The organism is Mucilaginibacter polytrichastri (assembly GCF_001911425.1).
Classification (GTDB): Bacteria; Bacteroidota; Bacteroidia; order Sphingobacteriales; family Sphingobacteriaceae; genus Mucilaginibacter; species Mucilaginibacter polytrichastri.
The window spans coordinates 2,115,417-2,162,294 of record NZ_MPPL01000001.1 but is presented as its reverse complement, the minus strand read 5'-3'; the positions used below and the strand labels follow the sequence as shown (position 1 = coordinate 2,162,294).

38 protein-coding genes are annotated in these 46,878 nt (G+C 40.8%); 13 read left to right on the top strand and 25 right to left on the bottom strand.

All coding sequences use genetic code 11. The annotated features are described in order from the left end of the window. Together RG47T_RS26680 and RG47T_RS09360 are read right to left on the bottom strand one after the other, a co-directional pair. Positions 1-646, bottom strand: a 646-nt coding sequence (locus tag RG47T_RS26680; RefSeq protein ID WP_253187506.1) for a carboxypeptidase-like regulatory domain-containing protein, incomplete at its 3' end; no start/stop codon positions are given. Positions 647-949: 303 nt separating this feature from the next. Continuing rightward, the gene (locus tag RG47T_RS09360; protein ID WP_074489171.1) at positions 950-3,019 is read right to left on the bottom strand and encodes a tetratricopeptide repeat-containing sensor histidine kinase; all 2,070 of its coding nucleotides are present in this window, start codon (positions 3,017-3,019) and stop codon (positions 950-952) included. Between the two features lie 168 nt (positions 3,020-3,187). On the opposite strand from RG47T_RS09360, the gene RG47T_RS09355 reads away from it, so the two are divergent. Together RG47T_RS09355 and RG47T_RS09350 are read left to right on the top strand one after the other, a co-directional pair. After that, positions 3,188-4,348: an MFS transporter gene (locus RG47T_RS09355; RefSeq protein ID WP_074489170.1), complete on the top strand. Its 1,161-nt coding sequence runs from the start codon at positions 3,188-3,190 to the stop codon at positions 4,346-4,348. A 105-nt stretch (positions 4,349-4,453) separates the two neighbouring features. Then, a complete protein-coding gene (locus tag RG47T_RS09350; protein ID WP_074489169.1) occupies positions 4,454-4,744 on the top strand; it encodes a hypothetical protein in 291 nt (96 codons plus the stop codon). Between the two features lie 85 nt (positions 4,745-4,829). Here the strand turns inward: RG47T_RS09350 and RG47T_RS09345 are convergent, their stop codons facing one another. Together RG47T_RS09345 and RG47T_RS09340 are read right to left on the bottom strand one after the other, a co-directional pair. Further along, positions 4,830-5,582, bottom strand: coding sequence for a hypothetical protein (locus RG47T_RS09345; RefSeq protein ID WP_074489168.1), 753 nt, complete (start codon positions 5,580-5,582; stop codon positions 4,830-4,832). A gap of 207 nt (positions 5,583-5,789) precedes the next feature. After that, positions 5,790-6,992, bottom strand: a complete 1,203-nt coding sequence (locus tag RG47T_RS09340) for a sensor histidine kinase (RefSeq protein WP_074489167.1) — start codon at positions 6,990-6,992, stop codon at positions 5,790-5,792. A gap of 128 nt (positions 6,993-7,120) precedes the next feature. Between RG47T_RS09340 and RG47T_RS09335 the strand changes: the two genes are divergently transcribed. The 3 genes from RG47T_RS09335 to RG47T_RS09320 all read left to right on the top strand — a co-directional run bounded on the left by RG47T_RS09335 (position 7,121) and on the right by RG47T_RS09320 (position 11,248). After that, on the top strand, positions 7,121-8,911 hold the full coding sequence (locus RG47T_RS09335; RefSeq protein WP_074489166.1) for a DUF885 domain-containing protein: 1,791 nt from the start codon (positions 7,121-7,123) through the stop codon (positions 8,909-8,911). Between the two features lie 139 nt (positions 8,912-9,050). Beyond that, positions 9,051-9,458: a BLUF domain-containing protein gene (locus tag RG47T_RS09330; RefSeq protein WP_074489165.1), complete on the top strand. Its 408-nt coding sequence runs from the start codon at positions 9,051-9,053 to the stop codon at positions 9,456-9,458. A 122-nt stretch (positions 9,459-9,580) separates the two neighbouring features. After that, positions 9,581-11,248: a GAF domain-containing sensor histidine kinase gene (locus RG47T_RS09320; RefSeq protein WP_083627350.1), complete on the top strand. Its 1,668-nt coding sequence runs from the start codon at positions 9,581-9,583 to the stop codon at positions 11,246-11,248. Between the two features lie 13 nt (positions 11,249-11,261). Here the strand turns inward: RG47T_RS09320 and RG47T_RS09315 are convergent, their stop codons facing one another. The 4 genes from RG47T_RS09315 to RG47T_RS09300 form a co-directional block, all read right to left on the bottom strand. After that, positions 11,262-12,275 (bottom strand): PAS domain-containing protein, encoded by a 1,014-nt coding sequence (locus RG47T_RS09315; protein ID WP_074489164.1) that lies wholly within the window; start codon positions 12,273-12,275, stop codon positions 11,262-11,264. Positions 12,276-12,398: 123 nt separating this feature from the next. Further along, complete coding sequence (locus RG47T_RS09310) at positions 12,399-13,400, bottom strand: hypothetical protein (protein ID WP_074489163.1); 1,002 nt, start codon at positions 13,398-13,400, stop codon at positions 12,399-12,401. Between the two features lie 89 nt (positions 13,401-13,489). Further along, positions 13,490-14,407, bottom strand: a complete 918-nt coding sequence (locus tag RG47T_RS09305; RefSeq protein WP_139235669.1) for a hypothetical protein — start codon at positions 14,405-14,407, stop codon at positions 13,490-13,492. 260 nt (positions 14,408-14,667) lie between these two features. Beyond that, a complete protein-coding gene (locus tag RG47T_RS09300) occupies positions 14,668-15,255 on the bottom strand; it encodes a DUF4142 domain-containing protein (RefSeq protein WP_074489161.1) in 588 nt (195 codons plus the stop codon). Between the two features lie 210 nt (positions 15,256-15,465). On the opposite strand from RG47T_RS09300, the gene RG47T_RS09295 reads away from it, so the two are divergent. After that, positions 15,466-15,849 (top strand): hypothetical protein, encoded by a 384-nt coding sequence (locus RG47T_RS09295; protein WP_074489160.1) that lies wholly within the window; start codon positions 15,466-15,468, stop codon positions 15,847-15,849. Positions 15,850-15,870: 21 nt separating this feature from the next. Here RG47T_RS09295 and bioD read toward each other — a convergent pair whose 3' ends face one another. The 4 genes from bioD to RG47T_RS09275 form a co-directional block, all read right to left on the bottom strand. Next, positions 15,871-16,491, bottom strand: coding sequence for a dethiobiotin synthase (gene bioD, locus RG47T_RS09290; protein WP_074489159.1), 621 nt, complete (start codon positions 16,489-16,491; stop codon positions 15,871-15,873). Further along, a complete protein-coding gene (locus tag RG47T_RS09285) occupies positions 16,478-17,608 on the bottom strand; it encodes an aminotransferase class I/II-fold pyridoxal phosphate-dependent enzyme (protein WP_074489158.1) in 1,131 nt (376 codons plus the stop codon). The genes bioD and RG47T_RS09285 overlap by 14 nt, the downstream gene beginning before the upstream one ends. A gap of 70 nt (positions 17,609-17,678) precedes the next feature. Next, a complete protein-coding gene (locus tag RG47T_RS09280) occupies positions 17,679-18,053 on the bottom strand; it encodes a DUF4890 domain-containing protein (RefSeq protein WP_074489157.1) in 375 nt (124 codons plus the stop codon). A 66-nt stretch (positions 18,054-18,119) separates the two neighbouring features. Beyond that, positions 18,120-18,890, bottom strand: a complete 771-nt coding sequence (locus RG47T_RS09275) for an XRE family transcriptional regulator (RefSeq protein WP_074489156.1) — start codon at positions 18,888-18,890, stop codon at positions 18,120-18,122. Positions 18,891-18,974: 84 nt separating this feature from the next. Here RG47T_RS09275 and RG47T_RS09270 point away from each other — a divergent pair, with 84 nt between their 5' ends. Next, positions 18,975-19,331, top strand: coding sequence for a GIY-YIG nuclease family protein (locus RG47T_RS09270; protein ID WP_074489155.1), 357 nt, complete (start codon positions 18,975-18,977; stop codon positions 19,329-19,331). Here RG47T_RS09270 and msrB read toward each other — a convergent pair. The 4 genes from msrB to RG47T_RS09250 all read right to left on the bottom strand — a co-directional run bounded on the left by msrB (position 19,321) and on the right by RG47T_RS09250 (position 26,172). Then, on the bottom strand, positions 19,321-19,797 hold the full coding sequence (msrB, locus tag RG47T_RS09265; RefSeq protein ID WP_074489154.1) for a peptide-methionine (R)-S-oxide reductase MsrB: 477 nt from the start codon (positions 19,795-19,797) through the stop codon (positions 19,321-19,323). The genes RG47T_RS09270 and msrB overlap by 11 nt on opposite strands. A gap of 89 nt (positions 19,798-19,886) precedes the next feature. Next, on the bottom strand, positions 19,887-20,507 hold the full coding sequence (locus RG47T_RS09260; RefSeq protein WP_083627349.1) for a fasciclin domain-containing protein: 621 nt from the start codon (positions 20,505-20,507) through the stop codon (positions 19,887-19,889). A 106-nt stretch (positions 20,508-20,613) separates the two neighbouring features. After that, positions 20,614-23,814 carry a DPP IV N-terminal domain-containing protein gene (locus RG47T_RS09255; protein ID WP_074489153.1) on the bottom strand — a complete coding sequence of 1,067 codons (3,201 nt, stop codon included), beginning with the start codon at positions 23,812-23,814 and terminating at the stop codon, positions 20,614-20,616. 45 nt (positions 23,815-23,859) lie between these two features. After that, complete coding sequence (locus RG47T_RS09250) at positions 23,860-26,172, bottom strand: transglycosylase domain-containing protein (protein ID WP_074489152.1); 2,313 nt, start codon at positions 26,170-26,172, stop codon at positions 23,860-23,862. Positions 26,173-26,277: 105 nt separating this feature from the next. Here RG47T_RS09250 and RG47T_RS09245 point away from each other — a divergent pair, with 105 nt between their 5' ends. Next, positions 26,278-27,159, top strand: coding sequence for a polyphosphate kinase 2 family protein (locus RG47T_RS09245; RefSeq protein WP_074489151.1), 882 nt, complete (start codon positions 26,278-26,280; stop codon positions 27,157-27,159). A 961-nt stretch (positions 27,160-28,120) separates the two neighbouring features. Here RG47T_RS09245 and RG47T_RS09240 read toward each other — a convergent pair. From RG47T_RS09240 to RG47T_RS09205, 8 genes are all read right to left on the bottom strand, one after another. Continuing rightward, complete coding sequence (locus tag RG47T_RS09240) at positions 28,121-30,733, bottom strand: GH92 family glycosyl hydrolase (RefSeq protein WP_074489150.1); 2,613 nt, start codon at positions 30,731-30,733, stop codon at positions 28,121-28,123. Between the two features lie 95 nt (positions 30,734-30,828). After that, complete coding sequence (locus RG47T_RS09235; protein WP_074489149.1) at positions 30,829-33,969, bottom strand: efflux RND transporter permease subunit; 3,141 nt, start codon at positions 33,967-33,969, stop codon at positions 30,829-30,831. 55 nt (positions 33,970-34,024) lie between these two features. Next, a complete protein-coding gene (locus tag RG47T_RS09230) occupies positions 34,025-35,125 on the bottom strand; it encodes an efflux RND transporter periplasmic adaptor subunit (protein ID WP_245770805.1) in 1,101 nt (366 codons plus the stop codon). A gap of 31 nt (positions 35,126-35,156) precedes the next feature. Next, positions 35,157-36,431, bottom strand: a complete 1,275-nt coding sequence (locus tag RG47T_RS09225; protein WP_074489147.1) for a TolC family protein — start codon at positions 36,429-36,431, stop codon at positions 35,157-35,159. An 80-nt stretch (positions 36,432-36,511) separates the two neighbouring features. Then, positions 36,512-37,933, bottom strand: coding sequence for an AcvB/VirJ family lysyl-phosphatidylglycerol hydrolase (locus RG47T_RS09220; protein ID WP_083627348.1), 1,422 nt, complete (start codon positions 37,931-37,933; stop codon positions 36,512-36,514). A 105-nt stretch (positions 37,934-38,038) separates the two neighbouring features. Then, positions 38,039-40,624 (bottom strand): phosphatidylglycerol lysyltransferase domain-containing protein, encoded by a 2,586-nt coding sequence (locus tag RG47T_RS09215; protein WP_074489146.1) that lies wholly within the window; start codon positions 40,622-40,624, stop codon positions 38,039-38,041. 74 nt (positions 40,625-40,698) lie between these two features. Then, entirely contained in the window at positions 40,699-41,478 is a 780-nt protein-coding gene (locus tag RG47T_RS09210) for an amidohydrolase (protein ID WP_074489145.1), read from the bottom strand. A 54-nt stretch (positions 41,479-41,532) separates the two neighbouring features. After that, complete coding sequence (locus RG47T_RS09205; RefSeq protein ID WP_074489144.1) at positions 41,533-42,678, bottom strand: methionine aminotransferase; 1,146 nt, start codon at positions 42,676-42,678, stop codon at positions 41,533-41,535. 81 nt (positions 42,679-42,759) lie between these two features. Here RG47T_RS09205 and RG47T_RS09200 point away from each other — a divergent pair, with 81 nt between their 5' ends. The 5 genes from RG47T_RS09200 to RG47T_RS09180 all read left to right on the top strand — a co-directional run bounded on the left by RG47T_RS09200 (position 42,760) and on the right by RG47T_RS09180 (position 46,492). Further along, the gene (locus RG47T_RS09200) at positions 42,760-43,731 is read left to right on the top strand and encodes an ABC transporter substrate-binding protein (RefSeq protein ID WP_074489143.1); all 972 of its coding nucleotides are present in this window, start codon (positions 42,760-42,762) and stop codon (positions 43,729-43,731) included. Then, positions 43,731-44,603, top strand: coding sequence for an ABC transporter permease (locus RG47T_RS09195; protein WP_074489142.1), 873 nt, complete (start codon positions 43,731-43,733; stop codon positions 44,601-44,603). The genes RG47T_RS09200 and RG47T_RS09195 overlap by 1 nt, the downstream gene beginning before the upstream one ends. Continuing rightward, positions 44,596-45,345 carry an ABC transporter ATP-binding protein gene (locus RG47T_RS09190; protein WP_074489141.1) on the top strand — a complete coding sequence of 250 codons (750 nt, stop codon included), beginning with the start codon at positions 44,596-44,598 and terminating at the stop codon, positions 45,343-45,345. Before RG47T_RS09195 ends, RG47T_RS09190 begins: the two co-directional genes overlap by 8 nt. 43 nt (positions 45,346-45,388) lie before the next feature. Then, positions 45,389-45,661 (top strand): hypothetical protein, encoded by a 273-nt coding sequence (locus RG47T_RS09185; RefSeq protein WP_074489140.1) that lies wholly within the window; start codon positions 45,389-45,391, stop codon positions 45,659-45,661. A gap of 309 nt (positions 45,662-45,970) precedes the next feature. Continuing rightward, positions 45,971-46,492 carry a tetratricopeptide repeat protein gene (locus tag RG47T_RS09180; RefSeq protein ID WP_074489139.1) on the top strand — a complete coding sequence of 174 codons (522 nt, stop codon included), beginning with the start codon at positions 45,971-45,973 and terminating at the stop codon, positions 46,490-46,492. Positions 46,493-46,586: 94 nt separating this feature from the next. Here RG47T_RS09180 and RG47T_RS26360 read toward each other — a convergent pair. After that, the coding region (locus RG47T_RS26360) for a c-type cytochrome (protein ID WP_216351029.1) at positions 46,587-46,878 on the bottom strand (292 nt) is incomplete at its 5' end.

Below are 46,878 nucleotides of genomic sequence, written 5' to 3'. Positions count from 1 at the left end.
TACGTTCGATGTTGGCAACATCCAGCCCGCCGTTAGTTAAGCCCGGCAGGCCATTTACCATGGTGGGCTGCACAGCAAACCCACGCAGTGAGAAATAACCTGCACCATCGCCTGCTCTACCGGTTGATGACCATAGTTTATCTACACCCGGTGCATTTTTTAAGGCATCATCAAAATTAGTAATCACCTGTTCTTTAATCAGCTCGCTCGAGATCACACTGTAAGCTTGTGGGTTCTCCAGATTTTTAAGCGGCATACGTGCAACATAACCGCTTTCTTTTTGCCCGAATTTATTAGGCTTATTGCCATTAACAACAACTTCCTGAAGTTGGCTGGCGTTTTCTTTAAGTGATACTTCTACCGTGGTTAACTGCCCGGCTGTAATAGTCACCGGCTTTTGCTCGGGGGCTAAACCAACCGCGCTGATTATCAGCGTATATGTGCCGGGTTTAACCTTGTTAATTGTATGCTCGCCTTTATCATTGGTGGCACCGCCAGCTTTTGTTTCTTTCAGGTATACTGAAATATCAGTTGCAGGTTTACCATCTGATGTGGTAACTATTGTTTTTAAACTGCCTGTATTTTGCGCCAGCAGCACTGTTGGGAAAATTAAACATAAAAGTAAGAGTGTAAAGTTTTGCTTCATTTTATTTAGACTAATTATAAACAGCGGCAAAACAACTGAAAATATCCTTACAAACAAAATGAATTTTCAAATCACACGATGCTATATGAAGATGCTTATGCAAAGGCAGGTACCGGCATTGTGATCTGATTTTCAGTAAAATAAAAAAATTGCGTGGTGATTATATAAGGGAGTGGTGCAACTTTTGCATATAATGTTAAGCAGAATAGGTCAATTGATTTTATCTGATACTTAAAGTGTTAAATAATCATCAATAACATATGTTACTGACACACATTGTAGTTATAATATTTGTGAGTGTATTTACACAGTAGCCGGGAGCTGTATATAAAATGTTGTGCCTATGCCTGTTTGGCTTTCAAACCAAATTTGCCCGTTGTGTTTTTCTATTATCCTTTTAGATATGGATAAGCCCAGGCCAAACGGCTGTTCGCCATTGGTGCCAAATTTTTTGGCGGGGGTAAACATTTCAAAAACACTTTCTTTTTCTTTATCGGGGATACCAATGCCGGTATCTGCAATGGCAATAACTACCTGCGAATTATTGAGCCTGATGCTTACCTGTATGGTGCCTCCCTCGTGGCTGAATTTAATGGCGTTTACAATGAGATTGTTAAAAACCCGCCACACTTTTTCGTGGTTAACATTGGCTAAAATGGGTGTATTATCACTTTCAAAGATTATTTCCTGGCCTTTTTCTTTTGCTTTAAATTGAAGTAGTTCAACAGAATCATAAAGTAATGATTTTAGATCAAGGTTTTGTTTTTCTATTACTTCATTTTCATCGGCCAGGCCCGATTTAAGCAACTCATTAATCATTTCCATTGAGTAAATACCCGTGGTTTCAATCAGTTTAAGCATATGACGGCTTTCTTCAGAAAACTCATCTTCGCTTAATAACATGGTAGCAAGGCCGGTCATACCAGATAGGGGATTGCGCAGGTCGTGCGCCATTACCCTCATAACACGGATATAATTTTTATTTACCCGTTCCAACTCTTCAAGTGTAATGTGTAATTGTTGATTGTGCAGGGTAGCACCCATGTGATTACGCTGCGTCTTTTTCAGGCTCCTTATCGTCATAACCAGAATCACTACTGATAAGAGCACAATAACGCTAATACCGCCCAAATATATTTTGTTGGTTTGATTGCGGCGTTGCAGATCAAAAAATGACTGTTGCTGATTAATTGAGCTTAACTCACGGTCTACATCCAACTCATACAAACTCACAGAACTGTTATAAACCGAATCCTTTAACCTGATGTAAGCTTCCTGATATTTATAAGCTTCCAGGGGCTTCTGTAATTTAAACAGGTATTGTGCGTATAAACGATTCCATTCAATATTAAGGTCAGAGTTGGCTTTGTAATATAAATTAAGGAGGGCCTTGGCATTTTTAAATGCATCCAGGGCTTTTTCATTATTGCCTAGCTGCATATTTATTTTAACCAGTTTAATATATGGAGGGATTCTTAAACCATCTATATCTTTAATAGGCAGGGCAAAGCATTTGTCTAGATATTGTTGGGCCTCTTTTAAATTACCCTGCGATAAACTTAAACCGGCGAGGTTGTCAAATATCACTTCCCGGGCACCGTAAATGTACTTTTTACCAACCAGGCTATCTAAATCTGCCTTGGCAATTAACTTTAGATCCTCGTTGAAATAATATTTAGCACTGTCGTTTTGGCCCGATCTGAAATAAGAAAAACCTGCATTGCTAAACGCTCCCTGCCGAAGAAAAAATAACCTTTGTGGTGTAAACTTATCATGGCAATCAAGTAGTTTACGGCCGCTCTCGGCCCAATACTTAGCTGCTAAGGCATACTTTTTTTGACTATAAAAGATATAGGCCATTTTTTGCGCAAGGTTGCCATTGTCGCAAGCGCCATTGGTTAGCAATTGTTTCCCTTTGTAATAATAATTAAGTGCGGTAATGTATTTTTTTGCACGGATGCTGGCATCACCTTTAAGTAACATAATTTGAAAATACTCATTAGGGTACCATTTTATACGTGACGGATTTTTGGTAAAAAAGGCAATTGCGCTATCTGCATAAATGTTCATTTTTACAGCGCCGTTGCCTCCAATTGTGCCATCATCTGCATGGGTAGACATTTGATAATAATAGGTAGTTATTAACGGACTGCTAACCGGTGTTTCGGCACGTACACTTGCAAGCAGTTTTAACGCACTATCTGTTTTTGCAACAACAAAAAGGCTATCTATAGTCTGAAACTTTTTACTAAGTTTATTATTAGCGGTATCACTAACCCGGTTACAGGAGGCAAAAGAAATGATAACTACAATTAGAAATACCGCAAACTTAAACTTATTGATTGTACTTGTTGCCGTTATATAGTTTAGCATAAATAAAATAGTATTGTGGAGATTTCAGGTAATAATATTCGCAGAATAACATTAAACAATGAATTTAATAAAATTCAATTATAAAAGGCTTAGATAATACGTTTATACAAGACATAGCTGTTTATATTAAATTGCTAAATGCCAAATATGCCTTAATTTTGCAGCCACATGTCTCAAACCCTGCTTAAAACAGCATCTCCCAGAAACATCAGGATTGCTAATGCTATTTTCTTCTTTATTTCGGGGTTTAGTTATTCGGCCTGGGCATCACGCATCCCAACTATTAAACATACGATGCACCTTAACGAGGCGCAACTAGGAGGGATATTATTTGCACTGCCTGTTGGTTTAATGGTTACCATGCCTTTAACTAATTATTTGCTGGGGCGTTACAGCAGCAGGGCGATAATGCTTTTGGGGGCACTGGCTTTTAACCTCATGTTATGTTTTGTTGGCTTTGCATCAGCGCCCTGGCAATTGGTTATTATATTGCTGGGTTTTGGGTCGTCGCGCAATTTATTTAATGTGAGCACAAATGCACAGGCCGTAAGTGTACAAAGGCTTTACGATAAATCAATAATTACTACTTTTCATGGTATTTGGAGTATTGCAGGCTTTGCAGGTGCTGCACTCGGCTATATTATGGTTAGCTATAATGTAGCACCAAACTGGCACCTGCCCATTGTGGGAGTAAGTATGATGGGGCTTTCTTTATTTGCTTTCTCCAATACTTTGTATGAACCGGTTGTTCAGCAAACAGAAAAGAAGCCAGTATTTTCGCTGCCCGATAAATTTTTGATCAAGTTTTCTGTTATTGCATTTGTAAGTATGGCCTGTGAGAATACCATGTATGACTGGAGCGGTATTTACTTCGAAAAAGCCATACATACCTCAAAGCAAACTGCCACAGCCGCATTTGTATTTTATATGATAGCCATAACGGCAGGCCGCTTTTTGGGCGATAAAATGGTAAGCCGAATTGGCATTAAAAGAATTTTATTTTATAGCGGTATATTTATTAGCACGGGCTTGTTTATTGCAGTGTTGTTACCTTACACTATACCTGCTATTATCGGCTTTATATTTACAGGGCTGGGCGTATCATGCATTGTGCCGCTGGTGTTTAGCCTGGCAGGTAAATCAACTACTATGAGCAGTGCCCGAGCATTAGCCTCTATATCAACCATTAGTTACCTGGGCTTTTTAATAGTACCGCCGTTAGTAGGTTTTATTGCAGAGGCAGCGGGTATCAGGGTTTCATTTGGCATTATAGCTTTGATGGGAAGTATTGTAATATGGATGGTATCGAAAATTAAAGAAGACGAATAACCGCATAAATTAATAGCTCATTCCGCTATTAAAATACCAATCAAAACAATTAACCTTTAGGTATGTTGATTTATCAAGAGTTTAAAACTTTAAATAAAACAACCTATGGATAAGATAAGGAAATTTGATTTGATGGAAAAGATAGTCCATGAATTAGAAGACTTGAAAAACAGTCAACAGGCTGTGATACAAAAACTGGCTAAAATAGAAGTAGATAATATAGACCTTGGCGATAAAAGGCTTGATAAAGATTTGCCGGATATGCACCAGCGTGTTGCTGATAACCTGGATAACATAGCCGCAATACTAGAATACTTTGCAGGCCAGGCTGATACTTTTAACAGCCAGAATAATATTGCAGCGCTTAAAGAGCAGGAAACAATAAACAATCTATAATAAGATTTTGCAAACAGAAAGCCCCGATGAAAATTTTCATCGGGGCTTTCTGTTATATATTTAAACCGTATTAGGCTGGTTAATATTACAATGCGAAACGCAACCCTAAACTGGTTTGGTATACAGATATTGGCTGATGATCTACATAACGGCCGCTGTGTGCATCATTTTTTATGCTGATACCTGTAGGAGAATCAATAACATTTTCTCTAAGTACAATACCAACGCCATCTGATATTTTCCAGGTTAAAGCAACGCTGCCACCATAGGCAAAAGCAAATGCTTTTGAACTGTATTGTGTGAATGTACTGGTTTGCGTGCCTTCGTAGTTATCTAAAACAACAACTATGTTGGGGCTCGAGAAGCTTTTTATACCACCTGCAACTACGCGTGCATCAACAATAAACTTACTACCTAAGTTAAAGTTATACTGCGGGCCTACCATTAAGTTAAAACTGCTGTAACGCTTACTTGCAGTAACGGTAGATGTGTAAGCGCTACCATCTACACGGTAACCATTAGATAGGTTGGTAACATCATCTGTATTTAAACGGCCTTGATCCTGGTAGGTTAAAGATACTGCGAAGCCCCAGTTTTTATGTACATAAAAACCACCTTCAAAGTCATACATCACACCTTTTTTAGCAAAACCGGCTTTATTATTTGCACCGCCGCCTGTTGCTCCGTAATCGGCTTGTTTAAAACTGGCCATTGGTGCCGACAGGCCTGCAGATATACTAATATAGTTTTGAGGTTTGCCTGGGGTATCCTGCGCTTTTGCAGTAAAAATAAAAAATACGCAGCACAGCAGGGGTAACGATAGTATGAGTTTTTTCATGTGAAACTTAACGACGGGATAATTTTATTATTACATTATATTTCCGCGATCAAAATTAGTTAAATCTGTGAAATAGAGGCAGCATTTGAAGTAAATAGCTCTCTATTTCACACTTTTTAACATATATAACTAAATAACAATGCTTTAAAAGGCTTACAGCTTGGGTTGTTAAAAGATTTTTAACTGATGCATGTGGTTGCAATTAAGTTACTTTTTAATAGATATATAAAATGTAGTGCCTGTACCAATTTCAGATTTTAAATATATGCTGCCTTTAAGTGCTTTCACTAGTTCTTTAACAGTTGATAAACCAATACCAGATCCTTTCTCATTATAGCGGTCGGTAATTTTAAGGGTAAAATTATTGTTGAATATTTTATGGTGGTGCTGTTCGGCTATACCAATGCCATTGTCTTCTATCTCAAACTTGTAAAACTCATCATCTTCATCAAATGCAATCTTTAGTATACCCACTTCTTTATCATTATAACGGATGGCGTTTGTAAACAGGTTAATAAAAATCTGTTCTATAGCCACCGAAGAAATGTTGAGGATATGTGTTTCGGCAGGCATCTGTATTTTAAAATTTGATGGTGTACTTACCAGGCTGCTTACCTTGGTAAGCGTTTCATTAAGATTGATCTGCTTTTTATCGGTTAACAGTAGTGATGGCTTTTTAGAATAGGCCAGCATTTCATCCAGTAAAACAATGAGATTTCTGGTGGAGGTAATATTTAAATCAACCAACCTTTTGCAGCCCTCGTCCTGTAGTTTTTCTAAGCGAATTTTTAAGGCCTGTGAAGTTAATAAAACACTGCTCAGTGGGTTTTTAATATCGTGTGCCGCAGTAGATGCAAATTTTTGTATAAATACATTAGAGTCGCGTATTTCCTGGTTAAGCTTCTCCAGTGTATGCACCTTGCGTCTTAACTCAAGTTTATCAACCACCTGTTTGGCTATAATTTTTAGTGCCTTTGCCTGTTCATCAGTAAGCGCTCTTTTATGATGATCAATTACACACAACGAACCAAGTGCATAACCATCTTCATTAATAAGTGGCACACCTGCATAAAAGGTAATATTGGTATCACCGGTCACTAAGGGGTTATCTGCAAAGCGTTCGTCATGTTTGGCATCAGTAACAACCATAATATCATCATACGACGCAATTGCGTGGGCACAAAATGATTGTTCTACAGGGGTTTCGCGGGCGTTTAACCCGCGGTGCGATTTAAACCATTGGCGTTTGGCATCTACCAAACTAATTAATGCAATAGGTGTATTGCAAATGGTTGATGCCAATAAGGTTAACTCATCAAAGTCTTCTTCTTCAATTGTGTCTAAAATATGATAAGAATCGAGCGCATTAAGTCTTTCTTCTTCATTTTTTTGCTGAGATGTAGACGGCATATGATCTAAAAGTATCTTAACAAAGAAACGGTTACCTGTGATGATTGTTTTTTATTGTAAATCAAATTACAGCTACTGATATTATTTAAGTAATAAACATATCTTAGATGTGTAAATATATCTTTCTGATGAAAAAGAACACCGTGCTAAGCACTGCTACCATATTAATATTATGCGTAGCACCATTTACTGCCAAATTGCAGCCCAAACCAATTGAAAATACCAAAGCCTGGGTAGCTAGGTCAGACCGGTATACGCAACAGCTTATCGATCTGGATAAAAAATATTCGCCCGAATATGGCTCATCGCAAGGGCTGGCCGAATATGATACGCAGATATCTGTACCTACACTGGCTAATCAATTAGCAGAAAGAAAAGACGAAGAAGCATTAGTTGTACGCTATACCGCTGCTTTAAAAACCGAACATGATGCACCAGTGGCACAGGATCTTAAAATATTAATAGATCACCTGAAACTAGGCTTTCGTCAGCAGGATTTTAATGATCAAAAAGAGGTGCCGTTTTTAAATGCTGCAGAAACTATTTATAATGGCTTGGATATTTTATTGGATGACCAAACCCCCGAGGCTCGCCATGCGGCAGCTGTAGCCCGCATACGTAAATATGCAGGCCTCGAAAATGGCTATAAACCAATTACAACAATACTTCAGGAGCGTGTGGCGCTACAAATTGCCAAGCCCAATATGATTTATCCGGGCAAGCAGCAAATGGAGGTAGCCCTGTCGCGCAATGCAAGCATTATTGCAGGCATACCAGAGCTATGTAAGAAATACAAGCTAACCGGTTGGGAAGAGCCTTATGCCCAGCTTAAAAAGCAGGTAGAAGCTTACGATCAATGGACCCGCGAACATGTATTAACCAAGGCCCGCACAGATTTTCGCCTGCCGGCAGAAGAATATAAACTGGCGCTGGAAAACTATGGTGTGAACATCCCGCCGGCCGATTTGGCTAAAATGGCTCACGCTGCTTTTATTGATATTCAAAACCAGATGCAACCTATTGCCGAACAAGTGGCCAAACAACGCCATCTGACATCGAACGATTATCGCGATGTGATCCATGAGCTTAAAAAAGAGCAAATTCACGGTGATTCTATCATCCCTTTATATGAACGCCATTTAAAAGATATTGAAGCCATTATCCGTGAGCATCAACTTGTAACATTGCCAAGCCGCCCCGCTATTATCCGTTTGGCTACCGCTGCTGAGACTGCACAAGGCCCGGCTCCGCATATGGTACCGCCGCCGTTTTTGAATAACACCGGCCAGCGTGGGGTATTTGTATTACCGCTTAACATGCCTGCCGCACCAGGCGAAAAAGAAACGGCCAAGTTTGATGACTTTACTTTCGATGCGGCATCCTGGACCATCATAGCACACGAAGCCCGCCCTGGACACGAACTGCAATTTGATAAAATGGTAGAAGAAGGTGTATCTAAAGCACGTGCTCTGTATGCTTTTAACTCAACCAATGCAGAAGGTTGGGGGCTTTATGCCGAATACATTACCCGCCCATATATGCCGCTGGAAGGCCAGTTGGTATCGTTAGATTACCGTTTACTACGTGCTGCGCGTGCATTTTTAGACCCAGAACTACAAGCCGGCATAGTTACCCAGCAACAAGCGCTTGATGTACTGATGAAAGACGTGGTACAATCTCGCGCTTTTGCCCAACAGGAAGTTGAACGCTATTCGCTGCGTGCCCCTGGGCAGGCAAATAGCTATTTTTATGGCTTTACCAAAATGATAGCCCTGCGTAAAGATACCGAAGCTGCATTAGGTAATAAGTTTAATGCTTTACGTTTCCACGATTTTATCTTGTCGCAAGGTTTATTGCCACCGGCATTGATCCGTGAGGCGGTTGTGAATGAGTTTATACCGGCTGAAAAAGCGAAGTAAGTTTTATCATTATAGTATAGGGCTATTAATGGGTTTAAGCCTGTTAATAGCCTTTTTTTATTACCGGGCGTTTCTTAATTGGCTAAATACAAACTTAAATGCTGCATAATCGTATTACACGTATTATAAACCAATGTTTATGTACTTTATTAGTTATAGCAGTTATGCATCCTTTGATTTGAATGAAGATCAGCTAAAATCTTTGCTCATCCAATCGCGGGATAGAAATCAGCACATGGGCATCACGGGCATGCTTTTTTATTTCGATCAGAAATTTATACAATTAATTGAGGGCGAAGAAGATAGTGTGAAATTATTATATGCCGATATATGTGAAGATGAAAGGCATAAACATGTGATTACCTTGAAAGAGGGTGTGATAGAAAATCGCTATTTTTTAGATTGGTCTATGGGTTTTAAATCAATTTCTACAGATGAAATGGACAACCTGGAAGGTTATCAAAATCTCCAAACACCAACCGGACTGAATTTTCCTTCTATTTTAAACCTGATGAAACTGGTATCAGATAAAGAACCATTATCCTGAACTCAGGCTTAACCGGACATTAAAATTTGTAGACTTAAGTTTATGTTGTTGATCATCATTTTTAAATCTGCCTTAAATATTATTAATTTGTAAAAACCTGGTACAATATTTAAGATTATACATTGTCAATTACACAATCAAGCATCCAGGCCGATATTGAAGCTATCGGTAAAATACCTGTGGTAGAAAGCCTGTTAGAGGTTATTTGCCGTACCACAGGTATGGGTTTTGCAGCTGTAGCACGTGTAACAGACGAGAAATGGATAGCCTGTAGTGTACGTGACGAAATTGAATTTGGATTATTGCCCGGTGGGGAGCTGCTGCTTGAAACCACTATTTGCCACGAAATAAAGCAAAGCAACGAGGGGGTTGTAATTAACCATGTTGACTTAGATCCAAGCTTTCGCTCGCACCATACACCGGCTATGTACGGTTTTCAAAGTTATATCTCGATGCCTATTACCCGTAAGGATGGTACCTTTTTTGGTACGCTTTGCGCCATTGACCCTAAACCCGCCAAGCTTGATAACCCGCAAACTATAGGCATGTTTAAGCTATTTGCCGATCTTATTGCTTTTCACCTTGCTGCTGTTGACCAGATTTCTTTAGCCCAGGTTTCTATCCTGGAAGAGCGCAAGAGTTTAGAAATGACAGCGTTGTTTAATAAACAACTGGCAAGTACAAATAAGCAACTGGCTGAAACTAAAAAGAATTTGCAAAGCATGGTAAGCAAGCTTACCGAAAGTGAAGATAAGTTATTACAAGCTATTGAAACCGGCCGAATGGGCACCTGGAGCATTAACCCGGTTACTTATGAGGTAACGATGTCTAACTTTATTAAAGATATGTTTGGCTTTTCGCCTGATAAAGAGGTATCGATAGAAGAAATTGTAAACGCAGTTGACCCGGATTACCGGCAAATGCTGACCGACGTTTTAGGGAACGCCATTGCCAAACATCAATCCAGCGATACCGAATATCCAATAACTAATGCAATTACCAATGAAATTAAATGGATAAAAGCTACCGGTAAAGTATTTATGGATGCCGATGGCAATGTTACCGAATACTCGGGTATGTTTATGGATATCACCGAACGTAAAATGGATGATATACGTAAAAATGATTTTATTGGCATGGTAAGCCACGAGCTTAAAACGCCGCTTACATCATTAAGCGCCTACCTGCAAATGCTGCATGCTAAGGCTAAAAAAGCAGAAGACAGTTTTACATCCGGAGCATTAGAAAAGGCCAACATCCAGGTGAAAAAGATGAGCGGAATGATCAATGGTTTTTTAAATGTATCGCGTTTAGAATCCGGGAAAATTCAATTGATTAAGCAAGACTTTATTTTGGACCAGTTGGTGAACGAGGTAATGGAGGAAACAAAGCTTACAGTATCCAGTCATCCCATAACCTTTGTTCCGTGTCAGCCATTTGCCATCACCGCCGATAGGGATAAGATTGCAAATGTGATCTCTAACCTGTTAAGCAATGCGGTTAAATATTCGCCCAAGGGTAAAAAAATAGAGTTAAGGTGTAATATTGTTGATGGCCATGCCCAGGTAAGTGTAAAAGATGAGGGAATGGGTATTAAGCAACAGGATATTGATAAATTGTTCAGCCGCTTTTACCGGGTTAACAGTGAAGATACACAGCATATATCCGGCTTTGGTATAGGACTTTATTTATGTGCAGAAATTATTGAACGCCATAACGGTAAAATATGGGTAGAAAGCCAGTTGGGGGTTGGGTCTACATTCTATTTCAGCTTACCATTAGCTAATTAATTTAAGGCCTAATCTAATCATCTATAGCTTTATCAATAATACGCTTTATTACAGCATCCAGCTCTTGTGTAGCTGTTCTTAAATGGTCAAAAAGTTCCTTGTGTGGAACATCATTTACAAATTCTTTATCAAAAAGTTGCATCAGGCCTAAAATGCTGGCGACAGGCCGCCTTATCTCGTGCGAATTTATTTGGGCAATTTCCATTAATTGCTCGTTTTGTTTTACTATCCGCAGTTCTTTCTCTTTTAATTCGGTAATGTCCTGCATGGCACCCACCATTCTAATTGCCTTTTTATCGCTATTCCTGATAATGTACCCCTGGTCAATAATAAATGCAATGGAGTTATCAGCTCTTAAATAACGGTATTCATCCCTCCAAAACGTTATATCCTTACTATGGATTGCAGCATGTATCCCTCTTAATACATATTCTTTATCTTCGGGATGGATGTGGTTTACCCAGATATTAATAGGCTCCCTTTTGATATCTGTAGCATAGCCAAAATTGGTTTCAAAGCTTTTGCCTAATTTTAATTTATTCGTTTTAATGTTCCAATCCCAAATTACATCTTTTGTTGCTGCCGTAACTAATTTGTATCGTTCGTTACTTAACCGCAACTTTTCTTCTGCTTGTTCTTTTATTTTATTTGCCTTTATAATTTCTGAAATATCCCTGGCAGATGCATAAAGTGTTTCATCTGGCAACTGGTTTGCATTCCACGATAGCGATTTATAATGGCCGTCGGCACAGCGATACCGGTTATTAAATAATAAAACAGTTTCATTTCTGTTTAATGCTTCATGTTGTCTGAGTGTTTTTGGTACATCATCGGGGTGCACGAAGCTAATGGAAGGTTTACCTAACAGATCTTCATCAGTATAACCTAACGCATCCTTAAAGGCACAATTAGCCTTTAAAATACTGCCATCTGCCGAGAATTGACATAATAAGTCGGGGGAGAGGTTGAACAACATGTCGAGGCCGGCAACATAGTCAACACATTTAATTTCAATGGCGCTTTCCATACTTTATTTTACCTATTGTACCTTGTTAAAGCCATTGAGTTAACTATCAATAAGGTTAGTTAAAATAAGATACGAAAATTGGTCGACTTAAGTTTTGTTCATTTTATTCATTTGCTTAACCCGCTAATCGCGATGTTTTGCCAATGTATCTGTAACAGCATGGGGTGCTGCTGTGCTACCTTTTAAATGAATTGATATGATGCTGGCATGCGTCATTCCTAATGTTGAACCAGGTATAATTTTGAAGTATAATTTCAAGTAGCTTTTCATAATACCTTCTGCAATACGGTTATATGGTGCTTCAAATTCCGGGCTCATGCTAAAGTCGACCAATGCACGCCTGTAATGCATTTCGCCTTTATCATCAACATATACCGAAAACGAATAATAGAAATTTTTGTAAGCTTTATTAATTACAATGTCGAAAGTAGGGTCGAGGTAATCATCGGAAGTATCAAAGTTATTTTGCATTTCGGGTATAGTTTTGCGCTGTATTGCGCTAGCTAAGGGGCTTAGGCTAATAAGTTTAACCGGCTGCCTTGCTGCAAATGCTTTGGTGTAGTTGCTGTTTGCTTTGGCTACCAAGCCACGTATAAAAGCGGTATCCCTTTTGCTTGGATGCCGTAAAATAACGCTGTCGCTATGTAATACGTTTTTAATGTAATTATCGGCATACATAATCATGTAAACTTTGGCTCCTTTGGTTTCTATAGAATCGCCACTAAATTTAAGTATTTCGAGTACAAGGCTATCCCTATTCATTTTTTTAACCTTAAGCCAGGTACGGGCGGTGTTAAAAATAGAATCATAGCCACGGCTAAGCGGGAAATTGATCAGTTGTTTTTTAATAGGGCTGTATATCCGGGCAGAGTCATCCGAAATAAAGCTCATTTTCCACTCCGGTTCTAACTGATAGCCATACTCATTAAAAGCCAACCCGTTTTTCATGCGCCGGGCTACCTCGGTATAACTTATGCCCTGGATAGATTTAAAGGATATTAAGTCTTTAGCGCCATTGTGTGATACAATATTTTTGCGCTTGCAGCTAGTTACCCCTAAAGCAATAACCGTAAGCATAATTATAGTTCCGGAAGTTTTAATAGATAGTTGTTTAATACCTAGCATAAATTACAGATGTACTTATTAAACCCGAATATAAACTGTTTTTGATTAACGTATAAATCAAAGGTGTTTTGAAGCACATATATGTTTGACTAACTGGACGCAGATTTTACTTTAATACCTCTTACATGAATAGAAATAATGCTGGAGTGCCGCATACCTAATGTTGAGCCCGGAGTTATGTTAAGATAATATTTGAAATAAGTATTCATAATTGCCTTAGATTCTTTAATATACGCTTCCTTATAATTGTTTTCAAAAAAACCGACTAACGGGATTCTGTAAAACAAGTTACCCTTATCATCTACATATACCGAAAATGAATAGTGGAAATTGCGATAAGCTTTACTAATAACGATATAAAAAGTTGGATTAAGATAATCGTCAGAGGTATCAAAGTTATTTTCCATTAAAGGCTCTGTTTTGTTTTTGGTAATTATCACATGTTGGCTTTTGCTAATTAATTGCGCAGGTACGCTAGCTGCAAAAGCTTTAAGGTAGTTGCCATTTGCAATATTTGCCATTTGGCGTATAAACACCGTATCTCTGTTACATGGACGCCTTAACCTAATCGTATTACTATGGAGCGTATTATTGATATAATCTTCTGTATAGAACAACATATATACCTTGGAGCCGGTAACGTCAATCATCCCGTCCTTATATTGTAGCATCTCGAGTAGGAGGCTGTCCTTATTCATTTTTCTAACCTTAAACCATGAGCGGGCTGTATTAAAAATAGAATCGTAGCCACGGGTTAACGGGAAATTGATGAATTGCCTTTTAATAGGACTATAAATACGGGTTGAATCGTCTGAAATAAAACTCATTTTCCATTGCGGTTCCAATTGATAGCCGTATTCATTGAAGGCCAGGCCGTTTTTCATCCGGCGTGCCACTTCGGTATAAGTTATACCTTGGATAGATTTAAAAGAGATGAGATCTTTTGTGCCATTGTGGGCAACAATATTTCTGCGTTTGCAGCTTGAGTTTGCTATTGCAATAGCCATAAATAGCATCAATAAACAAACTGCGTTACAATGTATTTTAAAATTCAGCATTCGCTACAGATAACACCTTATATAATTGCCTTAATAATTAAGTAAAGATGTATTAAAATACTGTTGCTAAGTACAAAGCAAGGTTAATGAATGTTAATTAACGTTAATTTTTATTTTAGGTTAAGAGCCTCTAAACTCCGTATTAATTAAAAAAGGGGAGCAGCTTTTAAACTGTTCCCCTTTTTTTGATGTAATAACTACTTAATGGCTTATTTCAAGCCGTCTTTAATTTTTTTAATTGCATCTAAGTGTGCTTGCACAATTGGAGCAGTTTCAGTAGCAAAAGCTTTAAGCTCGGCATCTTTACCGTCTTTAGCTTCACCATTCATCAGGTCTAATGTTTTTTTGTGGCCATCAACCATCGCATCAACGTATGCTTTGTCGAAATCTTTACCTGTTAATTTAGCTAAATCATCCATTTTTTTCTGGTGGTCTGCATCTACAGTTACCGGTAAAGTGATGTTTTTAGTTTTAGCTATTTCAGTCAGTTTTTCGTTAGCCTTGCCGTGGTCTGATACCATCATGGTAGCAAATTCTTTAACAGAAGCGTTAGTTGTTTTGGTTAAAGCCAGTTTACCTAATGCAACTTCGGCCATACCGCCATTTGCTGCTTCAGTAGTAAATTTAGAGTCAGCCTGGTCAACAGCTATACCACCAGTAGCGGCAACGTTTGTAGTAGTGTCTTTAGTTTTGTTTAAGCTGTCTGCGCTTTCTTTAGCGTCTTTCGGTTTACTGTCACAACCCTGGAATGCAATTGCAGCCGCAGCGATCATAACCATGTAACTTAACTTTTTCATAGGTGTTTGTGTTTTTGATTTGTTTTAGAACATATGATCGAGTATTAAGTTTTAATTAAATTGTTATCACTTATATATATTAACATATGTATTTATGAATAATCAGAACTTATACAAATCATAATTACTTCATATATAATATGTTAAATAAGGTTAAAGGAAATATACAGTGTATGAATTTAATTTAAATTGCATAGAAATTTTTTTGATATGAACCAGTTTGCCTTTTCAATATTATTTATACTCTTCACTTTTAATACAGTTAATCCTCCAATTATATCTGCTGATGCTGCATCGAAGCATATCGGCAAAACTGTTAAAATTGTAGATAAGGTATACAGCAGTAAAATGAGAGGCAATGACAGAGTACTACACATTGGTGGCTCGGCAGAACACCAGTATCTCACTATTATTATTAAAGCTGAGGAAAATACAGATTTAAGCGAACAGGAAAAAACCAGGTATACAGGCTATAATATATATGTAACCGGCAAATTGGTTAAATACAAAGGCACCCCGGCTATCATAGTTACTAATCCTAAACAGATAGGTATTGTAATGGTAGATCATGATCTTCATCAGGCTTTTAACTAGTGATTATGCAGGCTAATTACCTCAAAGCCCTTCAATTAATTTGCCGGCATTAACAATTGCTTGTTTATCAATGTGCTGTAATTGAGGGATTTTACCCAGTAGTTTCAGGCCGGTATATTGCAGGATATACCTTTCGGATTCGGCATCTGCATCGCCATTAAATATTATTCCTTTAATGGGAATATTTTCTTGTTGTAATGCTTTCCATGATAGTATGGTATGATTTATACTACCCAGGTAGTTTTGTGAAACCAGTATAACTTCGGCCTGTAATTTTTTTATCAGGTCTATCATCAGGTACTTTTCATTGAGCGGAACCATTAAACCGCCGGCACCTTCAATAATTAAAGTATTACTTATTTGAGGTATATAAAAATGATCGATATCGATCACAATACCATCAATAGCTGCTGATTTATGCGGAGAATAGGGCTCAGTAAGGCGATAAGTTTCCGGATGGAAAACAGTTTTTTCGTTCGAGACCAAAGCCTTTACTTTAAGCGTATCACTGTCGTCCAAATCACCGGACTGGATGGGTTTCCAGTAATCGGCTTTCAATTTTTCGGTTAGTATAGCGGCTGTTATAGTTTTGCCTATGCCGGTGCCAATGCCGGTTATAAATAATGGTTTATGCTGAGGCATTAATTAGTTTATTTAATGTGTTTGCCAGTAATTGAATTTGTTGCGGTGTGTTATAAGCGTGTATGCAAATACGTAGCCTTTCTGTACCTGCTGCTACAGTAGGGCTAAGCACCGGCCTTACGTCAATACCAGTATAATTTAAGTTTTGTGCTATTAGTTTGGCCTTATCATTACAGCCCGCCATAACACAATGTATAGCACTTGTGCTGTTGTTTTTTATTTGGTATGCTGATAACAGTTCGTTGAATAATTTGATGTTAACCTGTAGGTTTTGAATATCGTTCTGTGAGTTATTAAGCAGCTGATAAGCCATCTTGATACCCGCCAATTGATGAAACGAAGCAGCTGTGCTATATATAAAGGAGCGCGCAAAGTTTACCAAATAATTATTTAACAAGGCACTGCTTAAAACAATAGCACCATGTGTACCCATCGCTTTGCCGAAGGTGATTATGCAGGCAAAAACTTTTTGCTGCAGGTTTAATTCATTAATTAATCCTTTGCCGAACACGCCTATCGCGTGGGCTTCGTCAACTATAAGGTGGGCATTGTATTGGGTAGTTAGTTCTAAAATGGCCGCAATAGGGGGGATGTCGCCATCCATTGAGTAAACGCTCTCTATTACTACATAGATTTGGCCTTTGGCATGCTGTAGCTTTTCTTCCAGGCTAACCAGGTCATTATGTTTAAAGGTATACCGGTTGGCGTTGCTTAAACGGATACCGTCTATAATAGAGGCGTGGATCAGTTCATCGGTAATAACGGTATCTGCGCGTTGGGGCAGGCTCGAGAACAAGCCCAGATTGGCGTCATAGCCCGAATTAAATAATAACCCAGCCTCATAGCCATGATACCTTGCTATTTGCTGCTCCAGTTGTTCGGCATACTGCAAATTCCCCGTCAGTAATCGTGAGCCTGTAGAACCGTTATAATAGCCCGGATATTGGGCTAACTCTCCGGCAATTAATTCGTTTAATTTAGCCGAGCGGGCAAACCCCAGGTAATCGTTAGAAGAAAAATCAATCAGATCAGTACTTTCAGGCTTAAGCGTCCTGTAATTGCCGGCTTGCTTGCGTTCGTTAAGCCGGTTTGCGATATATTGATCTGATGGGTGCACCGTTTTAATTTGCTGCTAAAATAAAAAAAGCGGCATGATAGCCGCTTCTTCTTTGTGTAATAAATTACAATTAGTTTTGCTGAGGTGCGCCACCGCCGCCGTTTTGCATACGGGCACGCATATCATCCTGCATTTTTTTGTATGCTGCTGCTTGTTCAGGTGTTAAGATAGTAGCAATTTTTGCCTGAGTTGCTTGTCTGATCGGGCCCATGCCGGTCATCATAGCTTGTCTGTCGCCATTTGATGCGGTACGTACGCTATCCATTTTAGTAGATTGCGCAGTAAGGACAGCGGTAACTTTAGCAGTTTGGTCATCAGTTAATTTTAACTGGGTTTGCATTGCCTTAGCTTGCTCATCCGGGCTCATACGCATACGGCCACCTTGTGCATGTGATGCTGCAGCAAATCCTACTACCAGGCAACACATTAAAAATACTTTCTTCATCGTTTTTAGTTTTTAATAGTTCTTGGATAAAGATATACCCTTATGGTTTAATAACCATGCTGTAACTTAATTGTTGCTTAGCTTTGAAATAGAGCGCTGCATCTGCGTCATCATAGCGGTAAGGCTTTCCATAGTAGGCTCTGGTGTGGGCTGGGGCATGTGGGTAGAGAAATATGCTTTCGCTTTCCAAACCTCTAAAATATCCTCTCCACCAATTTCGTAAGGTTCGTAAACCGGGTTGTCTGATACCAGTTTCAGTTTTTTATTTTCTTTGTATTTGTTACCGATGCGTTTGTATACCACACCTTCTGTTTTTGATATTACTACATAAGTTTCGGTAGCTTTAATATCGGCCCAGTTCTCCACATATTCGCCTATAACAATACTGCCGGACAATAGCGGAAGCATCGAATCGCCTTTGATTTCAAAAGCACGGAATGTGCCTTGTTTAAACATCGGCAAATAAAACTTAGGCAGTGTGCCTACAAATTCGGGGTCGGCGTAACCGTTCAGGTAGCCTGCGCTAGCCTTAACAGGTACCAGTTCTATATTCTCGTTATCGTCTTTATCAACGGTAATACTAAGTACTCTTAAATTAGCAGGATTACCTTTTGGCTTAGGAGCCCACTTTTCATCAATAGTTTCATTAATTAATGCATCAATGCTAACGTCAAAAAAAAGTGCTAATTTTTTTAGTAAATCATATTTAGGATCAGCACGATCTTCTTCATAAGCGCCCACTAACGATCTTTTTATACCTATCTGATCTGCAAATTGTTGTTGGGTTAAACCTTTTTTCTTTCTAAGAAATTTTAGGTTAGATGAAATTATTGACATAAAATTTGGAATTGCTAATTTTGTTAGTAACTTTATGCTCATAAAATTAGTAATTATTTTTTGACTACCAAATATTATTATCAAATGAAAAGGTTCATCTATATTATTACAGACAGAAACAGAAATAATTTGCACGTAGGTTTATGCTCAGACCTGGTTAAAACGCTGAAATTTTACAGTGATATGCCAAGCCTGTTTTTTGATAACGCCCAGCAGCTTAACCGCCTGGTATATTTTGAAGAGATCAATAACGAAGAGATGGCTATGGAACGGTTTAAGTTTGTAAGTACTTTTACCCGTAGCCAAAAAGAAAAGATGATTAGATCTGTAAATGCAGATTGGGTAGATCTAACCATCGGTTTAAAATACGAGCAGGGCATGCGTGTTCGTACTTATGTACGCCCGTCGTTTGCATCGCGCCTGCAGCAGGTTACTGTTTAATAAATTTCAGGGCACCAGAGTTCATGCAATATCTTTTACCGCCACGGTCTGCAGGGCCGTCGTCAAAAACATGGCCAAGGTGTAATCCTGTACTTTTTTCTACTACTTCGGTACGTTCCATGCCGTAGCTGTCATCGGTTACTACAGCTATTTTGCCTGCGTTAACCGGCTTAACAAAACTTGGCCAGCCGGTGCCGCTGTCAAATTTATCGTCCGAACTAAATAATACCTCGCCGGTTGCGGCACTCACGTATATACCTTTTTGGTGATTATCCCAATAGGCATTTTTAAAAGGCGGTTCGGTGCCTTTATTTACCATAATATCGTATTCGTTGGGGCTTAGTTTATTTTTCCATTTATCAACCTGCACCTGTGTTGTTTTGGTCTTACTGCCTTGCCCGTTCATTTGCTGGCAGCCAAACAGTATGATAGAACTTACGAAGAATATATTTGCTAGCTTTTTCATTTGATCTTAAATATAATATGTAAGGTGAGATTACCTTACATATTATATATCTAATTACGTCAGCACGTTAGGTATAGTTTGCCAACGTTTTAAATAGCCCTTACTTTAGGTATTAATACACCATTTATGACATGGATAAGACCGTTACTCTGTTCCACATCATCTGTCCCGATCATGCTTTTATTACCATTCTCGTCAATCAGTATAATATTATCGTTTTCGTCAAAGGTGGCTTTTATGGTACAGCCGGCTAATGTGGTTATTACGGCAGTGCCTTTACCCGAACGTATTTTTCTGCTGATGCTTCTTTTAGTCATGCGGCCGTAAACGGCATGGCAGGCTACTATATTACAAAGATCTAAATTGTGGCTGTGCTTTAGCAGGGTATCCATCTTGCCTTTAGGTAATTTATCAAAGGCGGCATTGGTAGGCGCAAAAAATGTGAGAGGCCCTTTGCTTTTTAAGGTTCCTGTTAATCCTGCAGCCCTTATGGCGGTGAGCAGTACTTTAAAATCGGGCACGTTGGTTAAATTTTGAATAATGTCTTTAGCGGCAAACATGTCTACGCCTTCAACGGTCTTCACTTTTTTGCTCTTGTTAATTTTTGCCCTAACACTATCTGTAACAGTTGCGGTTGACATTGCCACTTTTTGCCCGTAAGCTGTTAGTCCAATCCCAAATAACAAAGTAAACAGCAAAACTTTATACATATAACCAACCTATTAATAGTTAGTTAACTGTTTAAGCTGTGCGTTGTTTTAAATAAAAGCGGAGTAACCATACCAGCTGCTCCGCATATTCATGAAATGATATTGTTTACCAGCCAGGGGTAAAGCCTAAGCCAAATACCGGCTTGGTAACATCGTTACGATTAAGCGGATAGGCCAGGTAAGGCTCTAATACAAAATAACCAAATAAATTAATACGTACAGATACGCCTGCGCTTAATGCGGGCACGCGCTGGTTAGTATTGTAAATAGCTTCATTTACGGGCTTACCATTAGCACCCAGCACAGGGTTGCCTGCGGCATCTGTTACCGGGCCATAGCCTATAACATCGGGTGTTTTTTGAAACTTGATCTGGTTGCCTGCATTCCAGGCCAGGCCGGCATCAAAAAACAGGTTAAGTTCTGTAAAAAGGAATTTTGATTTAATTTGAGAGAGTTTCTCGGGACCTGTAAATGGCAGCCTGATCTCAAAATTACCTACAGCAATACGGTTACCGGATAATTGATTTACTGTAAAGCCATTAGAACTAGCCTTGCCGCTGTTGTAAAAGCTATTATACTCATAACCGCGGATAAGGAACGGATAACCAACAAATATGGGATATAACAAGTCCTTGGTATCACCAAGACGCCCATAGCCGTAAAACCTTGCAGCCAGGGTTATGGGCTTTAGCCGTACGTATTTTCTTACATCAATACTTGGTGCAAAATAATGTGCCGAACCAAAATCATATTCGGCCTGTAAGCGGTATCTGTAACCAGTTAAAGGCGATGCAATACCAAAGTAAGAGTTGTCGCCTACCAAAGCTGTATTTAGCTGGAATAGTGTAAAAGGACGCAGGCTTATGCCGTTATTGTATGGATCGGCTTCATATTCCTTACGGGATATGTGGTTTTTGGCTGTAGCTATAGCCTGGTTAGTGGTGGTATCATAATAAGTACTGTACCTGTCTACCCGGTAATAATACCTCGAAATACCGGTGCCAAACTCTATACGGCTTGTTTTTGAGAAGGGATATGAGGTAAATATGGTTGCCTGATCCTGAAATATGCGGATAATATCGTATCGTTCTTCATTTACAGGGATATTTTTGCCTTGATAGTTAAAGGTGGATGGGACAAAATTGTAATTGGCATACTGATAAGGAATATGCGATAAAGACCCGCCAATATTCCACCGGCCTTGCTGGTTGATATAGGCAACCTGTGCGCCAAAATCGTAGATCTGGCCATTAACTGCCGCGCCTGCAAATATTTGATTTCGGCCTAAAATATCACTGAACACACCTTGTATACCGCTTGCCAAACCTGCACCATAAGTACTTACGCCTACACCAACGCCGCTACTGGCCAAGTAGTCGAGCTTAAATTGTGGGCGATATGGGGTATTCTTGATAGAATCTACAGGGATGCGTTGGTAAGCCAGATAATTGTTAAGGTTGGCATTAATAAGATCTACACCTACGGCACGCGGTGGAGGCAACATGGCTGCATCGAAATTAGTAATGCCTGGGTCTACTACAGTGGGTTTAAAATCTGATGCTTTGGCATCGTACAAAGCATATTTCTGTGCACGGTAGTACGAGTAAACAATATCGTCGTTATTAGAGATACTGAGTGCCGGAGAATATTCTGTAATCCCGCTGATACCGGTAAACAGATCCGTCATTTGCTCGGTTTTACCGGTTACCAGTGTATAACGGTACATATTACGGAAACCATCCTTATTGGACAGGAAGTATACCTGTGACCCATCTGCAGAATATTGCGGGTTAAGATTATTGGCACCGTTGAAAATCTTAATATCAGTTACCTTGTGCGTGGCCACATCAATTTCGGCCAGGTTAAAGGTAATTTCCTGGCTTAATCCCTGATCGTAAGTGGTACGGTCTGACGAGAAGATGATTTTTTTACCATCGCGCGAATAGCTGGGCTGGTAGTCTGAATATTTATCGTTGGTAAGCTGCGTAATTTTCCTGGTATCCAGATTGTAAGTATACAAATCGCCCTGACCTTCTGACATTCCCTGGAAAACAATATCCTTACCATTTGGCGACCACGACAGGTTACTGAACTGCTCAGCCTTGTCCATAGAGATATCTTTGAATAAGTGCCCGCTTGGTATGCTTACAATGAGCATGCGGTTACGGCCACCTTTAAACACACTAAAGGCAAACTTTTTCCCGTCCGGCGACCATGCCCCGGCAGATTCGATAAAGTTAAATTCGTCGATATGGGTATTAGATACCTTACTGGTGAGCTTCTTGATGACTCGACCCGTTTTAGCATCTGCAAGGTAGAGATCGACCGTGAAGAGATCCTTTTCTGAAAGAAAGGCCAGGTACTTGCCATCCGGACTAATAGCTGGGGCCACATTCATTTGGCCAGAATTTTTATTATCGATGAGGCGTTTGCCAACAGGAGTTTGAGTTGTATCCTTCAGATAGGGCTTATACGTGGCTTCGATGGAGTTCTTCCAGAGCTTGGATAGTGTTTTATCATCGTAACCAAAAGTTCGCCTGATGCCATATTCCAAGCCGAAACGAGCCGTGTTTTTAAAGAAAGGTACAATAATGGTATCGCCATAAGTAGAACCCAGGAATGACCAAAATGCCTCGCCATATCGGTATGGGAAGTATTTGGTACTTTCGGTAAGATCTTTTACAGTAGGGATATCGTGATTTAGATAAGCATCGCGCATCCACATGGCGGTGTAGGCGTCTTTTTTACCGAGCGAAAGATACTCGGCCATACCCTCTATCATCCATAGGGGCAAATTACCCAGGCTGGCCAGGCTGCTCGAATCGCTGTTTAAAAGCGAATGATATTGAAATGCGTGTACCAGCTCGTGTCCAATTACATGCCGGGTAGTTTGGTTAGTTTCCATCACCGGCATCACCACGCGGTTTTTCAGTCCTTCGGTAACACCACCGGTACCTACACTAATTTCGCCGTCTATAGCTGTTGTTTGTTGGAAATCGGGGTGATTTGCATACAGTATAATTGGATTAGCCTTACGAAAAGTATCCCTGAAAACTTGCTGATGCAGGGTATACCATAACTCACTTTCCTGCGCAAACCGTTTTACGAGGCTATCATTGTTCATGTAATAATAGATCTCGAAATGCGGGGTTTTATAAACCTTAAACTTGAGGTTCTTATACCGAACCTTGTTTTGGCCAAAGTATTGCGCACTGGCTTTATTAGTGCATAATAATACCATTACCAGGCAAAACAAGGCAATAAAGCACCGGCTTAGTTTATTTAACACTGGGTATAGTTTACACATATATCATGGTTAAATTTAACAAATGGGTTTATCAAAAGACATACCCTAATTTTTTATCTCCGGTTCTGTGGTAACGGGCACCGGTACTACTTGTGTGGTATCAACCGGTGCAGACAGTGAATCGGCAGATGTGGTATCAACTGAAATTCTCGGCGACGGGCACATGTATTCCTTGGTGATCTTGCTCCAGGGTTTAGGGAACGGGCCGGGCTGATAGCCGCTTTTGTCATCGGCGTAAACCTTCTCCATAAACCGCCCGAATATTGGCAGGGCTGTGTGTGAGCCTTCGCCGCTTTCGGAGGTGTTAAAGTGTACGCTGCGGTCGTCTGCGCCAACCCAGATCCCTGTTACCAGGTCTTTGGTGATACCCATATACCAGCCATCAACAAAGTCGCTCGAGGTACCGGTTTTGCCGCCAATCTGGTTACTGGCTTTTTTCCAGAGTCCGGGGTATTCCCAAAGCGCTTGCGAAGTACCACCCGGTTCTTCCATACCGCCACGAAACATGTAAAGCATTAGCCATGCTATTTCTTCACTTAATACTTTTTCGGTCTTCAATGTAAACTCTTCTAACAGGCCGCCATTCTGGTCGGTTATCTTAGTTACGAGCAAAGGATCAATTTTGTTGCCTTTGTTTAAAAAAGTACTGTAAGCACGCACCATTTCGAAAACTGATACATCGTTAGACCCCAATGAAACAGAAGGAACAGACTTTAGCGGACTTTCTATGCCGCACTTGTGCGCATATTGTACCACTTTGTCCCAACCTACTTTTTCGGTTAGCTGCGCGGTAATGGAGTTTACAGATTTACCCATAGCCCAGCGTAATGACATTTCGCGGTAGGAGAATTTAAAGTCGGCGTTGTTTGGCGACCAAACATCGGGTTTGCCATTATCCATGTAGCTGATAGAAACCGGTTTATCGGTAAACTTATCGCAAGGGGTGTAGCCGTTATCCAGCGCGGTTAAATAAGCAAAGGGCTTAAATGTAGAACCCGCCTGGCGTTTAGATTGGTTAACGTGGTCGAAGTTAAAGTGCTTGTAATCGATACCGCCCACCCATACTTTAATTTTACCGGTGGTTGGCTCAATGGTCATCATACCGGTATTAAGTATTTTGGCGTAATATTTAATGGAATCGATGCTGGATATGGTGGTGTCGCGTTCGCCGTTCCAGCTAAATACCTTCATTTTTTTAGGCTTCTTAAAATAAGCCTGAATCTGGGTGGTATCGCCTTTATAGCGTTTCTCTAACAGGTCGTATATTGGGAGTTTCTGCTCGGCCTTCAGTACAAAGTCTTTAATTTCCACACCATGTGAATCGCGCCACGGTGCCTTTTTGCCCCAAATGTTATAAAAACGTTTTTGCAACATCTTCATTTTCTCATCTACTGCCTCTTCTGCATATTGCTGCAAGCGCGAATCAATAGTAGTATAAATTTTCAGGCCATCCACATAAAGATCGTAATCATTAGCTTTCAGCCATTTATCCAGCCATTTTTCAACCGCATGGCGGATGTACGAATCTCCTTGCGAATCATTTTCAACAAAGCTGAGGTCGAGGTTTAATGGAGTGTGTGTATTTTCAACAAATGCCGCTTTGGTGATGTAGCCATACTTTTCCATTTGGCCCAATACGGTATTACGCCGCTCTAGTGAACGTGCCGGGTAGCGGATAGGGTTGTATACCGAAGTGCCTTTAAGCATACCGATCAGTGTAGCAGCTTCGGCAGGGGTAACCTCGTTGGGGTTTTTGTTAAAGTATTTAAGAGTAGCGGTTTTTATACCGAACGAATTATTACCAAAAGGCACTGTGTTAAAGTACATGGTTAATATTTGCTGCTTAGTATACAGATGTTCTATTTTAAAAGCAGTAAGCCATTCCTTACATTTATAAACCAAGGTGCGAAACACCGGGATATGTTTAATAAAGCCCTGCGATTTACGCTTACGGGTTGAAAACAAATTCTTGGCCAGTTGTTGTGTAATAGTGCTGCCGCCACGTTTGTCGCCTTTGGCTGTTGCCACCACACTGGTAGCAAAAGAAAAGAAATCGACACCGGAGTGCTTGTAAAAACGTGCATCTTCGGTAGAGATAAGGGCATTGATCAGGTTGGGAGATATGTCTTTAAAAGCAACCGGAGAGCGGTTTTCTTTGAAATAACGACCTAGTAGTTTGCCATCGGCCGAGTAAACCTCGGAAGAAACCGACATAGTAGGGGTTTTAATATCCTGCATATCAGGTGAGTATCCAAACAACCAAAGGAAGTTTATCTCAATAGCACAGAAAAATATAATGATAAAGTAGATGAATATTAAAAAACTACGCAGGAATATATTGTTTATACGTCTGAACATTGGGTAAAGATGTGAATTTAAGCCACTATTTCATAGTGATCAACAAATATTAACAACGTAATCAGAACCACGAAATTTTACTTAAAATACTTAATAAATTTACTAATGGATAATATACAGGAACAATTTAAGATAACCGGCGAAAAAAAGATTTCGTTAAATGATTTTGATACGGCCTACACAGGGCTATATAAAAAAGATGATTCGGAAGAAATACTGGCGGGGTTGATTAAGGAAACCGCTGAGCTGCAAACCAAACTTTATGCGGATAACCGCCATGCGCTGCTCATTATTTTCCAGGCGATGGATGCCGCCGGGAAAGACGGTGCCATTGCGCATACCATGTCGGGCTTGAATCCGCAGGGTTGCCAGGTTTACAGTTTTAAACAGCCCAGCACCGAGGAACTGGATCATGATTTTTTATGGCGGCATTACATAGCCCTGCCAGAGCGAGGCCGAATCGGCATCCACAACCGGTCGCATTATGAGAATGTGCTGATCACAAAAGTTCACCCCGAAATTGTGCTGAACGAACGCATACCCGGTATAGAAAAGGTAGCAGATATTACAGACGATTTTTGGAAAGGCCGCTACAAAAGCATTAAAGACTTTGAAAAACACCTGACCCGTAACGGTACTAAGATTGTTAAGTTTTTCCTCCATTTATCGAAAGAGGAGCAGAAAGAACGTTTCCTGAAACGTTTGGATCATGAGGATAAAAACTGGAAATTCTCATCTGCCGACGTAACCGAACGAACGTATTGGAATGATTACATGAACGCCTACGAAGAAGCCATTAATACTACAGCAACCGAAGATGCACCATGGTACATTATACCGGCTGATAAAAAATGGTTTACACGCATTGCCATCTCTAACGTTATCCTCGAAACACTGAAGGAATTACATCCTAAAGACCCGGTACCAACACCCGAAGAAAAAGAGAAATTTGCCGAAGTAAAAAAGATGCTGGAGAGTGAGAAGTAAAGTAAAGTAAATCCCACATGCTAAGTCGCCGACCTGTCCTGTGGGGTGCTGAAACAAGTTCAGCATGACATTCTTTTATGGTTTATTCACCCGTCATCCCGAACTTGTTTCGGGATCTCACATGCTAAGTCGCCGACCTGTCCTGTAGAGTGCTGAAACAAGTTCAGCAAGACATTCTTTTATGGTTTATTCACCCGTCATCCCGAACTTGTTTCGGGATCCCCCACATGTTAAGTCGCCGACCTGTCCTGTAGGGTGCTGAAACAAGTTCAGCAAGACAATCTTTTATGGTTTATTCACCCATCATCCTGTACTTGTTTCTGGATCCCGTATGCTAAGTCGCCGACCAGTCCTATGGGATGCTGAAACAAGTTCAGCATCCCATACTATTTTTATAATTTATTCACCCGTCATCCTGAACTTGTTTCGGGATCCCACATGCTAAGTCGACGACCTGTCCTGTGGGATGCTGAAACAAGTTCAGCAAGACATTCTTTTATGGTTTATTCACCCGTCATCCTATACTTGTTTCAGCATCCCGTATACTAAGTCGCCGACTTGTCCAGTAGGGTGCTGAAACAAGTTCAGCAAGACATTCTTTTATGGTTTATTCACCCGTCATCCTGAACTTGTTTCGGGATCCCGTATGCTAAGTCGCCGACCTGTCCTGTAGGGTGCTGAAACAAGTTCAGCAAGACATTCTTTTATAGTTTATTCACCCGTCATCCCGAACTTGTTTCGGGATCCCACATGCTAAGTCGACGACCTGTCCTGTGGTGCTGAAACAAGTTCAGCAAGACATTCTTTTATGATTTATTCACCCGTCATCCTGAACTTGTTTCGGGATCCCACATGTTAAGTCGCCAACCTGCCCTTTGGGATGCTAAACAAGCATGACATCATTATATTGACAGACGCGAATATTTGCTGCTAATCTTAATTATATCCTACAATTATAATGCTAGTTGAGCTTTAATTTAAGATCGGCACGCATCATCATGAAACTGCCTGAAATTATAAAGCTGCTTTTACCATCTTTCACAGCAATGGCTTTTATGTTTGTAGTAGTTGAAATTAAAAACGGCTTATTATAAAGTGTAGACGAAGCCGTAGGCGTACTTCCATCCAATGTATAGTAAATTTTAACACCATTCTCCGCACATTTTATCTCCATGCTGAAAGGCTGTTTGAAAGTCTTTTCCGAAGTACTGAAATATGGATTTGCAACAATCAAATCGTCTGTTATTTTAGATGTTGGCCTTTCAAGATCCTGCATAAATAATTGGTTTTGCAATCGGCCAGTAAATACCTCAAATTCACCACCATTAACAATGTCATCATTATTGATGTAAAGCTTATTATAAGCATGTTTAGCCAGATTCATCCCCTGTAGATAAATATTGCCGCGTACCACGCTTGCATTGGCATTGGTGATGGTAAACTTCTTTCCGTTTTCGAGGTTAATTACTGCTTTATCAAACTGGGGTAAGCCTATTTGAAATTGTTGCTGGCCCGGCGCAATATTATACAACCCCAACGCACTCATTACATACCAGGCCGACATCTGCCCGCAGTCTTCATTGCCGGCCAGGCCATCGGGTTTGGTAGTATAAAACTCATTCATGATCTTACTTAAATAAAGCCGTGTTTTATCGGGGTTATCTGTAAAGTTGTACAAATAAGCTATGTGGTGGCTTGGCTCATTACCATGCGCATACTGGCCTATTAAGCCGCTAATGTCATCTTGCTGGCGGCCGGTTAGTTGCTCTGTGGTGGTAAAAAGTTCATCCAGCTTGGCTTCAAATGCTTCTTTGCCGCCCATGTTTTTTATTAAACCTTCCACATCCTGTGGTACAAGAAAGGAGTATTGCCAGGCATTGCCTTCGGTATAATTATTATTTACATCGGTAGCTTTAAAAGGGGCAAACCAGCCGCCGTTGGTGCGGCCTTGTATAAAGCCGTTTTGGTTATTGTAAACGTTTTTCCAGTATTGAGCACGTTTAATAAATTCGTGGTAGTCGGTATCTTTATTCAGCATTTTGGCCATTTGGGCAATGCACCAGTCGTCGTAGGCGTATTCCAGGGTTTTTGATACCGATTCATTTTCATCATCAACCAATACCGCACCATTTTTACGGTACGAATCCAACCCGAACTGGTTGCGGTTTACGGCGGTCTTCATGGCTATAAATGCTTTTTCGGCATCAAAATCTTTAATTCCTTTGGCATAAGCATCCACAATTACGGGGATGGAGTGATTACCTACCATGCAAAAGGTTTCGTTTGATGCCAGCGGCCAAACCGGCAATAAGCCACCCTGGTCATACATCGCCAAAAAGCTTTTAACAAAGTCGAGCGTACGTTTGCGGTCTATCAAAGTTAATAGGGGGTGTTCGGCCCTAAAGGTATCCCATAGAGAAAAAACTGTATAATAAGTAAAGCCCTGCGCGGTATGCACCTGCTGATCCATGCCGCGGTATTGGCCATCTACATCACTGTATACATTTGGGGCCAGCATGGTATGATATAACGCGGTGTAAAATATGGTTTGTTTTTGTTTGGCGTAATCAATTGGCTTTTCATTCTTCTTGTTCTTGGCAGCTATCTTATTAGCGCCATAAGGATTGTAGGTAGCATTTTGTTGCTGCGCTTGCTGCCGGGTATTTGGCGCGCCACCCTCTACCTCAATTTTTGCCAATGCATTTATCCATTCGGTTTTGGCTGCCTTTTGTATCAGTTTAAAATCAAAGTCGGGTACTTCGGCATCCAGATTTTTTAATGCCCCGTTGGTACTAACCGACGAGATGGCCAACTTGGCAATTACCTCTTTAGGGTCATCAAACTGAATATACATTTTTACATTTTTGCCCTGTACCTTTTGCTGCCCTTTTTGTACAGCATCATTTAGTGCAATGCCATAAGTTTTAAACGGCTTAGAAAATTTAGCATAAAAGTATACCGATTGATTTGCTGCCCACCCCTTAGACTGCCTGAAACCACGGATCTCATGGTTGTTCACTACCTCAATCCACGAATCCAGCACTTCGTCGCGGTGCTTCAGGTCAATAATGATATTAGCTTCTGCTGTGCCAGGGAAGGTGTAGCGATGCACACCCACACGGGTAGTTGCGGTAAGCTCTGCATCGATGTTGTATTTTTCTAAATGGGTTTTATAATAACCGGGAGTAGCAATCTCATTTTTCTTCTTAAATACAGAGCAGTATTCTGTATTCAATAATTTTGGTGCTCCCGTTGTAGGCATAAATAATACATCGCAGTAATCTGCAACACCTGTACCGCTTAAGTGCGTGTGCGAGAAGCCATAAACCACTGTATCGGTATAGTGGTAACCAGAGCAGCCATCCCAGCCTTCGAGCCGGGTATCGGGGCTTAATTGTACCATACCAAACGGCACCACAGCGCCAGGGTAGGTGTGCCCATGCCCGCCGGTACCAATAAAAGGATCGACCATTGGGGTATAGTCCTTTTTCTTTTGGGCAAATGCAGTGTTAATATATAGCAAGGCAAGCAGCGTAAAAAACAGCTTACAGATATTGGCTTTTTTAAAATGCATTAATTTGAGTTACAGATAACAAAATGCAAATTAACAAGATTACCGGTAGGTAGCAACAAAAAACGCCCCGCATAATAACGGGGCGTTTTGTTTGTTTATGATTTTTTAATAGCACCTAATTTTGCTAACAGTTTCCTGTTTTCGCGCCTGTGGATCAACCGATGCACAATGGCGTAAATAATAGGGAGTATTAACAACGTTAATATGGTTGAAGTAACCAAACCACCAATAACTACAATAGCCAGTGGTTTCTGTGTCTCTGAACCGATTCCGGTTGATATAGCAGCCGGCATTAAACCGATGGCAGCCATCAATGCGGTCATTACCACCGGGCGAACACGGGAGATTACACCTTCTAATATGGCGGTATCTAATGGCATCCGGGCATCGAGGTTTTTACGGAACACCGAGATCAGAATCACACCGTTTTGGATACAAACCCCAAACAGGGCAATGAAACCGATACCCGCCGAGATACTAAAGTTGATACCTGTAATATGCAGGGCAAGGATACCACCTATTAAAGCGAAAGGCACGTTGAGGATTACCAGTGTGGCATCTTTGGCGTTACCAAAGGTAATGAACAGAATAAGGAAGATAACCAGTAAACAGATTGGCACTACGCGTGACAATGTTTTTGATGCACGAATCTGATTTTCAAACTCACCATTCCAGGTAAAGCTGTAACCTCGATCTAACTTAACCGCGGCACCTACTTTTTGCTGAGCCTCTGCAATGGTACTACCCAAATCGCGGCCACGTACCGAAAATTTAACAGCAATGTAACGCATGTTATTATCGCGGTATATAAACGCAGGGCCTGTTAATGTTTTAATGGTAGAGATCTCCTTGATAGAGATTTTAGAACCATTCAGAGTAGGCACCATCAGGTTTTCGATCTTCTCCTGGGTATCGCGCGAATCTTTCTGATAACGTACACGAATATCAAACTTGCGTTCGCCTTCATATAATTGCGTGGCTGCTTTACCACCAATGGCCATCTCTATAACAGCATTGGCATCGGCAGTAGTTACACCATACAAGGCCATTTTACGCTGATCTAATTCGATCCTGAACTCCGGCTGACCAAGATTACGCAGTACACCTAAATCTTCAACCCCCTGGATTTTTTTCAGTATCGCCATTACAGCATCTGCTTTATGGTCAAGCACCTCAAAATCAGGACCGAATATTTTAACTGCCATTGATGCTGGTACACCCGCAACAGCTTCGGCCACGTTATCACTAATAGGCTGCGAGAAGTTATAAATGATACCCGGATACTTGCTTAGCTTCTTGTACATGTCTGCAATCAGCTCATCCTCGGTAATGTTACGTTTCCACTGTTTGTGCGGTAAAAGATCTACCTGGATCTGTACGTTAAAGAAACCTTTAGGGTCGGTACCGTCATTAGTACGACCAACCTGCGATAGGGTTTGTTTAACTTCGGGATAGGTAGATAAAATCTCGCGCATTTTGTTGGTTACGTTTACCGAACTTTCTAACGAGGTACTCATTGGCAACTGTGCAGTTACCCATAAAGCACCTTCGTTAAGCTGTGGTAAAAACTCTGTACCCAAAAACTTAGCAGAAGCAAAAGTTAGTACCATGATAACCAATGATACGATTAAGCTTAACTTTTGATTTTTATAGGTAAACGTAAACATACGGCGGATACCGTTTTCGAAGAATAACACAACCGGGTTGTGCTTCTCCTTTACGTTCTTGTTCAGCAAGATGCTCGATAGGGCAGGCACCAGTGTTAAGGTAAAAATTAAGGCACCAATTAAGGCAAAACCTAAAGTATAAGCCAGTGGCGAGAACATTTTACCTTCTACCTTTTGGAAGGCAAAAATTGGCACCAAACAGGTAAGGATAATTATTTTGGAGAAGAAGATGGATTTCCCCATTTCTGTACCCACGTTTTTAAACAAGCTGAGTTTAGCCAGTTTGTTAAATTTCTCCATGCCCACCTGGTGTGCTTTATGATCGAGCGCCACGAAGATCCCCTCAACCATTACCACGGCCCCGTCTACAATGATACCAAAATCGACTGCACCCATAGAGAGCAGGTTGGCGCTCATACCTTTTAAGCGTAAACAAATAAAGGCGAACAGTAATGCCAGCGGAATAACCAGTGTTACGGTTAACGTGGTACGCCAGTCGGCCATGAACAGGAACACGATCACGGTTACCAGTATAATACCTTCGCAAAGGTTATGGATCACCGTTTCGGTACAAAAATCCATCAGGTTGGTACGATCATAAAACGTATCGATCTTTACATCCTTTGGCAAAACGTTATCGTTAAGGTCTTTCACCTTATCGCGCACACGTTCCAGCACCTCGGCAGGATTTTCGCCTTTGCGCATTACCACAATACCTTCAATTGCGTCGTTTTCTTTATCGCGGCCTACTTGCCCTAAACGGGGCAGTCCGCTTTCTTTAATTTCGGCAACATCTTTGGCCAGTATCGGCACGTTGTTTACGTTTTTAATAATGATGTTAGAGATCTCATCTGTATTATTAATTAAACCAATACCGCGTACAATGTAAGCCTGGTCGTTCTTCTCAATAATATCGCCGCCTACGTTAATATTACTGCGGTTAATGGCGCTAAATACATCCAGTGAGGTTAATCCGTATTTGCTTAGCAGGGCAGGTTTAACACTTACTTCGTAAGTTTTTTCTTCGCCGCCAAAGCTGTTAACATCGGCCACACCGGGTATGGCTTTAAACTGGCGGTCTAATACCCAATCCTGTATAGCGGTAAGCTCGTGCAGTGATTTGGTATGGCTTTTTAAAGTGTAACGATAAATTTCGCCTGTTGGGCCATAAGGTGGCTCAACTTCCGGCTTAACACCGTCCGGCAAATCTGCATTGCTTAAGCGGCTTAATACCTGCTGGCGGGCAAAGGCATCGTCAACGCCGTCATCAAAAATAATACGGATATAAGACAAACCGAATGAAGAGGTGGTACGCAGATTAGATTTACTCTGTACCGAGTTTAACACGGTCTCCATCGGGATGGTGATCATCTTTTCAACCTCTTCAGCGCTACGTCCCGGCCATTGGGCTATGATGATGATCTGTGTATTGGTAACGTCGGGAAACGTTTCAATAGGTGTATTGCTATAGCTCCATACCCCTAAACCAGCCAGTACTGCCGTCATAAAAAACACGAAGTACCGGTTTTTTAGAGAAAATTGTATGATGCCTTTAATGAATTTATTCATTGCTTCAATTAATCAATAATTAGCGATTAAACTTGATAAAATGCTGTCGAAAATGTTATTCGGCAGTTAACGCGTCATACAGCATCAGCTGATTTTTTGATATCACCAGATCGCCCGGTTTTAAACCAGAGCTGATATAAGAAATATCATCAACGCTTTTAATAACGCTTACTTCGCGCACTTTTAAATCGCATTTGCTGTTGTAAACCACCACATAGTATTTGCTGTTATCAAACACAACTGCCTTAGCCGGTACAGCTACCGCCTGCTGGTTATCACTATTGGAAATAGTTACGCTGGTAAACATTTCAGGCTTTAAAAGCATATCGGGATTAGGTAATACAATTTTAATTTTCATTACCTTATTATCCGGGTCTAACACCGAACTCACTTCGTTAACCTTGCCGGTAAATACCTTACCCGGATAGGCTAGCGTAGTTACTTTAGCTGTGTAACCAGATTTAACCTTGCTGATATCAGACTCGAACACGTTGGCCCAGATCCAAACATCCTGCATGTTAGAGATGGTAAACATGCTGCCGGCGTTATCCTGGCGGATAAAGCTACCCTGGGTAATGTTTTTCTCTACAATGTAACCACTTTGCGGTGCCTTAACAATTAAGGTACCAGATGCGCTGGTGTTACCACCACCGTTAATAGCCAACTGTTGTTTTATTTTGCTGCTTGCTGCTACGGCTTTGTTGTAACCTTCTTTCGCTTCAGTGTAATCACGCTCGCTCGAGATACCGTTCTTGTATAAATATTCTGCCTGTGAAAGCTGACGTTTGGCAATAGCCAGATCGGCATCGGTAGATGTTAAATCGGTATAGTTACCGGCAACATCTGCACTGCGCAAAATAGCCAGTACCTGGCCTTTGGTTACTTTATCGCCCAGGGAAACTTTAACCTGTAAAACCTGTCCGCTAGAAAAAGGGAACACTTTAACTACGTTGTTATCATCAAAAGACACTTCGCCCGAAAGATTCAGTTCATCTTTCATGGTGGCTGTTTTGGCGGTATCAATGGTAATTAATTTGGCCATCGAATCGCTTACACATACCTGTTTGTTTTCAACAGGCGCTTCTGTTTTATGCTTGCATGCTGCCAGCAACGTTAAAGCGGCAAAGCCGGTTACTAACGCTTTTGTTTTCATCATTTATAGTTTGTTGTTATCGAGTTAAAATTTATTACGGTTTAATCACAGTAGTGCCAACGGCGAAGTTGAGGTCGGCGATAGATTTTTGCAGGTTGTATTGCTGCTGCAAAATTTTAAGCTTGGTGTCCTTATAGCTATCAAAAAAATCTATAAACTCCACTAAACTAATCTGACGTTGTTTAAAGCCGGTGGTCATGGCGTTAAACAGCTTGTCATACTGTTCATTAAACTGTATTTGCTGGGTACTAAAAAGCTGCTGGTTTAGTTTGTACTGATTAATGGCTTGCACCACATCATTACGCAGCCTAACCTCGTTATCCTGTAAGGTAGCCTGCTGGCTCATTACATCATACTTGGCCGATTTTATATTGCCCTGGTTACGGTTAAATACGGGTAGGGGAAGGCCTATCTGTAAACCATAATAATTACGGGCATAACTGCTGTTTTTATCGAACGAGCCACCAAGCGTAATATCGGGCGCGGCCATTGCTTTTTGTAAAGCCAGGTTATGGGTTGATGAATTTAACTGGTACTGGTTTGATAAGAAATCGGGGCGGTTGGTTTTTGCCTGGTCAATTAAAGCTACAACATCCAGGTTAACATCCTGCACCGGTTTATCCTGCACAATTGGTAAAACAAACGCGGTTTCCTTTACGTGCAGCAGGGTTTTAAGTTCTGCCTGTAGTTCGTTGATCTGCCTGCTGTTTTCAACCATGTCATTCTCCAACCCAAAAACAAGGGCCTTTAAACGGATCAGGTCTTTCATGGAGGTGTTACCTGCATCAAATGTTTTTTGGGTTACACCTACCAACCCGTTTGCAGCCTTAATTTCATTCTGATAAACGTGGCTCTGCTCAACCAGTGTAGCAACCTGGCCAAAATCGAGCTGCAGATTGTAGCGAAGATTACGCATGAGGTCATTAAAAGCAGCTTCCTGAATTTGAGCATTGTCTTTGGCAACTTGTACTTGCTTGCCACGTTTGCCGGCGGTAGTAAATACCTGACTTAATTGTACAAACACCTGGCCGTAGCCGTTCGAGTGGTCAAATAAACGACGGCTACTACCATCCCAGATGTTTTGATCAGTACTAAGGGTGGGGTTGTCCCAAAGTTTGGCCTGATCGATTAATGCTTTAGTTGATTCTACGTTATACTTTTGCGCAACCAAACTTAAGTTGTTCTGCAGAAATTGCTTTTCGGCATCCTGAAAATTGAGCTTAAGCGTATCTGTCTGTGCTTTAGCGGTTAATGTAGAAAAAAGTGTAAGAGCGGGTAATAAAAAAGTTAGATTTTTTAGTTTTTGCATGTTTCTGATCCCTATTCAACGTTACAAATCTTATAAACAGATATGAATTTTGCATGAAGGAACGAACAAAATCCTTCACTTTATTGCGGAATTACATTTTTATAGATCACATCGAAACTATTTTCGTAATGATGCCCTCCATCTAAAAATACAACTTTACAATTTTGTTTGGGCAGCTCATTAAGCGGTACATCGTCTTCATCTTTACCAAAGAAACAGGTGATCTTAACATCTGTCATTTTCTCAATCTCGGCAGGTACTTTCAGCTCCCGGTCTGACGAACCAAAGTTGAGTAAATCTGAAACATGGACCTCAAAATCTGTATCCTTTGATGGTGATAGCAAACCTACATTATGCACCCGTTTTTTGATAGCCTCGGGCAAACGATTATAAATAAACGGCATCACATCGGCACCGAACGAATATCCCACCAAAACAATATTCTCCTTTTTCCAAAGTGATGAATATTTTTCAATTAACGTTAAAGCATCTTGTGCAGTTTGTTCAGGTGTTTTCTTGTCCCAGAAATATTTTAGAGAATTGAGACCGACAACCGGGATGCCATGTGAAGCAAACTCTGAAGCAATTTGCTGATCGAAGCCCGTCCAGCCGCCATCGCCCGAAATCATTAATACCATATCATTGGCTTGTGCTGTGCCGCCGGCCTCAGTTATTTTAATGGGCAGGTTAATTTTCATGCTCGCTTCGTTTGGCGCAGGGGTTTCCTGTGTTATGGTTAACAAATGGGCGTAGGCTTGTTTAAATTGCGGTACCCAGTTTTTGTCTACGGTGTAACCATGCCCAACTTTGGGTAAGGACACCACCTCGGCATGCGGTACTTTTTTTAGAAATGCAACAGTTGAGGCATAATCGCAAATCTGATCTGCAGTGCCTTGCATTGAGATAAAGGGCGCGCTCAAGTTACTCACCGGACCAATATCATAGCCTTTATTATCATTCCGCTTAATACATTCAAACTTGCCCGAACCTTTACATAGTGGTTTCTTAATATCCAGATCGGGGCAAAAACCTAGTGCAATAGCCCCTCTGAATGTATTTTGCGGTGCTTGTGCCAGCAAACCGTAAACCAATGTAGCACCGGATGAATAGCCCAACAGAACAGGAGTAAAGTAAGTTTTGTAACCCATTTCCTTTTGTACAAACTGGCTCATTTCTTCAAAATCTGCAGCCGGGTACAAGCACTCAGCTTTATTTTCGCGCATGTATTTAAGAACGTGGCGTACATCTACACCAATTATTAAAGTATTTGGCGTTTTGATTTTTAGAGCGATGCCTTCAATACCCTCATTCCAGCCGCCATCTCCAGATACACAAATAATTACATTATTTACTTGTTGGGTAGGTTTATATAAATGCATATAGCCAAAGCCACTATAATGAATAGAGTCTTTGCTGGATATTTGAGCTTGGGTAGAAGAAACAATTGTTACCAATAAACCAATCAGAATGTATAAGGCGATAATTTTCAAATCAAATTTCATATTATAATAAAGAAATTTGTCATTGCGAGGTACGAAGCAATCTCGTCGTAGATAAATGCGACGCGATTGCCACGCTATCGCTCGCAATGACAAGTGTGTGTAAAATCACGGTTTCATTACTTTTGATATAGCCATTGGCAACTGCAACAGATCGTAAGAGTTTTCATATACCAGGTATTTATTGCGCCATAGTGGATCGAACTTCTCCTTAAAATCGCGCAGGCCTCGATAATGTCTAAACTGCTGGATTTTTTCGTAGGCAAACTTTATGGTGCGCTCGGGCAAATCGCGGGCTTTTTCAATACCAGACATAGGGGCAAGGCCCATATTTAAATACTGGTAACCTTTGCCTTTGCAATAGTTAATCAATTCTATGATCAGTACATCCATGTTGCCACCCGGTGCATCGGCTGTTTTACGGATCAGATCGTAGGTGGCCTCGCCCGGGGCATAGTCTGGTATTACGTTTAAAAACGCCAATACTTTCTCGTCATCATTCTCTAAGGTGATGATAGGCTGATGTTTCAACTGATCCCAATCAAACATTCCTTGCGAAAATACCAGTTCTTCACGGTCCATACTTTTTAGCCATTCGTCGCTTACCAGTTTAAGTTTCTGCAACAGGCCTTCCTTAATGGGCGCTTCATATATTTTGGTGATAAAGCCTTTTTTCTGCATACTGTTAACCGCATTGCGCATCGACTTTCGGTCTTTGCCCTCCAGCGAAAAGGTGTTGAGATCAAGTATTGCTTCCTGACCAATTACCATCCATTTTTTACCCAGGTAACCGAACAGATCGAGGCTTAAACTATCTACACGATAGTAGGCTGGCTTAATACCCTGCTGCTGACAAAAACGTTCGAACTCGCGCAATATGTCAGACTTAACACTCATATTGTCTTCGCAAACAGGCTCTTCCAGTACAATGGCAAAATTATTGGCTACCCGGTATGCCAGAAAACCTTCGTGTTCTTCAGAAAAGAAGAAGAGTTTATCGGCATAGGTTTTAAAATAATCAACCGGCGAATTACCGTATTTCTCTAAAAGTTTATTCGCGTTATTTAGCTCACTCTCATCAATCTCGCGTTCTAAAAAGTAGGGTTTAATAAAAGCGTAGAATACTAAGGCAATAGCAGCCACGCCAAACAGGTTAATAGAATATAAAAAGGAGCGTGCAAACCTGGTGTGTGGTATTAAGCCGGCCGAGTTAAGCAGAATAAAATTATCGAATGTGCTGCGTACAGAGGCTGCCAATGAAAAATCAATATCAAAATGTTGCTTATCAAGGTAATAAAAACCTACAATACCATAAATGGTAACGGCAGCAAAGATCCAGAGTGCGGCACCCAGGCTCAGGCTTTGCAGATTTCTGTTGGTACGGATATAATACTGACGCTGGGTGAGTAAAAGCGCAATCATAACAAATAGTGCAATCAGCGATTCTTCATAATCAAAAGCCTTGGTAATGTGTCCCACTAGTGAAAACATGCATAATCCCAATGCAAAATACCAGGCATTACGCAAACCCCTGATTAAAAACGCGGAGGTGATAATTAGCAATATCCCGATGATTAATACCAGAAAATTAGAGATATAAATAGTTTGTATCGGAAAGAATTCGCTCAATAACTTTACGCGCGATTTAATAGCCGGGGTAGAAACTGAAATAATATTAACCATCCCCAAACCAAATAATAACACTGCAGGAAATATCCGTAGAAAAATATTGCCCTTGTTAAATATAAAGCTGAATATGCCTGCTACCAGTGGCAACCAAAACTCGAACAAACGATATAGTAAGGTAATGGCAGCAGCTTCGGTAATGTTAAAGCCGCCATACTGTTTTAAAAACAAGGTGAGTGAGAGTTCAATAGCCCCCATTCCTCGTAAAAAAGGCGAAATGATGAGGAATAGGGTAGCAATGATATAACCTACTGCAGCGGCTTCGAATGATGGCACCTTGCCAATAGCTGCCATGGCGATCATCAGGTGGGCAATGCCCATAAACTCGATAAGCAGCGAGATTAATACCGTTTGGATAAATGCTTTATAGGAGAACTTATCGGCCATGATCTCATTCCAAACCAGTTCAATCTCGGGGCTAAGTCTAATAACCAGCCTGAATATTAATCCTCGTTTTAATAATGACCAAGTGGCCCATCCCAGTATAATAATAAGGACACCTACACTGCCAAAAGCCCACATTTCGCCGGCGAATTGCTGGTTGGTAATAATAAGCCACAGCATAACCGGTATAGCTACCACAAACACTGTAAAAATGCCTACAAAGCCATATATATAAGAAGCAAAATTGATGCGACTTTTGCTGATGTGCTGCTGCTCAATTTCTTTGGTAAAAAAGGCCAGCGAGGTAACCCCGCCGCCCGGCAAAAAAACACTGATGAGGTTGCGTTTCAAAAAAAGCTTAACGCCATCCCAAAGCCTGATTTTTGCGCCTACCGTACGAAAGCTGTAAACATACATATACGCCTGGGTGGCAATATATAACAAGGTAACAGCAAGGCCAATTAGTATCCAGTTAAATTCTGATCCCCTTAACACACTGCCAATATGCTTAAGCTCGTATGATTGGTGGCGGATAAAATAAACGGCAAAAAGCAGGAACAGAAACCCGAGGATCTCTTTAAAATAGTAGTTCTTGTTTTTTAAGTTCAACTGATAGCTCTTCATCTTTAACATTCCCTAATTCACAGATGCAATTTTCAAGAACCGGGATGAAGTTAAAGTGAAGTTCAGCTAAATCATCATCCTTGCAGCGTAAACGCATCGGCATCCTTTAAAAAAGGAAAGTACCGGCGGGCCTTAATTACTTCTTCGGCCAGTATCGAAAACGTATAAACATCTTCTTCGTCCCTTTTGTAATATACAACATTACCGGCCGGATCAATACAGGTAGAATCGCCCGAATGGTAAACCTCGTTACCATCATGGCCTACACGGTTAACACCTATAACATATGCAAGGTTTTCAATTGCCCGGGCAGATATTAAAGTGCGCCAGTGCAATGAGCGTCTTTCGGGCCAGTTAGCCACTACAATCAGCAGGTCATATTCGGCATCTACATTGCGCAGCCACACCGGGAAACGCAGATCATAACAAATTACGGGACAAATCTTCCAGCCGTTTAGTTCAACTATCAGTTTATCTCGGCCTGCTGTGTAAGTATCCTCTTCTTTAGCCATGGTAAACAGATGGCGTTTATCATATTGGGCGTACGTGCCATCGGGGCGCATCCATATCAGCCGGTTATAATAATGGCCGGCTTCTTCTATAATGAGGCTCCCAGTCACTACAGCGCCAAATTTATGGGCGGTTTCCTGCATCCATTGCATAGATTTACCATACATGGGTTCTGCCAGTTTTTCGGCGTTCATAGAATAGCCGGTAGTAAACATTTCGGGCAAAATAATCAGATCTGTTTTTTCGCGGATCCCTGCTAAGCGCAGTGCTATATTTTGTAAATTCTTATCAATGTTTTCCCAAAAAAGATGTCCTTGAAAAACGGTAATTTTAAGGTTCTCCATAAATTTTTATTAGAGCTTATAAATTATATTTTTAGGTGATTTTATGGCTAAAGTTTACAACTTTACTAATCTATCAACGGCTTTATCCAGTGTTTCTTGCTTTTTCGCAAAACAAAAACGTAATATCTGGTGGTCTGTACCCCGCGAATAGAAGGCTGAAACAGGTATGGCAGCTACGCCGGTTTCCCTGGTAATACGCATGGCAAAGTCGCTATCTTTCTCATCTGCTATGTTTTGGTAGCGTACCGATTGAAAGTATGAACCACTGCAAGGCAATAACTCAAACCTGGTTTGTTTTAGTCCTTCTCTAAAGTGATCGCGCTTTTGCTGAAAGAAATCGGGCAGGCTTAAATAAATATTTTCATCTTTCAGGTATTCGGCAGCAGCTACCTGCATCGGTGTATTTACACTGAACACATTAAACTGGTGAATTTTTCTAAACTCCTGCATTAAATAAGCAGGGGCCATGCAATAACCAATTTTCCAGCCGGTGGTATGAAACAGTTTACCAAATGATGCCACAATAAAACTGCGCTGCTGCAATTCGGGATAGCGGGCCATACTTAAATGCTGCTGACCATCGAACACTAAATGCTCGTAAACCTCATCACTCAGAATAATGATGTCGCGGTTGGTTACAATGTCGTTCAGTTGCTTAATATCCTCTGCATCCAAAATGGTAGCCGTAGGGTTGTGCGGCGAATTTAAAATGATCATCCGCGTACGGTTGCTGATCAACTTTTTCACCATATCCCATTGAATCTTATAATCGGGCGGGTGCAATTCTAATGATTTTACAATACCACCCATTAATTTAATAGTAGGGGCATAGCAATCATAAGCCGGTTCGAAAATGATAACCTCGTCATTAGGGTGAATAACTGCGCTGATGGCCGTAAATATAGCCTGTGTGCCGCCTGCGGTTATGGTGATCTCGCTATCGGGATTGTAGGTTGCACCATATAGCTTTTCGGTTTTCTGGCTGATCTGCTCGCGTAACGAAAGCAGGCCCGGCATAGGCGCGTATTGGTTGTGACCGTCTTGCATTGCCTTGTTTACCAGGTCTGTTAGTACTGGCGAACATTCATAGTCCGGGAAACCTTGCGATAGATTAATGGCGCCAACTTCGTTAGCCAAGGCCGACATTACCGAGAAGATAGTGGTGGGCGTTTGCGGTAGTTTTGAAATTATTGGTATCATGTAATTGCCAAATTAACGTAAAAAAGGGTAGTAAGTGTATAATTATAAACCTTATGTTTCTTAAATGTTTAATTTAGTGACATGAAGCATATTTTTAAGTTAACTGCATTTTTGTTGCTTTTTGGCTTGGTTTCCTGTCAGCAAAAGCAAACTAATGGGGTGCCTGTTGTAGGTTTTGTTGATGCCTTTGAAGATGCGACCATAGCACAGGCAAGGGTTGGTTTTACCGATGCCCTAAAGCAAAACGGCTTTAGCGAAGACAAAAAAACGGTAGTAATTAAATACAGTAACGCCGAAGGCAGTATCCCTACCTTAACGCAAATTGTTAACCAGTTTGTAAGTAATAAAGTTGACTTGCTGGCTACCTGCACTACTTTAGCATCGGTAACGGCTTCACAAAAAACTAAGACCATCCCCATTTTTATGATGGTTTCGCCTACGCCGGCAAGGGCGCATTTAATTGGTGCCGATGGTAAAGCTCCGGCCAATTTGTTCGGTGCGGTTGAAGATCTGCCATACATCGATACCTCATTTGCCTTGATCCCTAAAATACTGAAGCCAAAAGCCGGCAAGCTGGTGGTGGGGATGATCTATAACCAGTCTGAACCACAATCTGCCGATGCGCTGGCACGGATTCAATCGCTTGCAAAAGGCTTAAATATAACTATTGTTGCCCTGCCGTTAAACTCGTCTGCCGATGCTCAACTGGTTACACAATCATTGTTAAGCAAAAACATTGATGCCTTTTTTGCCAACCCGGATAATACCGTTTTTGCATCCTTCGAAACTATTTTGAAAAGCTGTAACCAAAAGAATGTACCCATTTTTACCAGCGAAGCGGGTTTGGTAAAGCGCGGCGCTGTTGCCGCCTTTGGTGCCGATATTTACCAATGGGGATTCCAGGCAGGCTTACAGGCGGCACAATATTTAAAAACGCACTCAGCCGCTGGCTTAAAACCAGAGATGGTGAAGATCCGTAAGCGGGTATATAATGTGGCTGTGGCGCAAAAGTATCATTTAACTATCCCTACAAATTTCCAGGCTATTAAATAATGGATTTCTACCTTACCGCTTTATTGCAGGGTTTATGCCTGTCGGCCATTGCGCTGGGGGTATACCTGTCGATGAAGATTTTTAACATCCCAGACATTACTACCGATGGCAGTTATACATTGGGTGGTGTGGTTACCGCCACCATGCTTACCCACCAGCAGTCATTATGGCTAACCATCCCGGCTGTATTGGTTATTGGCGGTATTGCGGGTGCTGTAACTGGATTGATCCATACTAAGCTTAAAATAAACGCGCTGTTAGCAGGCATCCTGGTGATGACGGCTTTGTATTCTGTTAATCTAAAAATCCTTGGCCGTTCAAACGTGCCCTTGTTGAATACAGCGTCTATCTTTAATTGGCTAAATATTACCGCCGATCCTAACCAGAATAGTTTGGTCATCTTATTAATCGTAGTAATTTTACTAGTTGCAGTAATAGGCTACCTGCTTAAAACAGATTTCGGTATAGCCATGCGCGCCACGGGCGACAGCGAGCAGATGATCCGTGCCATGGGAGTAAACACCGACCGGATGAAGATAACCGGACTGGCTTTGGCCAACGGCCTAACAGCCTTGAGCGGTTTCATGATGACCCAGTTTCAGGGATTTGCTGATATTAACATGGGGATAGGTATCGTAATTACCGGCCTGGGTTCGGTTATCATTGCCGAAACGTTGATTAACTGGCTGCGCATTACTTCTGTAGTGTGGAGCTTAATACTGGTTGTGGGTGGGGCTATCGTATTTCAAATGGTATTGGCCGTTACATTAAGTATCGGGGTTGATGCCAACCTGTTGAAATTGGTAACCGCTGTATTTGTGTTATTAATTGTGAGTTTACCACGTTTATCATTCAGGAGGCAGCATGATTAAGATTAGTGAAGTTTATAAAACCTACAATGAGGGCCAGGTTAGCGAGGTTAAAGCACTCAACGGCATTAATCTCAATATTGCCGAAGGAGATTACACAGTAATTGTAGGCTCAAATGGTTCGGGGAAATCTACACTGCTGAATATTATTGCAGGCAGTGTGCTTCCAACATCGGGCACCATTATGCTGGATAACGAAAATATTACCAAACTGCCGGATCATCAACGTAGCAAATGGCTGGCGCGTGTATTTCAGAATCCATTAAGCGGCACTGCTTCGGGGTTGAGTATTATCGATAATTTTAGGCTCGCTGCCATCCGTACCCAACCCAAGGGGCTTAAAATTGGCATCAGCGACCATTTTGCCCAACAGGTGAAGGATAAAATAGCCACACTTGGCCTGGGTTTAGAAGATAAGATCAATCAGCAAATGGGGACATTATCTGGTGGTCAACGCCAAGCTTTAACCCTATTAATGAGTGTGATGGACAGTTGCAAAGTGATATTGCTGGACGAGCCTACTGCTGCGCTCGACCCGCGATCGGCCAATATCGTGATGCAAACTGCAGACAAGATTGTAAAAGAATTTAACCTGACAGCAATACTGATTACGCACAATTTAAAAGACGCTTACACCTACGGTAACCGCCTGATACAAATGGGAGAGGGCCAACTAATGCGCGATTTAAATACTGCAGAGAAAGAAAAGTTACAGCAAAACCAATTATTTGAGTGGTTTAGTTAGCCTATAAAATTAATGGCAAAGTAATTGTATAGGACTAATTACTATGAAAAACATTAATTTTAACGAAATAAAAGACGCTTACCAGCTGGTAGAAGGCGCGAAGATAAAAGGCAAAAATTATGAAGAGATCTTCGAACTTGGCGCTTACGATGCCAACAAACGTGGGTACACCCTTTACCCGTTTGAAGATGGTGTAAGGTTTGAAGATTTTTGTGTCATCGTATCAGAACGTGAGCTTAAATCTAATTACGTAATAGAAGGCGTAAACGTAAATATTCCGTTGGTAGAACAACAATCAGCACGCTTATCAGCGTAAGCGATTTGTGTCCATAGATAATATGCATATGCAGTTTCACTTTGTATGCATATTATCATCTTTTAACAACAAATTTTGAAGCTATAGTTTAATTGCTTAAATTGCATAAGCTTTAAAAAATATGTTGTACAGAAAACTCCAATCCATCATTACCCGCAAGCAGCCGTTATCCGGTATGCCCGGTAATGTTTAGCTATTCGATAGCCACATTAGCCCTTGGTAAGGGGCGCTTTTCATCCACATACTTTATTGTTTTATTTATGATCGCCTTGTTTAAAATAAAGACGATCGAAGGATTTTTTATTTACTATGGACACTTACTATAACATCGAAGAGAAATATCTCCTGGCGGTTGAAGAACTGAAATACGGAGAAACTCCCAAAAGTTTGCAGTTACTCAATGAGATCATCATTAACGATCCGCTACATGCGCGCGCGCACTTTCAATTAGGCAAAATTTACTATTACGATTTAAACGACTATAATACCGCAGGTTTTCACTTTAAAACATCAAACGAACTGGAACCTAATTTCCCGGACGTTTATTTTCATTACATGCACCTGCTGCAGTTTTTGCAGATGGAAAAGCAGTTTGAAGTTGTAAAGGCTAAAGCCATGATTATACCCGGCGTTAACCTGGCTTCCATTTATATACTGGCCGGACTAATAGACGAACGACATAAAAATTGGGCTGCGGCTACCGACAACTATCATCGCGCTTTTTTAGAAGTAACTGATAAATTATTGAAAGAAGAGATTGAAGACAGCCTTAAACGCATTAGCCAAAAGGTTAGAAAATCTCAGGGTTACACTTATACGGTTATTGATTGAGAGTCAAGAATCGACAACCAAGAGACAAGATTAAAACAAGAAAGGCTTTCCAAAACAGAGAGCCTTTCTTGTTAAATGAGTAAATCCGAAATAATTATTTCTTGCCTCTCAAAGCCTTTACCTCACTTACCTTAACAGCACTGGCCTTATTAGTAAAGCTGTTACGTACATAAGTTAGTACATCGGCCACTTCCTGGTCTTTAAGTATATCGAAGGAGGGCATGGTGTTAGAGTAACTCTCACCGTTGATATCCACATCTTCACTAAAGCCATTCAGCACAATTTTAATTATTTTGGCTTTTTCCCCTAAAACGTATGTTGTTTTAATTAAAGGTGGGTTCATGCGCTGTACACCACCACCATCAACCTGGTGGCATGATACGCAA

Bases quoted from the DNA above. Each gene is read 5' to 3' on its own strand.
- RG47T_RS09360 (WP_074489171.1), bottom strand. From the start codon at position 3,019: ATGCTAAACTATATAACGGCAACAAGTACAATCAATAAGTTTAAGTTT.
- RG47T_RS09355 (WP_074489170.1), top strand. From the start codon at position 3,188: ATGTCTCAAACCCTGCTTAAAACAGCATCTCCCAGAAACATCAGGATT.
- RG47T_RS09350 (WP_074489169.1), top strand. From the start codon at position 4,454: ATGGATAAGATAAGGAAATTTGATTTGATGGAAAAGATAGTCCATGAA.
- RG47T_RS09345 (WP_074489168.1), bottom strand. From the start codon at position 5,582: ATGAAAAAACTCATACTATCGTTACCCCTGCTGTGCTGCGTATTTTTT.
- RG47T_RS09340 (WP_074489167.1), bottom strand. From the start codon at position 6,992: ATGCCGTCTACATCTCAGCAAAAAAATGAAGAAGAAAGACTTAATGCG.
- RG47T_RS09335 (WP_074489166.1), top strand. From the start codon at position 7,121: ATGAAAAAGAACACCGTGCTAAGCACTGCTACCATATTAATATTATGC.
- RG47T_RS09330 (WP_074489165.1), top strand. From the start codon at position 9,051: ATGTACTTTATTAGTTATAGCAGTTATGCATCCTTTGATTTGAATGAA.
- RG47T_RS09315 (WP_074489164.1), bottom strand. From the start codon at position 12,275: ATGGAAAGCGCCATTGAAATTAAATGTGTTGACTATGTTGCCGGCCTC.
- RG47T_RS09310 (WP_074489163.1), bottom strand. From the start codon at position 13,400: ATGCTAGGTATTAAACAACTATCTATTAAAACTTCCGGAACTATAATT.
- RG47T_RS09305 (WP_139235669.1), bottom strand. From the start codon at position 14,407: ATGGCTATTGCAATAGCAAACTCAAGCTGCAAACGCAGAAATATTGTT.
- RG47T_RS09300 (WP_074489161.1), bottom strand. From the start codon at position 15,255: ATGAAAAAGTTAAGTTACATGGTTATGATCGCTGCGGCTGCAATTGCA.
- RG47T_RS09295 (WP_074489160.1), top strand. From the start codon at position 15,466: ATGAACCAGTTTGCCTTTTCAATATTATTTATACTCTTCACTTTTAAT.
- bioD (WP_074489159.1), bottom strand. From the start codon at position 16,491: ATGCCTCAGCATAAACCATTATTTATAACCGGCATTGGCACCGGCATA.
- RG47T_RS09280 (WP_074489157.1), bottom strand. From the start codon at position 18,053: ATGAAGAAAGTATTTTTAATGTGTTGCCTGGTAGTAGGATTTGCTGCA.
- RG47T_RS09275 (WP_074489156.1), bottom strand. From the start codon at position 18,890: ATGTCAATAATTTCATCTAACCTAAAATTTCTTAGAAAGAAAAAAGGT.
- RG47T_RS09270 (WP_074489155.1), top strand. From the start codon at position 18,975: ATGAAAAGGTTCATCTATATTATTACAGACAGAAACAGAAATAATTTG.
- msrB (WP_074489154.1), bottom strand. From the start codon at position 19,797: ATGAAAAAGCTAGCAAATATATTCTTCGTAAGTTCTATCATACTGTTT.
- RG47T_RS09260 (WP_083627349.1), bottom strand. From the start codon at position 20,507: ATGTATAAAGTTTTGCTGTTTACTTTGTTATTTGGGATTGGACTAACA.
- RG47T_RS09255 (WP_074489153.1), bottom strand. From the start codon at position 23,814: ATGTGTAAACTATACCCAGTGTTAAATAAACTAAGCCGGTGCTTTATT.
- RG47T_RS09250 (WP_074489152.1), bottom strand. From the start codon at position 26,172: ATGTTCAGACGTATAAACAATATATTCCTGCGTAGTTTTTTAATATTC.
- RG47T_RS09245 (WP_074489151.1), top strand. From the start codon at position 26,278: ATGGATAATATACAGGAACAATTTAAGATAACCGGCGAAAAAAAGATT.
- RG47T_RS09240 (WP_074489150.1), bottom strand. From the start codon at position 30,733: ATGCATTTTAAAAAAGCCAATATCTGTAAGCTGTTTTTTACGCTGCTT.
- RG47T_RS09235 (WP_074489149.1), bottom strand. From the start codon at position 33,969: ATGAATAAATTCATTAAAGGCATCATACAATTTTCTCTAAAAAACCGG.
- RG47T_RS09230 (WP_245770805.1), bottom strand. From the start codon at position 35,125: ATGATGAAAACAAAAGCGTTAGTAACCGGCTTTGCCGCTTTAACGTTG.
- RG47T_RS09225 (WP_074489147.1), bottom strand. From the start codon at position 36,431: ATGCAAAAACTAAAAAATCTAACTTTTTTATTACCCGCTCTTACACTT.
- RG47T_RS09220 (WP_083627348.1), bottom strand. From the start codon at position 37,933: ATGAAATTTGATTTGAAAATTATCGCCTTATACATTCTGATTGGTTTA.
- RG47T_RS09215 (WP_074489146.1), bottom strand. From the start codon at position 40,624: ATGAAGAGCTATCAGTTGAACTTAAAAAACAAGAACTACTATTTTAAA.
- RG47T_RS09210 (WP_074489145.1), bottom strand. From the start codon at position 41,478: ATGGAGAACCTTAAAATTACCGTTTTTCAAGGACATCTTTTTTGGGAA.
- RG47T_RS09205 (WP_074489144.1), bottom strand. From the start codon at position 42,678: ATGATACCAATAATTTCAAAACTACCGCAAACGCCCACCACTATCTTC.
- RG47T_RS09200 (WP_074489143.1), top strand. From the start codon at position 42,760: ATGAAGCATATTTTTAAGTTAACTGCATTTTTGTTGCTTTTTGGCTTG.
- RG47T_RS09195 (WP_074489142.1), top strand. From the start codon at position 43,731: ATGGATTTCTACCTTACCGCTTTATTGCAGGGTTTATGCCTGTCGGCC.
- RG47T_RS09190 (WP_074489141.1), top strand. From the start codon at position 44,596: ATGATTAAGATTAGTGAAGTTTATAAAACCTACAATGAGGGCCAGGTT.
- RG47T_RS09185 (WP_074489140.1), top strand. From the start codon at position 45,389: ATGAAAAACATTAATTTTAACGAAATAAAAGACGCTTACCAGCTGGTA.
- RG47T_RS09180 (WP_074489139.1), top strand. From the start codon at position 45,971: ATGGACACTTACTATAACATCGAAGAGAAATATCTCCTGGCGGTTGAA.